Genomic DNA, 56,414 nt, shown 5'->3' on the forward strand with positions numbered 1-56,414 from the left:
CCAAAAAACAACGCCCCCCGCAAGATTGGAGGCGACTCCAACCCTGCGGGGGGCGTTTACCGAACTGAAATGAATCAGTTCTTGGACTTGTCGACCAGCTTGTTGGCGGCGATCCAGGGCATCATGGCGCGCAGCTTGGCGCCCACCACTTCGATCTGCGATTCCGCGTTGATGCGGCGGCGCGAGGTCAGGGTCGGAGCGCCGGCGGCGTTTTCCAGGATGAAGCGCTTGGCGTACTCACCGGTCTGGATGTCGGTCAGGCACTGGCGCATGGCCTTGCGGGTTTCCTCGGTCACGACCTTCGGGCCGGTCTCGTACTCGCCGAATTCGGCGTTGTTCGAGATCGAGTAGTTCATGTTGGCGATGCCGCCTTCATAGATCAGGTCGACGATGAGCTTGAGCTCGTGCAGGCACTCGAAGTAGGCCATCTCGGGCGCGTAACCGGCGTCCACGAGGGTGTCGAAACCCGCCTTGATCAGCTCGACGGTACCGCCGCACAGCACGGCTTGTTCGCCGAACAGGTCGGTTTCGGTCTCTTCACGGAAGTTGGTTTCGATGATGCCGGCACGGCCACCACCGTTGGCGCTGGCGTACGACAGGGCCACGTCACGGGCAGCGCCCGACTTGTCCTGATACACCGCCACCAGGTGGGGCACGCCGCCGCCTTGCGCGTAGGTCGAGCGCACCGTGTGGCCCGGCGCCTTGGGGGCGACCATGATGACGTCGATGTCTTCACGCGGCACGACCTGGCCGTAATGCACATTGAAACCGTGAGCGAAAGCCAGAGCGGCGCCGGCCTTGATGTTGGCGTGCACTTCGTTGCGATAGACGGCAGCGATGTTCTCGTCAGGCAAGAGCATCATCACGACATCGGCGCGCTTGACGGCTTCGGCCACTTCAGCGACTTCCAGGCCGGCGTTGGCGGCCTTGTTCCACGAGGCGCCGCCCTTGCGCAGGCCGACCACGACCTTCACGCCGGAATCATGCAGATTCAGGGCATGCGCGTGGCCTTGCGAGCCGTAACCGATGATGGCGACGGTCTTGCCTTTGACGAGGGAGAGATCGCAGTCTTTGTCGTAGAAAACTTTCATGGTTGCTCCAGATACTTATATTTTAAAAATCGTTGAATTCAGGGTGTAGGGTAAAGCGGATGCCGGTCAGAGCTTGAGAATACGTTCGCCGCGGCCGATGCCGGACACACCGGTGCGGACCGTCTCCAGGATGGCGCTGCGGTCCAGGGCCTCGATAAAGGCCTGCACCTTGTCCTGGTCGCCGGTCAGCTCGATGGTGTACGACTTGTCGGTCACGTCGATGATGCGGCCACGGAAGATATCCGCCATCCGCTTGACTTCGTCACGCTCCTTGCCGACCGCACGCACCTTGATGAGCATGAGCTCGCGTTCGATGTGCGCGCCTTCGGTCAGATCGACCACCTTGACGACATCCACCAGGCGATTCAAATGCTTGGTGATCTGCTCGATGACGTCCTCGGAACCGACGGTGACCACCGTCAGGCGCGACAGCGTCGCATCCTCGGTGGGCGCCACGGTGAGCGTTTCGATGTTGTAGCCGCGCGCGGAGAACAGGCCGACGACGCGCGACAGCGCGCCAGGCTCGTTTTCCATGAGCACAGAAATCACGTGTTTCATGGTGGTTTCCTTAGAGATCCTCGGAGCCGAGCAGCATCTCGGTCAGACCGCGGCCAGCCTTGACCATCGGCCACACGTTTTCGGTGCGGTCGGTGATGAAGTCGAGAAACACCAGGCGATCCTTATGCTTTTTGAACGCCTCGCGCAGCGCCGGCTCGACGTCGGCCGGCCGCTCGATGCGCAGGCCGACATGCCCATAGGCCTCGGCGACCTTGACGAAGTCCGGCAGCGAGTCCATGTACGACTCGGAATAGCGCGAGCCATAATCGATCTGCTGCCACTGCCGGACCATGCCCAGAAAGCGGTTGTTCAGGCAGACGATCTTGGGCGTCAGGTGGTATTGCTGGCAGGTCGACAGCTCCTGGATGTTCATCTGGATCGAGGCCTCGCCGGTGATGACGGCGATGTCCGAACCCGGATTGGCCATCTGCACGCCCATGGCGTAAGGCAGCCCGACCCCCATGGTGCCCAGCCCGCCGGAGTTGATCCAGCGGCGCGGCTTGTCGAAGCGGTAGTACTGCGCAGCCCACATCTGATGCTGGCCCACATCGGAGGTGACGAAAGCGTCGCCGCCCGTCACTTCCCAGAGCTTCTCGACCACGAACTGCGGCTTGATGACCTCGTCGGACGGCGCATACTTCAGGCATTCGCGCGCGCGCCATGCCTCGACCTGCTGCCACCACTTTTCCTGTGAAGCGGGTTTGCTTTCCTGGCGCGCCTGCTCGTATTGCGCGATGAGCTCGGTCAGGACGTCCTTGACGTTGCCCACGATGGGCACATCCACGCGCACCCGTTTGGAGATCGAAGAAGGATCGATATCGATGTGGATGATCTTGCGGGCGTTCTGGGCGAAATGCTTGGGATTGCCGATCACGCGGTCGTCGAAACGCGCGCCGATGGCCAGCAGCACATCACAGTGCTGCATGGCCATATTGGCCTCATACGTGCCATGCATGCCCGGCATGCCCACGAAATGGCGATCCGACGCCGGCATGGCGCCCAACCCCATCAACGTGTTGGTGCAGGGCGCGCCCAGCAGGTCCACCAGTTTGCGCAGCTCATCGGATGCATCGGAGAGAATCACCCCGCCGCCGGAGTAGATCATCGGGCGCTCGGCGCCCAGCAGCATCTGCACGGCCTTTTTGATCTGCCCTTGGTGGCCCTTGGTCACGGGCGCATAGGAGCGCATGGCAATTTCACCCTTTTTGGGCGTGTACTTGCACTGCGCGACCGTGATGTCCTTGGGGATGTCCACCAGCACCGGGCCCGGACGGCCCGTGCGCGCGATATAAAAAGCGCGGCGCATGGTTTCGGCCAGATCCTTGACGTCACGCACTAGGAAGTTGTGCTTGACGCAGGGACGGGTAATGCCGACGGTGTCGCACTCCTGGAAGGCATCTTCGCCGATGGCGGCAGTGGGCACCTGCCCGCTGATGATCACCATCGGAATCGAGTCCATATAGGCCGTGGCAATGCCGGTCACGGCATTGGTCACGCCCGGACCGCTGGTCACGATGCAGACACCGACCTTTTGCGACGCGCGCGAATAGGCATCGGCGGCGTGCACGGCAGCCTGCTCGTGGCGCACCAGGATGTGCTGAAATTTGTCTTGCTTGAAAATCGCGTCGTAGATGTAAAGCACCGCGCCGCCGGGATAGCCGAAAACGTGTTCCACGCCTTCTTCGGCCAGGCAGCGCACGACGATATCGGCGCCATTGAGTTCCATGTTGTCTTTCCTTTCTGTGCCGGCCCTGTTCCCCTGGCTGCCGCTCGCCCGGATACGGCGGCGACTGAGCCCATGCCAAGCTCGGCAACATAATCCGGCGCTTTGCGGCTCACGGAGCCACGCCACCCGGACACCCTGCCGACCCGGCACACGCTCGTCAGAGACGCAGTGCAAACGCCCAAGAGGCGTCGGAGGTCGAAATGGAAGCCTTGGCAACACACGCTTGTGGCGCGGCCAACAGCAAGTCTTACTGGCGCAGCAGGCCGCGGAAGGTGGCCCGGGCCCTGCTCGCCCGCGCGCCGGATTCGGATAGCAGACCGGCGCAAGAGGGGGCAATTTACCGCGTTGCGGCATACTCCGCAAATCGCATCGTGGCCCTCTGGCCGCCGGCGCGGTTTTTTGGCGCCGCCGCAAGGCTTAATTACTCATCCGCCCCCAAAAAAACCAGGCGAATCTCTATACTTGGGATGTCGTCACTTGCCTTCGCCACCATGGACCTGCGCATCGCCAGCATCCGGCGCTTTCTCTACAGCCATTATTTCTTCGGCGGCGTGCGCCAGGCAGTCGGCATGCTGCTGCCCGTACTGGTGCTGGGCGGCATTTTCGGGCAATACAGCATAGGCCTGGTCGCCACGTTCGGCGCCCAATGCCTGGCCATCATCGATCAGCCGGGCGGGCCACAGCGCCATCGCAGCAACGAGATGCTGGGCGGCGCCCTGCTGGGTGTGTCCACGGTCACCATCACCGGCCTGGCCTCGACCTACCCGGTGCTGCTCTGGTTCATCGTAATAGGCCAGTGCTTTCTGTTTTCGATGTTTTCGGTCTTTGGCAAGCGCGGCGGGCTGATCGGCTTTGCCGGCCTCTTGCTCATGACGCTGACCATGCACTCGCCGATGGCGCCCGATCAGGTGGTATGGCACTCGCTGGCCACGTTGGGCGGCTCCTTGTTCTATCTGCTGTTCAGCCTGAGCTTTCGGCGCATTTTCTGGCTGCGCGAAGAGCGCCAGGCGATGTCGGTGGCCCTCTTCGCCACGGCCGACTACATGGCCACCCGCGCCAGCTTCTATGACGAAAACGCCGATCTGGACGAGTCATACCGCCTGCTGATGCAGCGTCAGTCCACCATGACCGACACCCACCAGGCCGCGCGCGACCTGGTGCTGCGCGCGCTGCCGCGCGGCAAGGGCTTTCGCGAAAGCGACCGGGTCATGCTGTGGAATATGTTTGTCGACATGCTGCAGCTGCTCGACACCCTGGTGGCCACCCACACCGACTATGCCTTGCTGCGCCGCGCGCTGGCGGGCAACGACGCGCTGATCTTCATGCGCGACTCGCTGGTCAAAATGTCGCTGGAACTCAACCGCATCGCGCTGGATGTCTCGCGGGGCCGCACCACGCAGTACCGCAGCAGCGCCAAGGCCGAGTTGCGCGCCATCGAGTACGAGATCGAACAGCTCAAGCAGCAAGGCCTGGGCGAGCGCGAACCCGAAATACTGGCTCTGCTCATCCAGGTGCTGCGCCGGCTGCGCAATGCCGCACGCATTGTCGACCGCCTGGCCGACCATACGCAAGACCGCCCGGACGCCGTGCCCACCAGCGCCTTGCGCATCAACAAGTCTCTGACGCGCTTCATGTCGCGCCAGGAAGTCCGCCTGGGCATGATCACCAGCAACCTGCGCCTGGACTCGCCGCACTGCCGCTACGCGCTGCGCGTGGCGCTGGCGGCGGCCATCGCCCTGGGCCTGATCGGCAGCTGGCTGCCCGCCAATATGGCCGCGCACAGCTATTGGGTGCTGCTGACCATCGTCATCATCATGAAGCCCGGCTTCGCCCTGACGCGCCAGCGTAACGGCTGGCGCCTGATGGGCACGCTGATAGGCTGCATGCTGGCGCTGGCCCTGTTCATGGTGACCAGCAAGCCGGCCATTCTGTTTGCCGTGCTGCTTGGCGCCTGCATCATGGGCAACAGCCTGGTCCAGCTCAACTACATGGGCAGCGCGATTTTCAATACCCTCTTCGTAGTGCTGGTGTTTCACTTCGTCGCGCCGGGCACGGTGTCGCTCGAAGTCATCGGCGAACGCGCCATCGACACCGTCCTGGGCTGCGTGCTGGCGCTGCTGTGCAGCTATATCCTGCCCTGGTGGGAGGCGCGCTACATGAAGCCCCTGGCCCAGGCCGCCTCGCGCGCCAATCTCGAATACCTGCGCGAGGGCATGAAATACATCCAGGTTGTGCGTCAGCACACGGGCACCTCGTCCCCGGACAGCGACAACGCCATCGCCGACGCCGATCTGGCCTGGCGCTTCGCGCGCAAGAACGTGCACATCGCCTTTAGCAACTACGCCGAAGCTTTCTATCGCATGATGAGCGAGCCGCAGCAGCACCAGGTCAACGTGCCGGAGTTCAACAACCTGCTGATCCAGAACCACATCCTGGCCTCGCAGATCACCGCCGCCGTGCCCACCCTGGCCGCCATGCCGCAAACCCCGCCCGAGGTTCAGCAGGCGCTCGACGGCATCGAACAATGCTTGCAGACGGATGGACCCGAGCCCGCCGAGCTGCCGGCTCAGTTCGACACCAAGGGAGACGGGGCCACGCTGGCCTATCCGCTCAAGCAGATGGTGCGCGCGGCGGTCATGATCCGCCAGGAGCTGACCGCCGTGGCAGACCCGGACGAACCCGGGCTGGTCAGCGCTTAATCCTGGCGGCGCCGGAAGACAAGCTTGTCGGCACTCGAGGCCGAGGCATCGTAGGCATAGCCTTCGCTGTCAAACCCCTGCAAGCCCTCCGGCTTGTTGACCTTGTGCTCGATGGCATAGCGCGCCATCAGGCCGCGCGCCCGCTTGGCATGAAAACTGATGATCTTCCAGGCGCCGTTCTTCCAGTCCTGGAACACGCATTGCACGACCCGTGCCTGCAAGGTCTTGAGATCCACCGACTTGAAATACTCCTCGGAGGCCAGATTGACGATGACAGGCGCTTTTTCTCCCTCTTGCCGCTCGTTGAGATAACTGGCAATGGTGCTGCCCCAGTACTCATAGAGATTTTTGCCTTTGGCAGTCTCCAGCCGCGTGCCCATTTCCAGACGATAAGGCTGCATCAGATCCAGCGGGCGCAACGCGCCGTACAGCCCGCTCAGGATGACGACATGCTCCTGGGCCCACTCCAATTGCCGCGCCGACAGGGCCGATGCCTCCAGACCCTCGTAGACATCCCCATTGAATGCCAGCACCGCCTGGCGCGCATTGTCCTGCGTGAAGGTCTTGGTCCAGGCGGCATAGCGGCCCACATTCAGCTCCGCCAGCGCCTGACTCAAGCTCATCAACGCCGCGATATCGTCGGCAGACTTGGTCTTGAGCACCTTGATGAGCGCCGCGGCCTGATCCACGAACAAAGGCTGCGTGTGCGTCTGCACCTGCAACGGAGAGTCGTAATCGAGCTTTTTGGCGGGAGAAAGCAAAAACAGCATGAGGGAGAAATCCTTGTTATCAGCGAGCGGTCCAGCCGCCATCGACAGAAATGGTCGTACCGGTGATCTGCTCAGCGGCATCCGAAGCCAGGAAGACGGCCGTGCCGCCCAGCTGCTCGGGTGTGACGAACTGCAGCGAAGGCTGCTTTTCGCTCAGCAGTTCGCGCGCGGCGGCCTCCTGGTCCACGCCGCCCTTGGCAGCCAGTGCAGAAATCTGCTTTTCGACCAGCGGAGTACGCACCCAACCCGGGCAGATGGCATTGGCCGTCACCCCCGTGCCGGCCGTCTCGAGCGCGGTGACCTTGGTCAACCCCACCACGCCGTGCTTGGCCGCCACATAGGCGGACTTCTGGGCCGAGCCCACCAGACCATGCGCCGACGCAATATTGATGATGCGGCCCCAACCCTGCTTTTTCATGTGGGGCAACGCCGCGGCCGAACCATGAAAAACGGCCGACAGATTCAGCGCGAGAATGGCGTCCCACTTCTCGGCCGGAAAATCCTCGATCAGCGCGGTGTGCTGAATACCGGCGTTGTTGACCAGAATGTCGATGCGGCCCAGCGCCTGTACGGTGTTGGCCACCAGTTGACGCACCGCCTCACCCTTGGACAGATCCGCGGCGTCATACAGCACCTGCACCTTGCACTGCGCGGCCAGATCGGCACGCAACTTCTCGATTTCGGCAGCGTCGCCAAAACCATTGAGCACGACATCGGCGCCCTGCTGCGCGAATGCGCGGGCGATCCCCAGGCCTATGCCGCTGGTGGAACCGGTGACGACTGCAACTTTGCCTTTAAGCATGAAGATACTCCGCTGGGTCTAGGGCCACTAAGTGTATCCCTGCCGCGTCCGTTTGGCGTGCCGCCACACCGCGCAACACCTGCGACCGAGCCCGCGGCCGGCGGTCGATCCGCCCTCGTCCGCCGGCGTAGCCGGATGGCACGACGCGGGCCGCATCGACCAGCCCAAAGAAAAATTTGCAGAATGCAAAATTTTGGGTAGAATAGCGGGCTTTCGTGCTTCGGCAACGCAGCGGGAAACAAACCGGTTTAAATCATCGATCTTTCCGGAGATCGGGATCGACGTTATCGGCTCTGACCACGGCCAAGCGTTGCAACAGGTTTGCGCAAGACACCAGGAGAGGTGGCAGAGTGGTCGAATGCGCCGGACTCGAAATCCGGTATACGTTTAGGCGTATCGTGGGTTCGAATCCCACCCTCTCCGCCAGAATCTTTTGCATGAGGTTGTGCGCAACGGCTTTTACGTTTGCATCAACCTCTGCGATCAAAGGCCATCGACGCACATCGATGGCCTTTTTGCTTTGGCTGCGCGTGAATTCCTTTGGAAGATCGCCGGGCCAGGCCGCAGCCGTTCCTCCTTACCGCAACGGCGTGACCGTGCGAAAGAACAGCGATGCGTCAAACGCTTGCTCGACGTGCATGGGGAGGTAGTGGGCAGTCCCGCCCCAGTAGCTGCCACGGACGCTGTTCGCCGATTTCACCCACGAACGAACGTCCTCTTTGCCAAAATCGAGAATGGCACACTCCACACCGGTGGCGGCGAGACGACCATCCAAGGAGTCGAGCTCGGGAGGCGCAAGATGCCTCGTGAGGTTGCCACCATCCTGAACTCGTCCTGTCGCATAGGCCGACCCCAACACAAACAACTGGGAGCCTAGTTCTTGACGCAATGTCTGCCCCAAGGTGGGCGTGCCAGCAGGCGGCTGCCGCGAGACATCGCTGCGCAGATGACCATGGTGAGCAAATACGAAGAGCTTTTTGTCTGCGGCAAGCGCCTGCAGATGGTGCAACAGCATCTCCGCCATCCCCCTCGCTTTTGGCGGCATGTGAGAGCCTTCAGCCAACGGATGCCGCCAGTCCATGCCGGCAAACCGAATCTGCTCATGCTCGGCAGCCTGCGCGTTGTAGTTCCGCATCCATATCAGCAGCTCGCGGTTCTCGTCGAAAGGCTTGTCGCGCCATCGATAGCGGCGATTGGCGGTAAATACGCTTTCGACCAGCTCATCGCTCAATTCGCCCCGCCCCTGAATGTAGGCATCGACGCTTGCGGCGTTGACGGGATGAGTTTCGGCAACCAATAACCGTACGCCGTGATGCCGCACCAGGAAAGCGAAGAGCCGGTTGCGCGCCGCCAGAAACTCATGCACACCGTGCGAACCTTCACCGTACGCGATGACGCGCGCCCGCTCGGTCATATTGCCGATCCGCTGAAGATCATTGCGGCTCAAACCCGGTGTGCACGTCTGCCACGGCACCTCGGCCGCTGCGATGGGCATATGCCATGGCAGCAGCACCCCCGCCCCCACCAAAAATCGACTCAGCCCCGCACGCAGAGATATCGGCAATTGCATACTCGCCATTCTAGTGCGAAAATTGAGAGTGATTACCATTACCGTTTATTGGTTTTAGCCATTTTGTCTGCGCCTGCTCCCGCCCCCTCCACCACCGTCGAGAGTCTCTACTGCGAGCACCATGGGTGGCTGCAGGATTGGTTGCGACTCCGATTGGGAAATCGATTCGATGCTGCCGATCTGGCGCAGGATACCTTCTTGCGCTTGCTCAATCGCGGCGCGCACGTGTCGGCTCGAGAACCCCGTGCATTGCTCACCACGATTGCAAAGGGGGTAGTGGCCAACTTCTATAGGCGCCGGGATCTGGAGAATGCCTATCTGGAGGCGATCGCCCACCTGCCCGTCGCAGACGTTCCCGACGCCGAAACCCGCGCCATATTGCTCGAGGCGCTGGTCGAGATCGACCGCCGACTGGAGTCCATCGGCCAGGTGGCCCGGCGCGCGTTTCTGCTGTCCCAGGTCGATGGCATGAAGCAAACCGATATTGCCCGCGAATTGGGCATCTCTTTGGCGACCGTGCAACGTCACATCGTTCGCGCCGCCCACCAATGTTTCTTCGGCTTGTGACCCCGTTCGACGCTCAAGCCCGCCGAACCCTCGCGCCATGATGCCCGCCTCGCCCCATGACCGCCTGAGCGCGGGCAGCGGCAGCCCGAGCTTGCCCGAAAAAGTGACCATGCAAGCGGTCCGATGGCTGGTGGCACTGCAGGCCGCGGATGCAAATGAGCAGACGCACCGCGCGTGGATGCAGTGGCGCGGCGAGTGCGCCGACCATGAAATGGCATGGCGGCACATTGAGCGCGTTGGCGGCCAATTGCGCGGCAGCCATGCTCCACTGCTATCGGAGACCTTGGTTCGTGCCGGTCAAAAACGGACGAGCCGCCGTCAGGCGCTCAAGGTGCTGTCGATATCCATGCTATCCGCGACTGGCGCCTGGACCTTAGGGCAAACCGTGTTGTGGCAACGTTGGCGGGCCGACTACAGTGCTGACGTCGGCGAGCAACGCCGGATCGCGCTTCCAGATGGCACGGACATGCTGATCAATTCCGGCAGCGCTGTCGACGTGCAATTCAGTCAGGATGAGCGGCTGGTGCGACTGGTCGCAGGTGAGGTGTTCGTCTCGTCTGCCGTCGATCCACAGTCGGTTTCCACGGGCCGATCGCGCCCACTGATTGTTCAAACCGATCAAGGACGGGTACAGGCTTTGGGCACGCAGTTCGCCGTGCGACAGCTGGAAGCAGAAACGGCGGTCAGCATTCTCGAGGGTGCGGTGGCCATTATGCCCGTGAACGCCACATCGGGGCGGCAGGTCTTTCAGCGCGGTGAACAAGTCCAGTTCGGTCGGACGGCTATCTCCAGCGTTACGGCGTTGCGCGCCACGGATCTTGCCTGGTCCACGGGGATGCTGATCGCCCGCGATATGCCTCTGCCGGCATTTCTTTCCGAGCTGTCCCGCTATCGACATGGCTGGCTTCAATGCGACCCTAGCCTTAACGAGCTGAAGATCTCCGGCATTTATCCGCTCCGCGACAGCGACCGTGTGCTCGAAATGGTCGCCGCCACCCACCACCTCGAACTCCGCAGGCGCTCGAAGTATTGGGTATTGGTTGTGCCGCGCGCCGACCAGCCCTCGGCCTAGTTACAAAAAAACAGCGGACGATGCGCTCTTGGTGAGGGCTTTTTCGTTCTCGCGTGGCAACCCTAATAGAACTCATTCATTTGCTTTCCATTAGGGATCTTCATCATGGGCAAGTTGCCTCGCCATGCCACGACGGAGGCCTTGACGCCTTCGGGTACTTTGCGCTTTCCAGCTCTGCTGACACGAGCCCGGTTGATCGGCATCGCTTCGATCATTGCCGCGGCGCCGATCCTGGATGTCCAGGCGCAGCCCGCTGCTGCACGCACCACGCTTACCGTGCCGGCCGGAGATCTGGAGCGTGCGCTGACGGCCTTGGGACAGCAAGGGGGGTTGATGATTTCCTATCGGACCCAGGACGTCGGAGGGCAGCATAGCCCGGGAATCGATGGCGTCTACACGCCTGAAGAGGCATTGACTGCGCTGTTGTCCGGGACCGGACTGCAGGCCATCCGGCAGGACCACGGCGGCTACATCATTCGCCGCGTTCAGCCAGGCGCGCCGGTTGCGGAACTGGAAACCGTGACCGTCACCGGAACCCGGGCTGTCCACGTGACGTCTGAAGACACGGGATCATATGCCGCCAGCGGCACCAGCATTTTCAAAGGCGCGAAATCCCTGCGCGAAATTCCGCAATCCGTGTCGGTACTGACGCGGCAGCAACTCGATGATCGCGACATCAACAGCCTGGAAGACGCGTTACGCGTCATGCCCGGGATCTCGGTTTCAACTTATGGCGGCAATCCCGGAAACAATGGGCTGATCTGGTCGCGTGGCCAGCAAATCGACGCGTATCAATACGACGGCGTCGTGTCATCACTCTCCACGTCGACCGGCGACGGCGGCGGAAGCCAGTCTGACATGGCGATTTATGATCGCGTCGAGCTATTGCGCGGCCCTGCCGGATTGCTGACCGGCGCCGGCCGTCCCAGCGGCACGGTGAATTTGGTGCGCAAACGGCCTCGCAAGGAGTTTGGCGGGTCAGCGGCAATATCGGCGGGATCGTGGGATAACTACCACAGCACGGTCGATGTCACCGGCCCGCTGAATGAGGACGGCTCATTGCGTGGCAGAGCCGTGCTTGCCGGCCAGGACCGCAACTTCTCATACTCGCCCGCATGGAACACGAACTGGACCGCCTATGGCGTGCTCGAGTACGACTTCACGCCCCATACGACTTTGGGCGTGTCCTACACTCGCAGTGAAAATCGCGGCAATAACTGGTGGACGGGGCAGCCCACTTACAGCGACGGCAGGTTTCTTGATATCTCTCGATCGAAGCGGATCGGTGTGGATTGGAACCGCCAGGCGAATCAAAACGATGAGTTTTCCGCAGACCTGACGCATACGTTCGAGAATGAATGGGTCGCCAAGGTAACAGGCCGGTATGCACAGCGGCATAGTCAGTATCTCGAGACCTATCCGACGTCGGCGGTGAATCCAAGCAACGACATGGCGACCTGGTACGCGCGCAAGGGGTCTGGTGAGGATGAGGCGATGGGCATTGATATCAGCCTCTCGGGTCCCTTCGAGCTATTTGGTGCACGGCACGATGCCGTCCTCGGCTACAGCGCCGAACGATACGAATACGATCGGAGTCTGCGCGGCGCCACGATCGGTAGCCGCAACGTGTTCGATCCGGCCATTTCCCGTGCCGACGCGCTGAACCGCCTGTCTTCGTTGACCGCCACTCGAAGTCGCTACAAGGCCGATCAATCAGGCTGGTATGGCATGACGCGTTTTAGCTTGAGCGACTCAGTCAAGCTGATTACCGGCGCTCGCATCAGCGATTACAACGCCCATAGTTGGTCCGCAGCCAATGGATGGAGCAAAAGTCCGAATGAGGCGTCCGGCAGAGTTTCGCCCTATGGCGGCATCGTCTTCGATGTGACCAATCAGGTGTCGCTCTATACCAGCTACGCGGATATTTTCAGGCCGAACACAAACTACGGTAAAGATGGCGTGCTTGCGCCTCGTGTCGGCTGGCAAGTGGAAACCGGCGCGAAGGGAGAGTTCTTCGATGGCCGCCTGAATGCATCGCTCGCCGTGTTCCAGATCCGTGAAAAGAATCAACCGATGCTGGATGCCACCAGCACCGGTTGCGGCCCGACAGCGGGAAGTTGCTATACCTCCGCGGGCTTGACGCGCTCTCGCGGCTGGGAGATGGAAATAAGCGGCAGCCCGATGCCAAATCTGCAGCTCGTTGCAAGCTATACGAACAGCGATGCCATCATTCTGAACGCCGCAAACAAAAGTACGATCGGTCAACGGGTACAGAATGAGTTGCCCAAGCAGACGGCAACATTCTGGGCCTACTACCGCCTGCCCGAAGGACCGCTGGCAGGTCTCAATCTCGGGCTGGGCGCACGCTGGCAGAGCAAGGTCTGGTACGGCACCTCTGCGGAAGAAGCGGCGGGCGTTGCCATACGTCGTCAGGCTCCCTATGTCGTCGTCGATGCGTTGGTCGGTTACCAGTTAACGCCGAGGACCGAGATCTCATTGAACGTCAGAAACCTCTTTGACAAGACGTACTACAGCCGCCTTTCCTACACCTCCTACTACACCACTTATGGCGAGCCGCGTAGTGCGATGCTGACACTGCGCACCCGGTTCTAAACGCAGGTAGTGGCAAGGTCTGCCCGCCCAGCTCATCGCGAAGGTATTGCCGGTGCGCAGGAAGATGCGGGCGCCCCCCCACGCGGGATGGCCAGGCGCAAGCGTGCGCTTGCGCCGTCTCCAAACCGAGAGCGCGAACCGCGGAACCAAGCCTCCTCGCAGCGGCTTGCGTTGGGCCGGCGGCAGGCGACCGCGGGGACCCTGCCGCCCATTGCCCTTGTACTTTTGGGCACTGAAGCGTCCGGCTCAACCCCTACGAAGCCGCAGTGGCCTCGAAAGACGGATCCTCGGCCGCGACGGCTCTTGCCGACTCGGTGGGTGCCGAGAAAAGCGCAATCTCTTTCTTGAAGGCATCCAAGGACAACGACCGATGCCCCGCCCGCCAGACGAGGTGCGTACGCGTGAGCGCGACGTCCGCAGGCAAGGGCAAGATTTTCACCTCAGTCTCCGTATGCACGGCTCGCAGCACGGACCGCGGCACGATGCCGACGCCAGATCCTGCCGCCACGCAGGCCACGATAGCGTGATAAGAGCCCAGTTCCAGGATCCTCGTGGGCATCACCCCGATGGTGGTCAGCCAGCGCTCGAAGATTGTCCGGTAAGAGCAACCCGTAGCAAATGCCACGATAGTGCACCCTTGCAGGTCGCGTGCCGTCTCGACGTGTTTGGCATTTTTCGATGCAATAAGCACGAGGTCTTCCGTAAACATCGGCTGCGTCTCGACGTCGGCCAGCTGAAACGGCTCGGAGACAAACGCGGCTTCGATCTCGTAACGATGGATCCGTGCAATCAGTGCCGTGGACGTGCCGGTCACCATCTCGATCTGGACGTCAGGATAGCGCTGGTGGAACGCTGCCAGCAACGGGGGAAGCCGGGCTGCCGCGGTGCTTTCCAGCGTCCCGATGCGCAGGACGCCTTGCGGCTTGGCTCGTCTCATCGCCAGCTCCGCCTCCGTCGCGATACGTAGCAGCCGGTCGGCATAACCCAGCAACAGCTCGCCTTCAGCTGACGGAGTGAGCTTGCCGCCGTACCGCTGAAATAGCTGGACGCCCAGACGCTCTTCCAGATTCTTGATCCGGGTCGTGACATTCGACGGCACCCGATTGAGATGTGCAGCCGCCTTGACCACGCTGCCGACATCCACGACCGCCTTGAATATCTCGAGTGAATCCAGGTCTATATTTCTCATTTTGAGAATTCGTTAACTCAATAATTCACTTCTCAGAATATCACACAGCGTTTAACGTACCGTCTGCCCAAGCCCAGGCCCAAGGCCGTGGCATTTTCTATTCGGTGACCCTACTTTGCTCATCATCCAAGCTGGCACACCGCCTGACGATATCCGTGCCTCTCAGGGCGACCTGCCCGCGTGGTTTTGCCGTGCGCTGCGCACAACGACCGAAGACGTAGAAATTGTTCGCGTCTTCGAGGGTGAACGATTACCGGCACCACGCGCCGATGTACCGGCGGTGATCACTGGGTCATGGTCCCATGTGACCGAGCAACATCCCTGGAGCCTTGACGTTGCTGCCTGGATTCGCGAAGCCATGGCCATGAACGCCCCGATGTTCGGTGTCTGCTACGGCCACCAACTGATGGCGGCAGCGCTGGGCGGGGAAGTCGGCTTTCACCCGAACGGCCGCGAGATGGGCAGCCGTCGGGTGCGGCTACGCCCTGGCGCTGCCGCTGATCCGCTACTGACCCACTGCCCCGCCGAATTCGTAGCGCATCTGACACACCTGCAAACGGTGCTTCGACTTCCTCATGGCGCACAACTGCTGGCAAGCTCCGATCACGACCCGCACCAGGTCGTCCGCTACGGACCTCATGCCGTGTCTACCCAGTTCCATCCAGAGTTCACGCCAAGCATTGCACGCGCTTGCATCGAACTGCGCGCATCGACCTTGCGTGCCGAAGGTAAGGATCCCGAAGCGATGCTTAGAGGAATCGAAGACGCGCCAGTCGCTCGCGAGATTCTCGAGCGCTTCGTTTCGGTATGGCGATCAACACCAGCAGACGGGAAGTAGCATGAAGATGAGGAAAATCGGCCTGATCGGCGGCATGAGTTTTGAAGGCTCTGCGGTGTACTACCGCAAGATCAACGAAAGCATTGCGAAGCAACTCGGCGGCCTGAACTCAGCGGAAATTCTGCTGGCGTCCGTCAACTTTCAAGACGTCGTCGCCATGCAGAAGTCGAACCGTTGGGAGGATGCGGGCCGACTGCTCGCCGGCGTGGCCCAAAACCTGCGCAATGGCGGAGCCGAATGTGTGATGATCTGTGCCGTGACCATGCATCTGGTAGCCGACGCCGTCGAAAGTGCCACGCCGCTGCCATTCATCCACATCGTGGACGAAGCGGCAAAACGCTTGCAGGCTGCAGGCTGCTCCAAGCCGCTCCTGTTGGCAACGAAATACACGATGGAGAATGGATTCTACCCAGCGCGTATGAAGTCTTACGGCATCGACGTTATCGTGCCCGACGAGACCGGCCGCGTAATGACGCACAACATTATTTTTGAAGAGCTGAGTCTTGGCAAAGTGCTGGACAGCTCTCGCGACATGCTGGTTTCTCTGATCGAGAAAGCCAAGGCACAGGGCGCTGATTCAGTGATTTTCGGCTGCACCGAAATATGCCTGATCCTCGAGACGGACACGTTGCCACTACCGGGTTTTGACTCGGTAGCGATCCATGTCGATGCCGCAGTCGATTTTTCCCTAGGCAAGCGCTAAACGACTGGGAAACTGGCCGCCCTTGGCCAGCCTGGCACGACACCAGCATGTGCCCGCCCGAGGTCATGACATCGCCCATGCCGAACCGGTGTTGGCCCTGGTTCCGCGCTGCCCGCGCGCGGCGTGGCTAGGCTAAGCGCGCGCGCCCCACCGCCTTGCAGGAGCGGCACGTCACAAAAATGTCCAGGCACGCTGCCCCCTCTCTGCCATCGCGCGGGCATAGCGCTCACTTTCACCTCTGGGTGAGCCCGCCTGCGCACTACCGTCTCCGTCCTGGAGATTCCCATGACGGAACGTAAGCGGCTCGGGATAAACCCCGGTGTGAGCAAAAATCGCCCTGGATGCCCAGACCAGACCGCTCGCCGACAACGCTTACGAGAGGGCGATCGCCCGTGGTATTTGCCTGCTGCGGGGTTTTCAGGTTAAAAATCCACGTCCCTAAGAATAAAATTGATTCTCATTTTCTGCGCAACGCCCATGGCGGCTTTGCTGGCAGGGACGACTCTTGTTACGGTCAGATCGTGGACGCGCCCCGTTATTCAACCCCTCCAACGCTGGATGTTCTCTACAGCGACCATCACGCATGGCTCAAGGCTTGGTTGCACCGCCGCCTAGGCAGCGCCGCCGATGCCGCGGATCTGGCGCAAGACGCCTTCTTGCGTCTGCTGCGCAAGCCGGTGCGGCAGGGGTTCAATGGGTATTTCGAGGCACGCGCCTATTTGCGCGCCATGGCCAATGGCATGTGCATCGACCTGTGGCGCCGCCGCGAGGTCGAACAGGCCTGGCTGGATGCGCTGGCGGCGCAACCTCAGGCCTGCGAACCTTCGCCTGAACAACATGCCATCGTGATCGAGACGCTGATGGAGATCGGCGCCATGATGGGCCGTCTGCCACAGAAAGTCGCCGCGGCCTTTTTCATGGCGCAGATCGATGGCATGCCCTATCGCCAGATCGCCCAGGAACTCGCTGTCTCCGAACGCATGATCAAGAAGTACATCGCCCAAGCCATGCTGGAGTGCGCGCTTCTGACGGCAGACCTGGAGCGCTGAGGCCCAGGCCGACCCGCAACGCCGATGCCCCACCACACCGAGCAGACGCTCAAAACCGATTATGAAAGCCTGTCGCACGCGGCACAGTGGTACGCCACGCTGCAGGCTGAAGACGCCTCCGACGCAGATCGGCACGCGTGGCGCGCCTGGCTGGAAGCCTCCGCCAAACACGCTTTGGCCTGGCGCCATATCGAGCAGATCAGCCAGAAGTTCGACCCCTTGCGCACGCAAGGCGGGCGGCAGGCCGCCCTGACCAGCACCCGGATCGTGCGCCAGGCCGCCTCGGGTCGCCGCCGCGCAATGGGCCTGATCGTCACGGGCATCGGCCTGGGCATCATCGGCTGGTCAAGCGGGCGCAACTGGTGGGCCGCCAATATGGCCGACTACCATACCTCGGTCGGGCAACAGCGCGAGCTGACGCTGCCCGATGGCACACGCATCTGGCTCAATACCGACAGCGCCGTCAACGTCCACTACGACGACACCAGCCGCAGCCTGACGCTGGTTGCCGGCGAAATCCTCATCCAGACCGCGCCGGATGCGCGCGGCCGCCCCTTCTTCGTCAATACGTCCTCCGGCCGCCTGCAAGCCCTGGGCACGCGCTTCACGGTCCATCTGCTGGACAAGCAGGTGCAGGTGGATGTGTTTGAGGGTGCGGTGCAGATCCTGACTGCAGCGGGCGCCGAGCGCCGGGTGGATGCCGGCCAGCAGGCCCGCTTTGGCAACGAGAGCATCAGCCCGCCAGGCGAGGCCGCACAGGCACGCCAGGCCTGGAGCCGCGGCATCGTGGTCGCCGACAACGTTCCGCTGAGCCAGCTCATCGACGAACTGAGCCGCTATCGCCGCGGCCACATCAGTGTGGCGCCGGAAGTCGCCGACCTGCGCGTGATGGGCACCTACCCGGCGAATGACTCCGACCGGGCCCTGGCCCTGCTGGAGCAGACCTTGCCCCTGCGGATCCAGCACCCCCTGCCCTGGTGGACGACCGTCGGCCCACGCTAAAGCGTGGTCGCCGCAAAAAAAGTGCGGCGAGCGGTTCCCCTTTGGAAATCTCGTTCGATTTAGGGAGTGAAGAGGTTTCTTCGCTGGTTCGCGCCAGCGATGCGGCCTCATGTTTCTCAACGTTCACGTGAAAAGAACCGCTCCCATGTCCCGCCTTCGTTCAGCCTCTGCTGTGCATGCCCCCCTGGACCGCCGCCGCGTCAGCCCCCCTTCGGCGTTGCGGCCCATGGCCTGCGCCATCCTGTGCGCGCTAGCCGCCACCAGCGCCACCTTTGCATGGGCGCCCCCCGCCGCCGCGCAAGCCGCGGGCTCGGCCGATGCCCCGGTGCGCCACTTCGACATCGCCGCGAACTCCCTGACCGCCGTGTTGAATCAGTTTGGCGAACAGGCGGGCATCTTCCTCACCGGGTCCGCGGAACTGACGCAAGGCAAGACCAGCGCGGGCTTGCGCGGTGCCTATCGCGTGCAGGAAGGCTTGGCCGAAATTCTGCGCGGCACCGGCCTGGACGCGTTCCGGCGCCCGGATGGCAGCTACGGCCTGAATCCCTCGGCCGCGGGAACGGGCGGTGTGACGACGCTCGCCCCTGTGGCGGTTCAGGGCGGCAGTACGGCGGTGTCCGCGCCCTTGCCGCCGGCCTACGCCGGCGGACAGGTCGCGCGCGGCGGCAGGCTGGGCGTGCTGGGCAACAAAGATTTCATGGAAACCCCTTTTAATACGACCAGCTTCACGCAAAAGGCCATCGAGGATGCGCAGGCCCGCAGCCTGGCGGACATCGTGGCCAGCGCTGACCCCTCCGTGCGCACGGGCAGTGGGTCCAGCACCATCGGCGACGGCTTTTCCATCCGCGGATTCAGCTTCGAGAGCGCGGAAGTCGCCTTCAACGGCGTGCTGGGCATGGCCCCGATGTGGCGCGTCATGCCCGAATCGCTCGAACGCATCGAAGTCCTGAAAGGCCCCAATGCCTTTCTGAACGGCGCCACACAGTCGGGCAGCGTGGGCGGGGCCATCAACATCATGCCCAAGCGCGCCGGCGACAAGCCTAACGCCAGCGTGACGGCGGATTACGCGTCGGACAGCCTGGGCGGCGGACATGTCGACCTGGGCCGACGCTTCGGACAGGCCCATGAGTTTGGCATTCGGGTCAATGGCACCTATCGCAACGGCGACCGCGCGCGCGACAACATCGATGAAGAAAGCCATCACGTCGCCGTAGGCCTGGACTACACCGGTGAGCGCCTGCGCCTGGAGTTTGATGCCATCAATCAGCGCCAGGTGGTCCACGGCGCGCAATGGTCACAACCGGCGCTGGCGGCGTCGATCACGGAAGTCCCCTCCGTGCCCTCGGCCAAAAGCAACTGGAGCCAACCCTGGGAGCGCGCCGACGTCGAGGACAAGATCGTCACCGGCAAGGCCGAGTACGACATCACCGATAACCTGACCGTCTACGCGGCGGCGGGCCACAACAAGAGCGATCAGTATTATGTGACCTCACGGGCCACCATCGAAGATCTCTCCGGCACGCTGACGCAGCTGTTCCGCACCCATGCCACGCCGTACGACACCAAGACGACCAACGCGGGTCTGCGCGGCCGCTTCACCACCGGCCCGGTCAGCCACGAGTGGAACTTCAGCCACACCTATTTGCGCAATGAAGTCGGCAACAAGATCGGTACCGTGGTGCCCGGCTCCCTGACTTCCAATTTGTACGACCCGGTCACCGCCCCCGACCCGACGGCGATCAACATGCCCGACGACATTCCCACCACTTCCGAGCGCCGCCTGTCCAGCTTCGCGGTCTCGGATACGCTGGGATTCATGCAGGATCGCGCCTTGCTGACGTTGGGCCTGCGTCGCCAACGCGTGCAGAACCGCAGTTTCGACGGCACCACCGGCGCGGAAACGGCCAACTACGATCAGTTCGCCGTCACGCCCATGGCCGGGGCCCTGTTCAAGATCAACCCCACCGTCTCGGTGTACGCCAACTACATCGAGGGCCTGAGCCCGGGCAGCGCCGCGCCGGCCACCGCCGCCAATGCGGGAGAAGTGTTCGCGCCGTTCAAGTCCCGACAGGTCGAAGCGGGCGTAAAGTTCGACCTGCAGAGCGTGGCCATCACCACCAGCGTGTTTCAGATCCGGCGGGCCAGCGGCGGCCTCGATCCGGTCTCGCTGATCTACGGCATCAACGGCCAGCAACGCAACCGGGGCATCGAGGTCAATGTCTTTGGTGAGCCCTGGCGTGGCCTGCGCGTGCTGGGCGGGGTGGCATACATCGACCCCAAACTCACCCGCGCGGTCAATGCCGCCGAAGAGGGCAATACGGCGCCCAACCAACCCAAGGCGCGCCTTAACCTGTTCGTGGAAAAGGATATCGACGCCCTGCCGGGCCTGGCCTTGAATGCGGGCATGGTGTACTCCAGCTCGCAATACCTGAACGCCACCAATACCTACAAAATCCCGTCATGGACGCGCTTTGACGTGGGTGCGCGCTACCGCATGCGCGTTGCCGAGCACAACCTGACGCTACGCGCCACCGTGCGCAACGTCTTTGACCGCGACTACTGGCAGCAAGGCCTCTATGTCGGCGATCCGCGCACCATTCTGGTGTCGGCCACGCTGGACTTCTGATCCCTCGCACCTGGCACGCGAGCCGCGAGTGACGCCCTGCCGGGCGGCCCCTCGCGGCTTTTTCTTGCCTGCACGCGGCCGGCGCTCAGAGCGCGCGGCCGACGATCAGCGGATCGATGGCCAGGTCCGGGCTGTTGCCACGCCCTTCATAGGGCAGCCGGTTCAGCACATAGCGCATGGCATTGAGCCGCGCACGCTTCTTGCAATCCGACTTGACCACGATCCAGGGCGCGTCAGCCGTGTCCGTATGCGCGAACATGGCTTCTTTGGCGCGCGTGTAATCCTCCCATTTGTCCAGCGAAGCCAGATCCACGGGACTGAGTTTCCACTGTTTGAGGGGGTGCACCTTGCGCTGCTGGAATCGCCGCTTCTGCTCATCGCGACTGACCGAAAACCAGAACTTGACCAAATGGATGCCGCTGCTGACCAGGTGGCGCTCGAAGTCTGGCACCTGACGCAGGAACTCCTGATACTCGTTGTCGCTGCAAAACCCCATGACCCGCTCGACGCCGGCGCGGTTATACCAGGAGCGATCAAAGAGCACGATCTCGCCGGCAGTCGGTAAATGCTGAACATAACGCTGGAAATACCACTGGCCACGCTCCGTGTCGGAGGGTTTTTCCAGCGCCACCACGCGCGCGCCCCGCGGATTGAGGTGCTCCATCAAGCGTTTGATCGCCCCACCCTTGCCCGCCGCGTCGCGGCCCTCAAAGACGATGACCACGCGCTGCCCCGTCGCCTTGACCCAGGCCTGCAACTTGAGCAGTTCGACCTGCAGGCGATACTTCTGCTTCTCGTAGTTCTTGCGCAGCATGCGATGACGATAGGGATAGGCCCCATCGCGCCAATCGCCCGCGAGCTCCAGGTCGGGATTGCGCGGCGTGGGCCGCGCCGCGGCATGCACCAGCGCCTGATGCACGGCCTGGGCATCATCGGGCGACAAGGCCTCGATCACGGTATGCAAGGCATCCTTGGCTTCGCCCTGGGCCTGAACCCGGGCGGCGATATCGGCCATGACCGCCACCGCCTCTTCCCGCGCGGCCAGCATGCGCGATTCGGTCTGCGCGCGCTCGGGATCCAGAATCGGCGCTTCAGGCGGCAACCCGCTGCGGCGCGCCGTGCGGGGACGAGGTTTGTTGGTCATGGGAAAGTATCCTTTTTCGAGGGCAGCAGATCGCAGACCTAAAACATCGCCGAAACAGACGCTTTGCGCAAGCATGCGCCGACATTCCCGCCGCGCCTGGCGCTGCAGGGCGGACCGTCCGGCCGCCTTCGAACGGTTGCCAAATTCGGCAAAGCCATCGACACTAGGTCCGCGCGATGGACGGGCCATCGCTTCTCCCCGTGTCGTGAGGCCTCATGCACCAGTTTATTTCCGAAGTGCTTTTCGGCTACACCACGCTCATCAGCATCATCAATCCCATCGGCCTGTCCTTTATCTTCCTGAACATGACCGCCACCCTCAGTGTCGAGGAACGGCGCAAACTGGCCTACAGCGTCGCGCTGTCATCGTTCTTTGTGCTTCTGGTGGCTTTTTTCCTTGGCTCGCTGGTGCTGCATATGTTCGGCATCACGCTGGAGGCGCTGCGTATCGCCGGCGGCCTGGCGGTTGCGGTGTCGGGCTGGACCATGCTCAACGCGCAGGAAACCCACACCAAGGAAGCCCAATCCGTCCAGCAGATCGCGCCCAGCCAGGCCAGCGAAATGGTGTTTTTCCCGCTGACGGTGCCGCTGACCACCGGCCCCGGCACGGTCGCCGCCGCCATCGCGCTGACCGCCAACCGCACGCAGGAGCTGCGCGAATTCGTGCTCGGCAGCCTATCCTCCCTGGCCATCACGGCCCTGGTGATGGTGTCCATCTACCTGGTGTACAGCCGGGCGGACTCGCTATCGCGATTTCTGGGCGCCGGCGGCACGCGTGTGGTGACCCGTGTATCGGCCTTCCTGCTGCTATGCGTGGGCGTGCAGATCATCCTGACAGGCATCGGGCAGTTCATCCGGCCGCTGCTCGCCAATCCCTGAGGCTTTCAGGCTACTGGAATCGGCCGGATTTGATATTTTTTCGACAAAACAAATACCGGGCCCGGGAAAATACTTCCGGGCCTTTTTTATTCATGCCTTCTGCATGAATTTTGTATACAGTCGATAATGCTAAAACAGCATGCTGCCGCGATCAGCTGTGATCGAATTCCTGAACGGCGATCGCCGTGATGCGCTTGGGTCGCCAGATCTTGCTGGCGTGCTCCAGGCCCTTGCCCTGCTCCAGAAACCGGGCAAATCCCATCGCCTGCTCCACCGTCAAGAACTCATATTTGCGGGCTGCATAGCTGACAGCTCGACCTTCCCGAATGACTTGCAAAACAGCCTCCCTTTGTGACGGACTCATGCTTGAACATATACCACGATTCAAATATGAATCCTGCTATCTGCTTGATGCAATATTCCAGTCCAGGGCATTCGATACAAAAAATATTTCGTATACAAAATATCCCACGAACGGCACAAAATTTGCGGCTAGGATTATTAATCGCAATCCTGCGATCAAAGCCATTGATCTGCGGTGTAAAGCGGTGGCCTTTCTGCCTTGACATGTCTGGCGCGGGGCCGGAATGCGGAAACATCTGCAAACTACCCTCGCTCTGCTCCTGACGCGCGGCGCACAGGCGCGAGCGCCCATGCTGCCGGGCTGTCGGCAGGCGGGCCAGACAATAACGGCAGCTTCGGCCGGAATCTTTAATCCGGGCAGGGTGTGAGGCGTTGGGGCTGATGCGCAGCGGCGCGGCGCGAGGCAAGCGGGCTGCGCCCGGCGTTGCGCGCAGGGTCGAACGGTTCAACCCAAGCGTCGAGCAGCGGCTCCCCCAGGCAAAGACCGGCGTACCTGCCGTGGGCCAAGGGGGAACGGGCATATCCAGGCGGCTGAGTGCGCCCGGACGATGCCGGCGGCCAGCCGGCGCGGGGCCGTGTCAGTCGCGCGCGGCGACCGGCGGCTCGATCCAGAAGAAGCGCTCGCCCTGCTGAATCATGCTGGCGACACCTTCGGGCTCCATCCGAAAATCGGTACCCATCAGCGTGGCGCCGCCATCCTCATGAATGTGGATGATGGCCAGGGGATCTTTTTCCATGGTGTACCAGTAGTACCCAGGCTTGAGGTCGTGAGCGGTCGTCATGCGCGGAAGTATACCGAGAAGCCCGCCAGAATGCTTGCCGGGCCGGCGCGCGGCCGGCTTGGTGATGGAATGTAACCCACCTACCCGGGGATTTGATTTCAGCGCATTTCCAAGTGGGGCAACGCCCTCTGACGTCCGCATGCCGCATTGCAGCATGAACGCCGACCCTGGTTGCGCTTTGTCTCCAATGCAACGCGGACTGGCAGAGCTTGGATGGCAAAAAGATCGAAAATAACTTCGACGCAATTCAAGACTGCATAGGCAGCAAAGGCAGGTGAATCATGAAGAAATGGATACTGGCCAGTTTAGGAGCCGCCACCTTGGCGCTGTCTTCGGCGGCCATGGCTCACGTCGACATCGGTGTGTCCATCGGCATTCCCGGTATCGCGATAGCCCCGGCTCCGGTATACGTGGCGCCGCCGCCTCCCGTTTACATGGCGCCGCCCCCGGTTTACGTCGCACCGCCTCCGGCTGTTTATGTTGCCCCGCCGCCGCGTTACTACGGCCCGCCCCCGGTCTACGGCCGTCCGGTGGTCGTCCCCGCTCCGGGTTATTACGGCGGCCCGCATTGGCATGGCGGTCCGCGCCATCACGGACCGCCGCCTCCGCCACGGGGACACTGGCGACGCAATTGAGCACAAGCCCCAGGCAAAAAGAAGCCGCCCTTTTGGGCGGCTTCTTTTTGCCTGCATACAACCAGATCAGGCAGCAGCCTGAACCGGTTTAACGGGCATGGAGACAGCCGCCTCTTGCGAGGACGGTTGCCGTGCTGCGTCGCGCATGGCGTCGAGCCAGCGGCGCGGGGTGCTGGTGTTCTTCCACCAGCCATTATGCGGTCGCATGTGCAAACTCCGGTTCACCATTAAAACGGACACCATTGATCTTCGAAAAGATCTCCTGGCTGCCTACTTCAGCCTCACTGAGACTGCGATAGGAAGACAGATTAGGAAGATCCCATGCTTTTTCCGGAGCCGTACCGCCTACGCGACGGGTCCATATCCGCACACCGAAAGACTGTCCCTCGCTGGGGATCACGGTGCAACGAACGCGAAAATCGCCAATCATTCGTGAAGTCATGGTTAGCTTCCTCTATTGAAATGAAGGGACACGAGGCCAAGCAGACATATTGTGCCGCAAGATGCGGCCCTTTTAATCACTCATTCACATTTGTTCACATCAATAGTGCCATGCGAACAATAATCCCCCAAAGCTACAGAATGATTTCCGCTCTTATGACAAACTGTGACAATGGCCCCATAGCTGGAATAAACCCCAAAACAAAAAACCTGGCTGCGAGCCAGGTTTTTTGTTTGCCATACTGAAAAATCAGGGTTTCAGCGCTTCAATGCCGCCCATGTAAGGGCGCAATACTTCCGGAACCACCACGCTGCCATCGGCCTGCTGGTAGTTTTCCAGCACCGCGACCAGGGCGCGCCCGACGGCAAGGCCAGAACCATTGAGCGTATGCACGAACTCAGGCTTGCTCTTGGCATCGGCGCGAAAGCGGGCCTGCATGCGGCGGGCCTGGAAACTTTCGCAATTCGAGACCGACGAAATCTCGCGCCAGGTATTTTGCGCCGGCAACCAGACCTCCAGATCATAAGTTTTGGCCGCGCCAAAACCCATGTCGCCGGTGCACAGCAGCATGACACGGTACGGCAGGCCCAGGCCACGCAGCACGGCCTCGGCATGGCCGACCATGGACTCCAGGGCCTCATAGGATTGATCGGGCTGAACCACCTGCACCATTTCGACCTTGTCGAACTGGTGCTGCCGGATCATGCCGCGCGTGTCACGCCCGCCACTGCCCGCCTCGGAACGAAAGCAAGGCGTGTGGGCCGTCATGCGCAAGGGCAGATCCGCCCCCGGTACGATGCTGTCGCGCACGAAGCTGGTCAGCGTGATTTCGGAGGTGGAGATCAGGTACTGATCCTCACGCACATAGGCCTTGCCATGCTCATCGACCTTGGGATCGTCATCGCCGCCCCCTTTGGTCACGAAGAACATATCGTCCTTGAACTTGGGCAATTGCCCCGTGCCAAAGAGCGTCGAGCTATTGACGATATACGGCGTGTAGCACTCGGTGTAGCCATGCTCGCCGGTCTGCAGATCGAGCATGTACTGTGCCAGCGCCCGATGCAGCCTGGCCATCTGGCCGCGCATGAAGGAAAACCGGGCGCCCGAAAGCTTGGCGGCCGTATCGAAATCCAGCCCCAGCGGTTCACCCACGGCCACGTGATCGCGAGGCTCGAAACCCAGGCCGGCGGGGTTACCGTCGGCATTGGCCGGGCCCGGCAGCCAACGCCGGACTTCGACGTTGTCGTCGCTGTCGGCGCCGACCGGGACACTGGCGTGCGGCAAATTGGGCACCGACATCAGCAGCTCGTTGAGCTGCTGCTGCAGCATGGCCAGATCTTCCTCCAACTGCTTGACCTTGCCGGGCAAGGCCTGCGACTCCGCCATCACGGCCGATGCGTCCTCGCCCTTGGCCTTGAGCTGGCCGATCTGCTTGGCCAGGGCATTGCGGCGCGCCTGCAGGGACTCCGTCTCGGTCTGCACCGACTTGCGGCGAGACTCCAGATCGTTGAACCGTTCCGTGTCGAACGCGACGCCTCGGCTCTGGAGGCGGTCTACGACGGTTTGCAGGTCTTTGCGCAGCAGTATCGGATCTAGCATGGTGATGGTGATTGAGTTAAGACACACGCCAGCGGCCTATCAGCCCTGGCGCCTTGGTCGCGCGCGCCTGAACCCGCAAGGGACTCAGGCGGCGACGGGGAGATTCTACCCTCCCACAGTGTAAGCCCCTGACGCCGGGCTAACGTTTCTTCTCGCGCGCCTGCGCATCCAGCTCGCGCAAAAAAGCCAGTTTCTGCTGGATCTTGGCTTCCAGCCCGCGGTCGGTCGGCTTGTAGAAGCGCGGCCTGAGACCGTCGGGGAAATAGCTCTCACCCGCCGCGTAAGCGTGCGGTTCATCGTGCGCATAGCGATAGGCGTGACCGTGCCCCAGCTGCTTCATCAGCTTGGTCGGCGCATTGCGCAGGTGCATGGGCACAGGCGCGCTACCGTGCTCGGCGGCAAACTTGCGGGCGGCGTTATAGGCGTTGTAGACGGCATTGGACTTGGCCGCGCAGGCCAAATAAACCACGGCCTGCGCCAGCGCGAGCTCTCCCTCGGGCGAACCCAGGCGCTCATAGATGTCGGCGCCCTGCACCGTCAGCTCGGTCGCCCTGGGGTCGGCCAGGCCGATGTCCTCGACGGCCATGCGCACCAGCCGCCGTGACAAATACTTCGGGTCCGCGCCACCGTCGAGCATGCGCGCAAACCAATACAACGCGGCGTCCGGATCCGAGCCCCGCACGGCTTTGTGCAAGGCGCTGATCTGATCATAGAACGCATCACCGCCCTTATCGAAGCGGCGCAGATTCTGCGATAGCGAAATCTCGAGCCAGGCCGCATCGACGGTCTCGCGCCCGGCCGACTCGGCCGATTCGGCCACGACCTCCACCGCGCTGATCACCCGCCGCGCATCGCCATCGGCCCAGGCGGCAAGCTGCTCGCGCGCGGTCTGGTCGAAATGCACCGGCTGCTCCGGGCGGCTTTCGTTGAAAGCGGCCACGGCCCGGTCCACCAACAGCATGAGCTCCTCGGCGCTCAGCGATTGCAGCACATACACGCGTGCCCGCGACAGCAAAGCCGAGTTGACTTCGAAGGAGGGATTTTCGGTGGTCGCGCCGATGAAGGTGAACAAGCCGCTTTCCACATAGGGCAGGAAAGCATCCTGTTGGGCCTTATTGAAACGGTGGACCTCATCGACGAAGAGAATGGTCCGGCGGCCCTGCCCCTGCGCGATCTGCGCCGTGGTCACGGCGTCACGAATATCCTTGACGCCGCCCAACACGGCCGAGATGGCGATGAACTGCGCGTCGAAACCGTCCGCCATCAAGCGCGCCAGGGTGGTTTTGCCCACCCCCGGCGGCCCCCAGAAAATCATCGAATGCGGCCGGCCCGACTCGAAGGCCACGCGCAGCGGCTTATCCGGCCCCAACAAATGCGACTGCCCCACCACATCGGCCAGGGTGCGCGGCCGCAAGCGCTCGGCCAGGGGCACATAGGGGCGATGGGCGGGGTCGGCGGAGAACAGATCGTTGCTCATAGCGGCAGAAAACAGAGGGACGGCGTCCAGGCAGCCATTACACCATGACTGCCGGCTCCACCCTGCCGGCCCGCGCCCGGCGCCTACATTTTGACGACGTCAACGCCCTTGGGCGCATGGAACTGGAACTCGGAGGCCGGCAGACTGGGATTGGCCTGGATGCGGGAGAGCTCGACACGGGTCGTCTGCCCAAAGGCATCCAGAAGTTCGATGCGGGCGGGCAGATCGCCATTCATGCCGATATCGACTTGCGAAAACCCGGCGTCGGCATTGCGCGGCTTGGCGCGCAGCCATTGCAGCCCGTCGCGGTCCGGCAAGGCGCTGACATTAAAGGCCTGCTCCAGATCGCCCGAACCGAACAAAATGGCCGCAGGCGACGTACCGATGGCCTGATCCACCTTGCGCACGGTCACCTGGGCAAGATCGGGATCGTACTGATAGACCTGCTGGCCGTCGGAAATGACGAGCTGTTCATAGGGCTGGGAGACCGCCCATTTGAATTTGCCCGGACGCTGAAAAGCGAACACACCGCTTTGGGCAGGCTGGGTGCGGCCCTGCGGACCAACCGTTGCCTGGGTGAAACTGCCGGTGGCGCCCTGCACCTTGGCCACGAAGGCCTTGAGTTGATCTTGCGCGCCGGCGGCCAGCGCCAGCGCAGGTGAAGCCGCCAGCAGCGTTACCGCGGCCAGGCGGCTGAAAAAATGTCGGGTCATCAAGCTTCCTCTCGGGCGGGTGCCAGGATCTCACGATTGCCATTGGATTGCATGGCAGACACCATACCTGCCTGCTCCATTTGTTCGAGTAACCGTGCGGCACGGTTGTAACCGATGCGCAAATGGCGCTGCACCAGCGAGATCGAGGCGCGCCGATGCTTGAGCACCACTTCGCAGGCCTGATCGTACATGGGGTCGGATTCGGCATCCGCCATGCCCGTCACACTGCTCACGCCATCGCCGGTCTCGCCTTCGGCGCCGCCCTCGAGCAGGCCCTCGACATAATTGGGCTCACCCTGGCTGCGCAGGTACTCGACCACGCGGTGGACCTCATCATCATGAACGAAAGCGCCATGGACCCGGACCGGCAGGCCGGTGCCCGGCGGCATGTACAGCATGTCGCCCTGGCCCAGCAGCGTTTCGGCGCCCATCTGATCAAGAATGGTGCGCGAATCGATCTTGGACGACACCTGGAAGGCGATGCGCGTCGGGATATTGGCTTTGATCAGGCCGGTAATGACGTCCACGCTGGGGCGCTGGGTCGCCAGCACGAGGTGGATGCCCGCCGCGCGCGCCTTCTGCGCCAGGCGGGCGATGAGCTCTTCGATTTTCTTGCCCACCACCATCATCAGATCGGCCAGCTCGTCGATCACCACCACGATATGCGGCAGGGGCGCGAGCGGCTCGGGCTGATCCGGCGTGAGCGAAAAGGGGTTGGGGATGGGCTCTTCGCGCTTGATCGCATCGCGGATCTTGGTGTTGTAGCCCGCCAGATTACGCACGCCCATCTTGCTCATGAGGCGATAGCGCTTCTCCATTTCGCCCACGCACCAGTTCAGCGCGTTGGCCGCCTGGCGCATGTCGGTCACCACCGGCGAGAGCAGATGCGGAATCCCTTCGTAGACGCTCATTTCGAGCATCTTGGGATCGATCAGAATGACCCGGGTATGCGTGGCATCGGCCTTATACAGCAGCGAGAGAATCATCGCGTTGATACCGACGGACTTGCCCGAACCGGTCGTGCCCGCCACCAGCAGGTGGGGCATCTTGGCCAGATCGGCCACCACCGGATTGCCGGCAATGTCCTTGCCCAGCGCCATGGTCAACACGGAACTGCTCGCGTGATAGGTCTGCGATCCCAGGATTTCCGACAGCTTGACCATCTGGCGCCGCGGATTGGGCAGCTCCAGCCCCATCAGATTCTTGCCGGGGATGGTCTCGACCACGCGGATGCTCACCAGGCTGAGCGCGCGCGCCAGATCCTTGGCGAGGTTGACGATCTGGCTGCCCTTGACCCCGGTGGCCGGCTCGATTTCGTAGCGGGTGATGACCGGACCGGCCTGAGCCGCCACCACGGTCACGGAGACGCCGAAGTCCGCCAGCTTTTTCTCGATGAGGCGCGAGGTGAACTCGATCGTCTCGGCCGAGACCGTCTCCTGGCTGGGAGGCGGCATGTCCAGCAGGCTGATGGCCGGCAGATCGCCCTCGCCGGCCGGCGGCAGAAACAGGGTTTGCTGCTTTTCTTTCTCGACCCGATCCGAACGCGGCACCACGGTGATGGCCGGCTCGATGCGCACCGGCTGCTCATGCACCAGTTTTTCCTGCTTGGCGGCGACCTGTTCGGTGCGCTCGGTTTTGGCGACCTCGCCGACCCGGCGGTCTTCGCGCGCGGTGTAGGAGTCGCGCACCTTGCGCACCAGGCCTTCCATCCAGCCGCCCACGCGCTCGGCGGCCTGCAACCAGGAAAACGAGAAGAACAAGGACAGGCCGATCGCGACCATGACCAACAGAATCAACGTGCTGCCGGTAAAGCCCACCGCCAGCTTGAGCTGCGCGGCCAGCACCTGGCCGATGACCCCGCCCGCGCCGCTGGCGCCATCGGTGCCGCCCGGCAGATGCATGCCCCAGCTATACAGCCGCAGCGCCTCCAGGCCCAGCGACCCGACCAGCAGCAAGGCAAAGCCGATGCCCTCTTCCCAGCGCACGCGCGGCAAGACGTCCGCGGGCTTGCCATTGGCCGCGCGCAGGTGGGACGCCAGACGGTGGTAGCCGGCCCGCACCCGGTGCAGCAGCAGGATCACCCACCACCAGGCGGAAAAGCCGAACAGATAGAGCAGGATATCGGCCAAATAAGCGCCAAGCGCCCCGCCCTTGTTGTGCAGGCTTTCGCTCGAGACCGAATGCGACCAGCCTGGATCGGCCGGACTCCAGGTCAGCAGCACCAGCGTCAGCCAGGCGGCCAGAGCGGCAAACAGAATCCAGCGGGCCTCGCGCAGCAATGCGGAAATCCGCGTCTGCAGGGCAGAGGGCCCGTTACGGGTGTTGCGCGATGCGCGCGAAGAGACATTGGAAATCCGGGGCATGCGCCTCATTATAATTGCGTGTCACCCTAAAAATAGCTGCCATGTCCACGCCTAAACACGCCAAAGTACTTATCCTCGGTTCCGGCCCGGCCGGCTACACCGCTGCGGTCTATGCCGCCCGCGCCAATCTGCAGCCTTTGCTGGTCACCGGGCTGGCCCAGGGCGGCCAGTTGATGACCACCACCGAGGTGGACAACTGGCCCGCCGATGTCGACGGCGTCCAGGGTCCGGCCCTGATGGAGCGCTTCCAGAAGCACGCCGAGCGATTCAACACCGAAATCGTTTTCGATCACATTGCAAAAGTAGACTTTTCGCAACGACCTTTTACGCTGACCGGCGATACCGGCAACGTTTACACCTGCGATTCCCTCATCATTGCCACGGGCGCCTCGGCCAAATACCTCGGCCTGCCCTCGGAAGAGCAGTTCATGGGCCGCGGCGTGTCGGGCTGCGCGACGTGCGACGGCTTTTTCTATCGCAACCAGGATGTGGTGGTGATCGGCGGCGGCAATACCGCCGTCGAAGAAGCCCTGTATCTGTCCAATATCTGCCGCAAAGTCACCCTGATCCATCGCCGCGACAAGTTCCGCGCCGAACCCATCCTGGTCGACAAGCTCATGGACAAGGTCGCCAACGGCAATATGGAGTTGCGCGTCTTCAGCACTCTCGAGGAAGTCCTGGGAGACGACAGCGGCGTGACTGGCGTGCGCATCCGCCATGTAGAGACCGGCGCCACGGAAGACCTGGCCGCCATGGGCTGCTTCGTGGCCATCGGCCACCAGCCCAACACGGGCATCTTCGCCGGCCAGCTCGACATGAAGGACGGCTATATCGTCACGCGCAGCGGCCTCAACGGGCTGGCCACCATGACCTCGGTGCCCGGTGTCTTCGCCGCCGGCGACGTGCAGGATCACGTCTACCGCCAAGCCATCACCAGCGCCGGCACGGGCTGCATGGCCGCTCTCGACGCTCAACGGTGGTTGGAGAATGCGGGGAACTAAGCTCGGTCTGGCCGACCTCAAAAAGCTGCAGAAAGACGTCCAGCAGCAGCAGGCCGACGCGCAGCGGCGCGAACGCGAGGCTCAGGCTGCCCGGGCGCGGGCGGCCGCCCCCGATGACGTGACCGCCTTCCGGCGCGCCATGGGCCAGGCCACGCCCATCAAGGCCTGCCAGAAAGTCGTGCATGCGCATCAGGCTGCGATTTCGCCCGCCATTGCGCAACGCCGCGCATCGGCCACCGGCGAGGCGGCCACGCGTGCGGATCAAGGCGTGTCCGACGGCGGTGACATCGCGCCACTGCTGTCCGAAAACGGCACGGCCTTCGTGCGCCATGACGCCGCGCCCGATACCGCGCGCAATCTCAAGCGGGGGCAATGGCGCGCCGGCGCCGAAGTCGATCTGCACGGCCTGCGGGTCGAACAGGCCCGCCACGCGGTATTGTCCTTTCTGGACGAGTGCCTCGAACACGGCATCCGCTGTGTGCGCATCGTGCATGGCAAAGGCTATGGCTCGCAGGGGCTGGAGCCCGTGCTCAAAGACAAGGTCCGCACCTGGCTCGTCCAGAAGAAAGAAGTCATGGCGTTTTCCGAAGCGTCCGAACGCGAGGGCGGCGCGGGCGCCCTGCTGGTCCTCATGCGCACCGAGACGCCCGCATGAAATGGGTCTTCCTGGCCGTGGCCATCGCCGCCGAGATCGTCGCCACCAGCGCGCTGAAGGCCAGCGATGGCTTCTCGCGCCTGCTGCCGTCGATCATCACCGTCGCCGGCTACATGGTGTCGTTCTACTTCCTGTCGCTGACCCTGCGCGAGTTACCCGTGGGCATCGCCTATGCCGTCTGGTCGGGCGTGGGCATCGTGGCCATCTCGCTGATCGGCGTGTTCCTGTTCCAACAGACGCTGGACCTCGCCGCCATCCTGGGCATCGTGCTCATCGTGGCCGGGGTCATCGTGATGAACGTGTTTTCCAAGTCTGTCGGCCACTGACGCTCAGCTCGGCGAACGCAGGTAGTCCACCAGGGCGCGCGTGGCCGGATCTGGCCGCGGGGTCAGCAAGGACACCACGATGATGGTCAGGAAGGCGGCAGGCGCGCCGAACACGCCCGCCGCAATGGGCTGTATCCCCCACCACAGTTGGACCGGCTCGGTACGCGCCACGCCGAAGACCCATTCCCGCAACCAGGGCTGCGTATGCGCCATGTAGGCAAAGGTCGTGGCCAGGCCGGCCATCATGCCCAGCGTAGCCCCCCATTTGTTGGCGCGCCGCCAGAAAATGCCCATGACCAGGGCCGGGAAGAACGACGACGCGGCAAATGAAAACGCCGCCGACACCATGAACAGAATGTCCGCTGGCTTGCGCGCCGCGACCCAGGCCGCACCAAATGCCACCAGCAGCAGCAGAATCTTGGACGCCATGACCCGCCTTGCCGCCGACATGCGGGGCGACACCATGCGATACCACATGTCATGCGACAGCGAGTTGGACAGCGTCAGCAGCAACCCGTCGGCAGTGGACAGCGCCGCGGCCAGCCCGCCGGCCGCCACCAGACCGGACACCACATAGGGCAGCCCGCCGATCTCCGGCATGGCAAGCACCACGACGTCCGCCCCCATGCTGATTTCCGCGGCCTGCACGATGCCGTCCCGATTGATGTCCAGCACGTCCAGCAAATTGGCGTCCACCGCGCTCCAGGCATGAACCCAGCTGGGCAGACTGAGAAAACTGCTGCCCACGACCTGGCTGTAGATCTCATACTTGACCAGTAGGGCCAGCGCCGGCGCCATGAAATAAAGCAGCAGGATAAAGAGCAGCGACCAGCACACCGAGCGCCGCGCTTCGGCGACCGAAGGAGTGGTGTAGGAGCGCATCAGAATATGCGGCATGCCCGCCGTGCCCAGCATCAGGCAAAGCACTAGCGCCAGAAAGTTGATCCGCATGTTCTCGCGATCGCGCGCTTGTTCGGCGGGATAGGGTTCGGCATGTGGCACGGGCGGCGCGGCGCGAGCCTCGAACACCGCCTTGGCCTGCGACCAGAGCGTCCGCGCATCCTCGACCGTGGCCGGATAGCCGGTCAGCTCGCGCTCCAGCGAGCGGATTTCCACCATGGGCGCATCCGAAGCATTCAAGCGCGCCAGCCGGGTCCGCAGCTTTTCTTTCTCTTCCGTCCACGAGCGTGGCAGATTCTGCAAGCGGCTGTCCATCTCCGCAGCCCGCTCGGCCCACAGATGACGCACTTCGATTTCATTGGGATCGATGACCAGCGCGCGCTCTTTTTCCGTGATCTCCTGCAATAGCGGCGCGCCCGAGAATTGCGGCAAGGGGGCATCGGTATGCTTGACCGACAGCCACACCACGGGCACCAGATAGGCAATCACCAGAATGATGTACTGCCCCACCTGCGTCCAAGTGACGGCGCGCATCCCGCCCAGGAAGGAGCACACCAGCATGCCGCCAAGCGCCACGAATATGCCCAGCTCGAAGGAGATCCCCGTCAAGCGGGTGGTGATGATGCCGACGCCATAGATCTGCGCCACCAGGTAGGTGAACGAACACAGGATGGCGCAGGCAACGCCCGCCAGACGTGGCAAATTCCCGCCGTAGCGCACCCCCAGGAAGTCCGGGATGGTGTACTGGCCGAATTTGCGCAGGTAAGGCGCCAGCAGCAGCGCCACGAGCACAAAACCGCCCGTCCAGCCCATGATGTAAGCCAGGCCGCCATAGCCGGTCAGATAGAGCGTGCCCGCCACGCCGATGAAGGAGGCCACCGACATCCAATCGGCGGCCGTGGCCATCCCGTTGTAGAACGCCGGCACCCGCCGACCCGCTACGTAGTACTCCACCTGGTCGGACGTGCGGCACACGATGCCTATGCTGGCGTACAGGCAGACCGTGACGAGCAAAAAGACATAACCGATCCACGCGCGCGGCATCCCCATTACTTCGGCAGCCGCCAGCAGCAGGATCAGCGCCACGAAGCCCAGTGTGTACAGCGCGTAGATCCACCTCAGGCGGCGCTCGAACTCCTGCGAACTCGATCCCGAAAACGGCATCATTCGCTCCGCCGGGCCCGCGCATCGGCGCGGTTGGTGACGAAGGCGTAGATGGCGATGATGACGAGATAGGCGGCTGGCGCGCCGTAGGCAGCCATCCAGAAGGCAAATGGCCAGCCAAAGAAGTCAAAGCGCCACTGGCGTGCGAAATAGGCGGGCAGGAAGGTCAACGCGGCCCAGGTGGCCAGCAGCACGCCGATCAGCCGCAGATTGCGGCGCCAATAGGGCGTGGAGTGAGTACTTGCATCGCGAGTCTCTTGCATCGCTGTCCGTTCTTGTGCGGCACGCGCGGCCTGGCGGCAACCCTAGCACGGCGTCCCGAAAGCGACAACGGCCGACACCAAGGTGCCGGCCGTTGCGCGTTTTACTTTTTATTTTTGGTACTGCTTCATTTTTTAACCGGTGCCGCCGGCTTTTTTTTGATGCCCATGCAGGGCTTTGTCTCCTCACCTGCATGGGACGAAATTCTGCACCAGATACGGGCTTGTCACACTAGGGGAATGCCCTAATTCGGCGCATTTATTTCGATATTACTGGCACCAATATGGTGCATTACATCAAAAAACCCGCGAAATCCCCTGCGGGACAGCGATTTCACCGACCAATCTTTGCGACCGGCCCAGAAACCGCTGCCGGTTTTGCGAACGTCGGAGTGTATGCCCCATATTGGGGCATACAGGGTAAGGCTCACATGTTCTGGATCATTTGCTGGCCGAAGCCGGAGCAAGAGACCTGCACCGCACCGGGCAACAGGCGTGCGAAGTCATAGGTGACATGCTTGGACTGGATGGTCTTTTCCATGCTGGAAATGATGAGATCGGCCGCCTCGATCCAGCCCATGTGACGCAACATCATTTCGGCCGACAGAATCTCCGAGCCCGGATTGACGTAGTCCTTGCCCGCGTACTTGGGCGCCGAGCCGTGCGTGGCCTCGAACATCGCCACGGAATCCGAAATATTGCCCCCGGGAGCGATGCCGATACCGCCGACCTGCGCGGCCACCGCGTCGGAAATGTAATCGCCATTCAGATTGAGCGTGGCGATGACGTCGCACTCCTTGGGCCGCATCAACACTTGCTGCAGGAAGGCATCGGCGATGATGTCCTTGATGAGGATGTCGCGGCCAGTCCTGGGGTTTTTCAGTTTGCACCACGGACCATTGTCCACCAGTTGCGCGCCAAACTCGCGCTGCGCCAGCGCATAGCCCCAATCGCGAAACCCACCCTCGGTGAACTTCATGATGTTGCCCTTGTGCACCAGCGTCACCGAACTGCGGTCATGATCGATGGCGTACTGAATCGCCTTGCGCACGAGACGTTCCGTGCCCTCGCGCGACACCGGTTTGATGCCGATGGACGCGCTGTCGGGAAAGCGGATCTGGGTCACGCCCAGTTCGTCCTGAAGAAAGCCGATCAGCTTGCGCGCCTCGGGCGTGCCAGCCATGTACTCGATACCCGCGTAAATATCCTCGGAGTTCTCACGAAAGAGCACCACATTGGTGTTCTGCGGTTCGCGCACCGGCGACGGCACACCGCTGAAATAGCGCACCGGGCGAACGCAGGCGTACAGATCCAACCGCTGGCGCAAGGCTACGTTCAGCGAGCGGATGCCACCGCCGACCGGCGTGGTGATGGGGCCTTTGATGGAGACGACGTAGTCGCGCACCACCTCCAGGGTCTCTTCAGGCAGCCAGTTGCCATCGCCATACACCCGCGTGGCCTTCTGCCCGGCATAGACCTCCATCCAGTGGATCCGCCGCTGGCCCGCATAGGCCTTCTCGACCGCCGCATCGACCACTTTGAGCATCACCGGCGTGATATCCGCGCCCGTACCGTCGCCCTCGATATAGGGAATGACGACTTGATCAGGCACGTTCAGGCTGAGATCGGGATTGACGGTGATCTTCTGTCCCGATGCGGGGATCTTGATATGTTGGTACGACATCTTGCTTGCTCCATTCTCCATTGACGCGCGTGCCTGCAGGCGCTGCGGGCGCCGCCGGCGAACATGGGGCCATTCTATAGTGCAAACCTGGGCCCGGCCCGTGGCGCCGGCGGCCGGGGTTAAAATATGGGCCTGCAAGCAATTTCCTCTGGCCGACGATGTTCAATCCCTCGCGCGATCAAGTTCGCGAATTCTTTATCGAAACCTGGCGCAAGCACCGGGCAGCCGAAGTGCTCACGCCACTGGAATCGATGGCCCTGGATTGGATCATCGAGCACCCCGAGTACCACGGCGACCTCGAAAGCCCCGATGCCATGACGGCCGAATACCCGGTCGAAAACGGCCGCACCAATCCCTTCCTGCATCTGTCCATGCATCTGGCCATCGCGGAGCAATTGTCCATCGACCATCCGCGCGGCATCCGCGACGCCTACCAGAAGTTGGTGCGCCGCATGGATGCGCACCAGGCCGCCCACGAGATCATGGAATGCCTGGGCCAGGTGGTCTGGGAAGCACAGCGCCTGGGCGTCGCACTCGACAGCGATGTCTACATCGACCTCATCCGCCAGCGCGCAGAGCGCTGAAACCCCTATTTATGCACGCTCAGCGGGCCGGGCAATGAGGCCAGCCACGCCGTGACATTGTCGATATCCTGATCCGACAGTTGTGCTGCGAAGGCGCCCATGATGGGGTTCTTGCGCACATTGGCCGTCGCGGCGCTGCCCGCCGCACCGCGCTTGTAAGCCTTGAGCGCGTGGGCCAGATAGTCCGCGTGCTGGCCCGCCAGCACGGGATACTCAGGCTGCACCGAATTGCGTGCATCCGCGCCGTGGCAGGAGGCACAGTTGAATTTTTCGAACACCGCGCGCCCGGCGGCCAGATCCTGGGCCTGCGCCGATGCCACCATCAAGCCTGCGCCCGCGAGGGCAAACATCAAGCGTTTCATGGTTTGCCCCGTTTATTTGAGTTGCGAGTAGTACGCGGCCAGATCGGCGATGTCCTGATCCGACAGGCTGCCGGCGATGGCATCCATCGTCGGATGACTGCGCGTGCCTTTCTTGTACTCATTGAGGGCCGCCTCGATGTACTTGGCGTTCTGCCCGGCAATCATGGGGACGTGATAGAGCTCGGGGAACGAGGCCTTGTAGCCAGGAATGCCATGACAGCCGATGCACATCGAGATCTTGTCGCGGGCATTCTGGACATTGCCGGCCACTGGCGTGTCCGCGGCCCATAACGGGCCGGAGATCGAACAGGAGGCGACTACGGACAGCACATACAACTTGCACTTCATAGAGGTTCGAGACTTCATTGGAGTGACTCTTGGAATGGCTGAAACGGGGCGATGAAAGGCTTCGGGCCAAGCCCGGCCGCAAATCCAGGCGATTGTACGATAATTGCTTCGAAATCCCGCCTTTTGCCGGCCCGCCGCACGGGCGGGCTAACCCGCATAGCCTAACCCGACTTTCGAACCATGTCTCAGTCCACCCCCGCAGCAAGGCCCGAACGTTTCGACGGCACCGACCGCTACGTTGCCACCGATGATCTCAAACTCGCCGTCAACGCCGCGCTGACGCTGCAACGCCCCCTGCTGATCAAGGGCGAGCCTGGCACGGGCAAAACCATGCTGGCCGAGGAGGTCGCCCGCGCGCTGGGCCGGCCTTTGCTGCAATGGCATATCAAGTCCACCACCAAGGCGCATCAGGGTCTGTACGAGTACGACGCGGTGTCGCGCCTGCGCGACTCGCAACTGGGCGACGAGAAAGTCCGCGACATCCGCAACTACATCGTGCAGGGCACGCTGTGGCAGGCCTTCACCGCCGACGAGCCGGTCGTGCTGCTCATCGACGAGATCGACAAAGCCGATATCGAATTCCCCAACGACTTGCTGCGCGAACTGGACCGCATGGAATTCCATGTCTACGAAACGCGCGAGACCATCGCCGCCCGCCATCGCCCGCTGGTCATCATTACGTCCAATAACGAGAAGGACCTGCCCGACGCGTTCCTGCGCCGCTGCTTCTTCCACTACATCCGCTTCCCCGAGCGCGAAACCATGCGCGACATCGTGGCGGTGCACTTCCCGCAACTGCGCGAGGACGTGTTGCGCGCCGCGCTGGACACCTTCTTCGCCCTGCGCGATGCACCGGGCTTGAAGAAAAAGCCGTCCACCTCGGAGCTGCTGGATTGGCTGCGCCTGTTGCTGGCCGAAGGGGTTGAGGCCGAACGCATCAGCGCGCACACCGCCGTGCCCATCATGGCGGGCGCCCTGCTCAAGAACGAACAGGATGTCCAGTTGCTGGAGCGGCTCTCCAGCGTCGCCCGCAACGCACAACGCCGCTGACCGCGATGCTGACCGACTTCTTCTATCACCTGCGCGCGCATCGCCTGCCCGTCTCGGTCAACGAGTACCTGACCTTGCTGCAAGCCCTGCGCACCCAGGTCATGCCGCCGACGCTGGACGATTTCTACTTTCTCGCCCGCACGACGCTGATCAAGGACGAAAGCCTCTTTGACCGGTATGACCAAGCCTTCGGCAGCTATTACAAGAAGATCGAGGCCGCCCTGCCCCCCCAGGATGAAATTCCGCTGGACTGGCTCATCAAGGAATTCGAAAAGCAGCTGAGCGCGGAGGAAAAAGCCGCCATCCAGCGCCATGGCTGGGACAAACTCATGGAGTTGTTCAAGGAGCGCCTGGCCGAACAGAAAGAACGCCACGCAGGCGGCAACAAATGGATAGGCACCGGCGGCAGCTCGGCCTTCGGCAATGGCGGCTACCACCCCGAAGGCATCCGGGTGGGCGGCGAGTCGGCAGGCCATCGCACCGGCGTCAAGGTCTGGGAAGCCCGGCAGTTCCGCGACTATGACGACCAGCTTGAACTCGGCACGCGCAACTTCAAAGTGGCCTTGCGCCGGTTACGGCGTTTTGCCCGCGAAGGCGCGGACATGGAACTGGATCTGGACGACACCATCGCCAGCACGGCGCGCAACGCCGGCTACCTGGATCTGCGGCTGGTGCCCGAACGGCGCAACAACATCAAAGTGCTCATGCTGCTGGATGTCGGCGGCAGCATGGACGATCACATTGCCCGCATCGAGGAGTTATTCTCGGCCGCACGCAGCGAGTTCCACAACCTGGAGGTCTATTACTTCCACAATTGCCCCTACGAATCGCTGTGGCAAAGCAATAGCCGCCGCCAGAACGAGCGGTTTGACACCTGGGATGTGCTGCGCAAGTACAACCCGGACTGGCGCCTGATCATCGTCGGCGATGCCACCATGAGCCCGTACGAGATCGTGCATCCGGGCGGCTCGGTGGAGCATTACAACAAGGAAGCGGGCGCGGTATGGATGCGCCGCCTGCTCGACGCCTGGCCCAAGGCCGTCTGGCTCAATCCCGAGCCGTCAGCCTATTGGCAGTACCGGCAGTCGATCGCGCTCATGCGTGACATCATGCAGCAGCGGATGTTTCCGGTGACCGTGGCCGGGCTTGAGCAGGCCATGCGGCTGCTGGCGAAATAAGCCCGCTCAGGCAGCCCGGCTGTCCGCCCTGGCGGCGGGGCAACCGCTCCAGGCGATTTCCGCCGCATCCATGTCCAGATCGAACGCATCATTGGCGGCCACGCCGCGTGCGACCTCCACCTCCAGCACATGCCCGGAAAACCCGCAGGGCTGCACGCCCGGCTCGCGGCAGTAACGCGCGCCGCTGACATCGACCACGTAAGTGGTCGCGTCATGGGTCAGGATGGCGACATAACGGCCATCCTCACTGGCATAGGCGTAGCGGAACTGCCCGCGAAGATGATCACGTGAGACGGAGCGGCCCAGCAGAAAGGAAAGGGCTCGCGTGACGGTGTCGGTCAACATGGGGAAACATCCTCCTGATGATGCGCGGCGGCGGCAGGCCGCCACGGCTAGAGGCGCGATCTGACAAGCGCACACCCCGCAGCAGCGGGCGCCGCGGGCACGGTGTGCAGGCGATGGACGGGCAGCCAAAAGAGCTGTCGCGCAACCCGTCTGGGTGGATGTCGATTTGTCCACTATGCTCAGGGTACTGCGAGGGCTGCGTCCCCTACAACCCGGCAAGCTGCAACAGGGCGGGCCGAACCTTTTCAAACGTATACACTCCAAGCCACTTCGCCGTTGTAAAGGATCCTCAACATGCGTCTTACGCTGACCGGCCTCGCCAGCCGCCTGAGTGCCGTGCTGATCGCCTCGTTCATGAGCCTGCAGGTCGGGGCTGCCCCGTCCCCCAAGGCCACCGAGGTCACCTCGATCGAGGGCATCACGGAATACAAACTGGACAATGGCCTGCGGGTCCTGCTGGTACCCGACTCGTCCAAGCCCACCACCACGGTCAACATGACCTACCTGGTGGGTTCGCGCAACGAGAACTACGGCCAGACGGGCATGGCCCACCTGCTGGAGCACATGCTCTTCAAGGGTACGCCCGATACGCGCAACGCGCTGGGCGAATTCTCCCGCCGGGGGCTGCAAGCCAACGGGTCCACATCCACCGACCGCACCAATTATTTCGCCAGCTTCGCCGCCAATCCGGAAACCCTGCGCTGGTATCTGGGCTGGCAGGCCGATGCCATGGTCAACTCCCTGATCGCCAAGGAAGACCTGGATTCGGAGATGACGGTGGTGCGCAATGAGATGGAAAGCGGCGAGAACAGCCCTTTCCGCGTGCTCATGCAAAAGATGCAGGCCGCCGCCTACCAATGGCATAACTACGGCAAGAACACCATCGGCGCGCGCTCGGACGTCGAAAATGTCGATGTCGCGCAGTTGCGGGCCTTCTACCACGAGTACTACCAGCCCGATAACGCGGTGCTCATCGTCGCGGGCAAGTTCGACACCAAGACCGTGCTGGCCGACATCGAAGCGACTTTGGGCAAACTGCCCAAGCCCAAGCGCCAGCTGCGCCGCGAATACACCGTCGAGCCGGCTCAGGATGGCGAGCGCTCCGTGACGCTGCGCCGTGCGGGCGGCACGCCGCTGGTCGCGGCCATGTACCACATCCCGGCGGCAGGCAGCCCGGATTTCATCCCGATGGATCTGGCCACCGTGATGCTGTCGGACACGCCGTCCGGCCGCCTCTACCATGCGCTGGTGCCCACCAAACTGGCCTCCGGCGTGTTCGGTTTCACCATGGATCAGCGTGACCCCGGCGTGGCCATGTTCGGCGCCCAACTGCAGCCCGGCATGAACGAAGACACCGCGCTCGACACCCTGACCAAGACGCTCGAGACCACGTCGAGCCATCCCTTCACCAGCGAAGAGCTCGAGCGCGCCCGCAATAAGTGGCTCACCGCTTGGCAGCAGACCTACAGCGATCCGGAAAAAGTCGGTGTGGCGCTTTCCGAGGCCATCGCCACGGGTGACTGGCGCCTGTTCTTCCTGCAACGCGACCGGGCCCGCGATGCCAAGCTGTCCGACGTCCAGCGGGTCGCCGACGCCTATCTGCGACCGAGCAACCGGATTTCCGGCCGCTATATCCCGACGGACAAGCCGCAGCGCGCCCCTCAGGACGCGCGCCCCGACCTCACGGCCGTTTTCAAGGATTACAAAGGGGATCCCAACTTCAAGGCTGTCGATGCCTTCGACCCGACGCCGGCCAATATCGACAAGCTGACGCTGCGGCGCCAGCTGGATCTGGCCAACGGCCCGGTCGAGCTGGCCCTGTTGCCCAAGGCCACGCGCGGTGACCGCGTACAGGCCGATCTGCTGGTGCAGTTCGGCAATGTCGACAGCCTGCGCGGCCAGCGCACGGCCATCAGTGCCGTGGCGGACCTGTTGGCCCGCGGTACGGCCTCCCTGACACGCCAGCAGATCAGCGACCGCATCGATCAACTGCAGGCCGACGTTTCCATCAGCGGCGCGGGCACCGACCTGGTCATCAGTATGTCGACCACCGGGCAGAATCTGCCGGAACTGATCGCGTTGATGCTCGATGTCACGCGCAACGCCAACTTCCCGCAAGAGCAGCTCGACGAGTACAAGCGCCAGTCGGCCACGGCCATCCAGAGCGCCATGACCGAACCCACCGCCCTGGCCTCCCGCGCGCTGGCTCGTCACGACAACCCCTGGAAGGCCGACGACATCCGCTATGTGCCCACCTTCGACGAAGCGCTGGCCAATGTGCGCGGCCTGACGCGTGAATCGCTGGTCCAGGCCCACGAGCGCTTCTATGGCGCCGGCCAGATCAAGTTCTCGGCCGTCGGGGCTTTCGACCCTGCCGCCGTCGAGGCCGCCCTGAAGAAGGGGCTGGACGGCTGGAAGCGCGCGCCGGCCTATACGCGCGTTCCCGATCCTTTCCGCGCAGTCAAGGCCGAGCGCTTCACCATCGAAACGCCCGACAAGGCCAATGCCTTCTACATCTCGCGCATGGGCCTTGAGATGCAGGACAGCAACGCCGATTACGTGCCGCTCTATCTGGCCAACTTCCTGCTGGGCACCTCCGAGACCTCGCGCCTGTGGCACCGTGTGCGCGAGACCGATGGCCTGTCGTACAACGTGCGCAGCAACCTGTCGATCTCCTCGTACGAGCCCAACTCGAGCTGGACGATCTACGCCATCTACGCCCCCGAGAACCGGGCCCGGGTCGAAACGGCAATCTCAGAAGAGCTGGCACGCGTTCTCAAGGATGGCTTCAGCGACAAGGAAGTGCAGGACGGCATCGTCGCCCTGCTCAACTACCGCAGCCTGGCGCGCGCGCAAGACGATGTCCTGGCATCGAACTGGATGAGCTACCTGCGCACCAAACGCAGCTTTGCCTGGTCCGCCGAAGTCGACAAAAAACTCGCCGCGCTCACGCCGGCCGAGGTCAACGCCGCGCTCAAGAAGTACCTGAAACCCGCCAGTTTCAGCACGGCGGTCGCGGGCGACTTCGACAAAAAGAAAGCCACGCCCTAAACCCGGGCTTGCCGGCCCCCGTCATCCGCTTCGGATGCCGGGGGCTTTTTGTTGACCCGCCCCCGGCACCTGGCCCCGCGCGAGCCACAAAAAAAGGCCTGATCCCGGCAGTGCCGCGGACCAGGCCTTCGAGACGCGCGCGCTACACGCGCCGCGCCGCCTTTAGCTGAAGAACTCCTTGACGCGATCCGTCCAGGATTTGCTTTGCGGCGAATGGCGGTCGCCGCCGTCGTTCAGCGATGCTTCGAACTGGCGCAGAATGCTCTTTTGCTCGTCGCTCAGACGCACCGGGGTCTCGACCACCACATGGCAGTAGAGATCGCCCGGATACGAGGCGCGCACCCCACGTATCCCCTTGCCGCGCAGACGGAAGGTCTTGCCCGATTGCGTGCCCTCGGGGATGGAGATCTCGGCTTTGCCGCCCAGCGTGGGCACCTGCAACTCGCCGCCCAGCGCCGCCGTCGTAAACGGGATGGTCAGCTCGCAGTGCAGATCATCGTTGTCGCGCTGGAAGATGCGATGCTGCTGGATATGGATCTCGACGTAGAGATCCCCGGCGGGTCCGCCGTTGACACCAGGCTCGCCGTTGCCAGCCGAACGAATGCGCATCCCGTCATCGATACCGGCCGGAATCTTGACCTGCAGCGTCTTGTTGCGGCGCGTACGGCCCACGCCATCACAGCTCGGGCAGGGGTCGGTGATTTCTTTGCCATTGCCGTGGCAGGTCGGGCAGGTCTGCTGAACGCTGAAGAAACCTTGCTGCATGCGCACGGCGCCTGAGCCGCCGCAGGTGCGGCAGGTCTTGGGCGAGGTGCCCGGCTTGGCGCCAGACCCGTGGCAGGTGTCGCAGTTTTCCCAACTGGGCACGCGAATCTCGGTCTCGAAACCCGCCGCCGCCTGTTCCAGGGTGATTTCCAGCCCGTACTTCAGGTCGGCGCCGCGGTAGACCTGCGGCCCACCGCCGCCGCCCCGCCGGCCACCGCCGAAAATTTCGCCAAAAATATCGCCAAAGGCGTCGGCGAATCCGCCGCCCATGCCTGCGCCGCCCATGCCCGCGGCATTGGGATCCACGCCCGCATGGCCGTAGCGGTCGTAAGCAGCGCGCTTTTGTTCGTCGCCCAGAACCTCGTAGGCCTCTTTGGCCTCCTTGAATTTTTCCTCGGCGTCCTTGTTACCCGGATTACGGTCCGGGTGGTACTTCATGGCCAGCTTCCGGTAGGCCTTCTTCAGTTCGTCGTCCGAGGCGTTTTTGGCCACACCCAGGACTTCGTAAAAATCGCGTTTTGCCATGATCAATCAGGGCTCCGGAAAGAGCCAATTTTTAGGGACGGATAAAAAGCATGCGCCCGATAACCAGAGTCCAGTTACCGGGCGAAGCCTTACATCATAGAACGAACATCAGTTGTCGCGCTTGACTTCCTTGAAGTCGGCGTCGACGACGTTGTCATCCACCGGCTTGGCGTTATCCGCCGCTTGCTGCTGAGCCGACTGTTGCGCGGCCTGCTGGGCCTGCGCATCGGCGTACATCTTCTCGCCCAGTTTTTGCGAGGCCTGGGTCAGCGTTTCGACTTTGGCATCGATCTGCGCCTTGTCACCGGTCTGCAGGACGTCCTCGACTTCCTTGAGCGCCTTCTCGATGCTTTCCTTGTCGGCCGCGTCGAGCTTGTCGCCGTATTCGGTCAAGGACTTGCGGGTGGCGTGGACCAGGCCATCGGCCTGATTGCGCGCCAGCGCCAGTTCGGCGATGCGGTGATCTTCCTCGGCGTTGGCCTCGGCATCCTTGACCATGCGCTGGATCTCGTCTTCCGACAGACCCGAGTTGGCCTTGATGGTGATCTTGTTTTCCTTGCCGGTGCCCTTGTCCTTGGCCGACACGTGCAGGATGCCGTTGGCATCGATATCGAAGGTGACTTCGATCTGCGGCATGCCGCGCGGCGCCGGCGGGATCCCTTCGAGGTTGAACTCACCCAGGCCCTTGTTGCCGGCAGCGATTTCACGCTCGCCCTGGAAGACCTTGATGGTCACGGCAGGCTGGTTGTCATCGGCCGTCGAGAAGGTCTGCGAGAAGCGGGTCGGGATGGTGGTGTTCTTCTGGATCATCTTGGTCATCACGCCACCCAGGGTTTCGATACCCAGGGACAGCGGGGTGACGTCCAGCAGCAGCACGTCCTTGCGGTCGCCCGACAGCACGGAACCCTGAATGGCGGCGCCAGCGGCGACGGCTTCATCGGGGTTGACGTCCTTGCGCGGATCGCGGCCGAAGAATTCCTTGACCTTCTCTTGCACCTTGGGCATGCGGGTCATGCCGCCGACCAGGATCACGTCGTCGATGTCCGACACCTTGACGCCGGCATCCTTGATGGCGGTGCGGCAAGGCTCGATGGTGCGCTCGATCAGCTCTTCGACCAGCGACTCCAGCTTGGCGCGCGTGATCTTCAAGTTCAGGTGCTTGGGGCCCGAGGCGTCGGCCGTGATGTACGGCAGGTTGATTTCGGTCTGCTGGCTGGAAGACAGCTCGATCTTGGCCTTTTCGGCAGCTTCTTTCAGGCGCTGCAAAGCCAGGACGTCCTTGGACAGGTCCACGCCTTGTTCTTTCTTGAACTCACCGATGATGTAATCGATGATGCGCTGGTCGAAGTCTTCGCCGCCCAGGAAGGTGTCGCCGTTGGTCGACAGCACTTCAAATTGCATTTCGCCATCGACGTCGGCGATTTCGATGATCGAGATATCGAAGGTGCCGCCGCCCAAGTCATAGACAGCGATCTTGCGATCACCCTTTTCGGCCTTGTCCAGGCCGAAAGCCAGCGCGGCCGCGGTCGGCTCGTTGATGATGCGCTTGACCTCGAGCCCGGCGATACGGCCGGCGTCCTTGGTGGCCTGGCGCTGGCTGTCGTTGAAGTAGGCGGGCACCGTGATGACGGCTTCGGTGACCGGCTCGCCCAGGTAGTCCTCGGCGGTCTTCTTCATCTTGCGCAGCACTTCAGCCGACACTTGGGGAGGCGCCTGCTTCTTGCCGCGCACTTCCACCCAGGCGTCGCCGTTGTCGGCCTTGACGATGCTGTAGGGCATCAGGTGGATGTCCTTTTGCACAGCCTTTTCGTCGAACTTGCGGCCGATCAGGCGCTTGACCGCGTACAGGGTGTTCTTGGGATTGGTGACAGCCTGGCGCTTGGCCGGGGCGCCCACCAGGATTTCGCCGTCTTCCATGTAGGCGACGATGGAGGGCGTGGTGCGCGCGCCCTCGGCGTTTTCAATGATCTTGACCTGACCGCCATCCATCACTGCCACGCAGCTGTTGGTCGTACCCAGGTCGATGCCGATGATTTTGCTCATGGTAGGAATACCTTGAAGAATCAGTTATTGATCGAATTAGTCGAAAGAATCACAGTCCCAGCCTAACTGGGGATGACCGCAGGGTTTTTCAAGATCCGGTTTGCAGCCGCCGGATGGCCCCGCTGAATTGCGGCAGACCAGGCCAACCGGTAATCCGGCCCAGGCGCTTGCCGCCACGGAACAGCACAAAGGTAGGCACGCCATGCAGGCCGAAACGCTGTCCCAGTGCGGGGTCCGCGTAGACATCGGCCTGAAACCAGGTCAGGCCCAGCTCCAGCAGCGCGTCGCGATGCAACAGCGCCGTTTGCTTGAAAATATTACAGTTGTAGCAGTCCTCTCCCCAGAGGAAGACACAACGCAGGTCCTCGCCTGCCGCATCGACCACGATCTGGTCGAAGCTGGCGCTCGATACCGGCTGCATGCCGAAGGTATCGAACACCTGGCTGGGGTCGAAGCCGCTCATGGCTGTGCCTTCCGGGGCGGATCAGCCCGCCGACACCACCACCAACGCGGGGCGCAGGGTGCGGTCGGCGATGGCATACCCCTTTTGCAGTACCTGTACCACGGTATTGGCAGGCTGACCGGCCGGTACCGAGGAGATGGCCTGATGCATATGGGGATCGAACTTGTCGCCCTGGGCGGGTGCGATTTCCTTGAGCATATTGCGCTCGAAGGCGCTGCAGAGCTGCTTGAGGGTGACCTCCACGCCTTCGCGCAGCGCCTCGACGGTCTGGTCAGGCTGCGCCAGGGCGGCTTCCAGGCTGTCCTTGACCGGCACCAGGCTTTCGGCAAACGATTCGATGCCGAACTTGCGGGCCTTGGACACATCCTCCTGGGCGCGGCGGCGCACGTTCTCGGCCTCGGCCAGCGCGCGCAGCGCCTGCTCCTGCTGGGCCTGAACCTCGGCCTGGGCGGCAGCCAGCTCGGCGCGCACCGCGGCCAGCTCGGCTTGCAAGTCTTCGGCGGGCAGGTCGGCGTTGCCGTCTTGATCGACAGGCTCTTGAGGTGCCGTCATGAGAGTCCTCCAGAATAGGGATGAATGCGGTATCTGCCCCTAAATGAGGGCCAGTTCTCTGACTTCAAGGGGGCGCCGGCAAAAAAAGACCAGGGCACGGGGCCCTGGCACCTTACTTTTTGCCGGGTTGAGCCGGCGCCGGCGGATCACTGGCCGGAAAGGACTCTTTCAGCGCTTCATCGACCGGATCCGGCCGATCTTCCTCTGGCGTGATGGCGACGGGATCACTGGCGGGAAAGCTCTCCATCAGTGCTTCGTCGAGATCGCGTTCGACCGCATCTTCCTCGAGATTGTCGTGGCCGGGTGCGCCGGAGGTCCCTACTCTGGGGCGGGTGGGAGGTGTCATCTTGCCGTCTCCTTGAAAAGGGTGTTGTGCAATAGACAATGCCTGGACACGCCATGCGGCATGCCAGCCAGCTTCAGTTTACGCGATTCAGGCCGGTCTGACCGGCCAGCCTTGCAACTGCTTTTCCACCAGGTCGGCCAGCCCCTGCACCCACAGCGGGCTGTCATTGAGAGCGGGGATGTAACGAAAGCGCTTGCCGCCCGCCTCCATGAAGGCATGCCGGCACTCCTGATTGATTTCCTCCAGGGTTTCGAGGCAATCGGCCACGAAACCGGGGCACACCACGTCGACCTCGGTCACCCCCTGGCGCGCCAACTCCTTCAGGGTAGGCTCGGTATAGGGCTCCATCCAGCGCGCCGAACCGAAACGACTCTGAAAACACAGCTCCACCTCGTCGTCGGCCAGCCCCAGACGCTCACGCAGCAAGCGGGCCGTCTCGAGGCAATCCCGGTAATAAGGGTCGCCCAGTTCGATGGAGTAACGCGGCAGGCCATGAAAACTCATCAGCAGCTTCTGCGGCTTGCCCTGCTCCTGCCAGAAGCCGCGGATACGCTCGGCCTGGGCGTCGAGATAGGCCGGATCGTCATGGAAGCGCTTGACGAACCGCATCGCCGGCTGATCACGCAGCCGGGCGGCATGACGGGTGACGGCATCGACAGCGGTGGCGGTCGTGCTGGCTGCGTACTGCGGATAAAGCGGCACGGTCAGGATATGGTCGCAGCCCTGCTCGCGCAGACGGGTGATGCCTTCGGCCACGGAGGGATTGCCATAGCGCATCCCCAGGGCCACCGGCACGTCCAGGCCGCGCGCGGCCAGCGTACGGGCCAGGCCCTCGGCCTGCTGGCGGCTATAGACCAGCAAAGGCGAGCCGCCGTCCATCCAGATCCCGGCATAGCGCGGGGCCAGTTTCTTGGGGCGCAGCGTCAGCACCAGGCCATGCAGAATCGGCTTCCAGAGATAGGCCGGAATTTCGATCACCCGGGGATCGGCGAGAAACTCACCCAGATACTTGCGAATATCGGCCTTGGACGGCGTATCCGGGGTCCCGAGATTGACCAGCAGCACCCCCGTGCGGCCGGGCCCGCGCGGCGCGGGATGGTCGTCGAACGGGTCTTCGCCGCGCGCCGGCTCCGCCAGGAAGCGCTCGGGCCACAGGTACTTGAACAGACGAAGAAACACTGACGCCTCCCGGCGGGATGCCGCGGTTGGAATTATTGATTGTGGCTCAGCGCGTTGGACAGCAAACGCGCCGTGATGTCGACGATGGGTATCACCCGCTCATAGGACATCCGGGTCGGTCCGATCACGCCCAGCGTGCCGACGATCTGGCCATCGACGCCATAGGGCGCCGTGACCACGGTGACCTCATCCATGGGAACCAGCTGAGAATCGCCGCCGATATAGATCTGCACGCCCTGCGCACGGCTGGAAACATCCAGCAACTGCAGCAGATCGGTCTTTTTTTCGAACAACGAGAACATCTTGCGCAACCGGTCCATGTCCGACGCGATGTCGGTTACATCGAGCAGCTTGCGCTCTCCGGAGATCACCACCGAATCGCCCTCGTCCGCAGCCTCGGCGCCCGCCTCGACCGCGGCCTGCATCAGGCGCGAGATGTCCTCGCGCAACTGCGTCAGTTCGGTCGATAGCGTACGGCGCACCGCGTCGAACGACTTGCCGGAGAAATGCTGATTGAAGAAATTGGCGGCTTCGAGCAATTCGCTCTCGGCGTAGTCGCGCTGCACCTGCATGATGCGGTTCTGCACGTCGCCATCCGGCGTGACGATGATGAGCAGCACGCGTTTGTCCGTCAGCCGCACAAACTCGATCTGACGAAACACCTGCGCCCGCTTGGGCGTGAGCACCACGCCGGCGAATTGCGTCAGATTGGACAGCAAGGCAGCAGCCGCATTGACGGCCCGGCTGGGCTCGACCATGGGCAGCAGCTCGGTCATGTTGGCCGGCTCGAACTGATACGGATGCACGGCCAAGAGGGAGTCCACGAACATCCGATAACCCCGGGGCGTGGGTACACGGCCGGCCGAGGTATGCGGACTGTGTATCAGCCCGAGCTCCTCGAGATCGGCCATCACGTTGCGGATGGTCGCCGGAGACAGGTCAAATACCTTGGATAGCGTACGAGAACCCACCGGTTGCCCGTCGGCGATATAGCGTTCAATCAACGCTTTCAACAAAGCTCGTGCGCGGTCGTCCATGTGACTATTTTATGGAAAGTTTTGCCAGGAGGCGATTTTTGTCCTCCGACATGATATGCGGCCCCATATAATCGCCTGATACGCTTCACGAATCCACTGAAACCCGCTCATGCACTTTCCTATCGTCGCCCTGATCGGACGCTACCAGGACACAGGCCTGGATGCGCCCCTGCGCACGCTTGCCGACATGCTCACGCAAGCCGGCCGCCGCGTTCTGGTCGATGCCGACACCGCGCGCAACACCGGCGTCCATGAGTACCCCGAAGCCACCTTGCAGGAGATCGGCGAGGCCGCCTCGCTGGCGGTGGTCATGGGCGGCGATGGCACGGTGCTGGGCGCGGCCCGGCACCTTGCGCCCTATGGGGTGCCCCTGGTGGGCATCAATCACGGCCGCCTGGGTTTCATCACCGACATCCCGCTGCAGGACGCCCGCAATGCGCTGGCACGCGTGCTGGATGGCAACTTTCAGATCGAAGAGCGCATGCTGCTGCAAGGCAGCGTCTGGCGCGGCGACGCACGCATGTACTCCGCCTCGGCGCTCAACGACGTCGTGCTCAACCGCGCCGGACGCGGCGGCATGATCGAAATGCGCGTCGAGCTCGATGGGGTGTACATGTACACCCAGCGCGCCGACGGCCTGATCATCGCCACCCCGACCGGCTCGACCGCCTACGCCTTGTCGGCCGCGGGCCCGCTGCTGCACCCGGGCCTCAATGCCATGGTGCTGGTGCCGGTGGCGCCGCAAAGCCTGTCCAACCGCCCCATCGTGATTCCTGACACGGGTGTGCTGAACATGACGCTGACGGCGATCGGCCGCGTCGAGACCGGCGCCTCGGTGCATTTCGACATGCAGACCTGGTCGGATCTGCAACTGGGCGACCGCATCACGGTGCAGCGCGCCCCGCATACCGCCCGCCTGGTTCATCCCCAGGGATACAGCTTTTTCTCCACCCTGCGCCGCAAGCTGCATTGGAATTTGATGCCGCAGGCCACCGACAACATCGAGTAATCCCGGCAGCGCCCGCCATGTTGCGAACCCTGCATATCCGCGACTTCGTCATCGTCGAACAGACGGAAATCCATTTCGGTTCCGGCTTCACCGTTTTCACGGGTGAAACCGGCGCCGGCAAATCCATTTTGGTCGATGCGCTCGCACTCGCCTTGGGCGAGCGCGGCGACGCCAGCGTGCTGCGCGAAGGCGCCGCCAGAGCCGACATCACGGCCATCTTCGATACGCCCGCGCACTTGTCCGCCTGGCTGGCCGAACGCGAGCTCGAGCCCGCCGAAGAGCTCTCCCTGCGCCGCGTCATCGATGCCCAGGGGCGCAGCCGCGCCTACATCAATGGCATGCCGGCCACCGTGACGCAACTGCGCGAGCTGGGCGAGACGCTGGTCGACATCCATGGCCAGCACGCCCATCAGAGCCTGATGCGGCCCGACGCGCAGCGCGATTTGCTCGATGCGCACGGCGGGCATGCCGAGCTGCGCCAGGTCGTGGCGCAAGCCTGGAAGCACTGGCGGGGCCTGGCTCGCCAGCTCGAATCCGCCGAGCAGGACGCCGAGGCGCTGGCCACTGAACGCGAGCGGCTGCAGTGGCAGCTCGACGACCTGGATCGCCTGGGCTTGGCCGAAGGCGAATGGGACACCCTGCAAGCCGAACACAGCCGGCTGTCACACGCGCAATCCCTGCTCGACGGCGCTGGCCAGATCATCGAAGCGCTGGATGGCGAGCAGGATTCGGCGCTCTCGCGCCTCAATGCCGCCACGCATCGTCTGCAGCAGATGCAGCGCCACGACAGCGGCCTGAACGCCATCGCCGACGAGCTGGAGTCGGCCCGCATCGCCATGAGCGAAGCGATCTCCGACCTGAACAACTATCTCAGCCGGGTAGAGCTCGACCCGGACCGCCTCAATGCCGCCGAAGCCCGGCTCAGCGCCGTCTTCGACACCGCGCGCAAATTCAAAATCGAGCCCGAGAATCTCGCTGCCCTGCATGCCTCGCTGCGCGAGCAATTGGCCCGGTTGCAAGCCGCGGGCGACGTCGAGGCCCTGCGCGCCCAAGTCCAGGCCGCGCAAGCGCAGTACGACAGCGCCGCGGGCCTGCTCAGCCAGGCACGCCAGCGCATCGCCCGTGATCTGAGCAAGCACGTCAGCCGGGCCATGCAAACGCTATCCATGAGTGGCGGCCGCTTCGAAGCCGCCCTCACAGCAGGACCGGCCAGCGCGCAAGGCAACGAAACCGTCGAATTTCTCGTCGCCGGTCACGCCGGCACCACCGCCAGGCCGCTGGCCAAAGTGGCGTCTGGCGGTGAACTGTCACGCATTTCGCTGGCCCTGTCAGTCATCGCCAGCCGTGCCGCGCGCGTACCCACCCTGATCTTCGACGAAGTCGACAGCGGCGTGGGCGGCGCGGTGGCCGAGGTCGTAGGCAACCTGCTGCGTGAGCTGGGCGAACGCCATCAAGTGCTCTGCGTGACCCATCTGCCCCAGGTGGCGGCTTGCGGCAACCATCAGTTCCGCGTGAGCAAAAGCGAAAAGGCCGGCGTGACGCGTTCGCGCATTGCCGAGCTCGGCGCCGATGAGCGTATCGAGGAAGTCGCCCGCATGCTGGGCGGCATCACCATCACGCCCACCACGCTCGACCATGCTCGCGAAATGCTGCAAAACACCCACTCGGCCTGACCGCCCATCGCCCGCTCGCGGCGGGCGTTGACGCAAAAAAACCCGGCGCCAGGCCGGGTTCAGTGCTTTACCGAAGCGATCAGTTGCGCTGGCAATCCGAGCACATGCCATAGAGCACCATGGCATGGCTTTCCAACACAAAGCCATTGTCCTTGGCGACCTTGTGCTGACGCTTTTCGATATCGGTGTCGGAGAACTCCACCACCTTGCCGCAATTGGTGCAGATGAGGTGATCGTGATGATCGCCATCGTTGAGCTCGAACACCGCCTTGCCCGTATCGAACTGGCTGCGGCTCAGGATGCCGGCCTGTTCGAATTGGGTCAGGACGCGGTACACGGTAGCCAGGCCGATCTCGACGCTCTCGCCGATCAGCGCGCGGTACACATCTTCGGCGCTCAGATGGCGTTGGTCCGACTTACGGAAAATGTCGAGAATCTTGAGGCGGGGAAAGGTCGCCTTCAAACCCATGTTCTTCAATTCGCTCTGGTCGCTCATGTAGTCGCTCTCCGTCCACTGAGGCAAGTCGCCGAAGCCCGGCCCTACCACGTCCTGCAATGCGGCCCCATTTTCGCACTGCCGCCTCGCCAGAGCGAGGCAATCTTCCAGACCTTGGCGGGCCAGCGCCGCAATTCCTGCTGCCTTGCGGAACTATCCGTTATTTAAACCTTTATGATAACGGTTTTGTCCGTTTCCAATAATAGGGGCGCGTAGTGTCCATGATTGCTCGTAATCCCTCCCGGCCCGTCAAGGCGGTGCTGGGAACCCTGGTGCTGGCCGCGGCCCTGGCCGGCTGCTCTTCTGGCAAATGGGGCTTCCCCTACCGCGCGGACATGCAGCAAGGTAACTGGATCACTCGTGAACAGGTCGCGCTGCTGCAGCCCGGCATGTCTCGCGAGCAAGTCCGCTTCGCGCTGGGCAGCCCGACGCTGACCAGCGTTCTGCATGCCGACCGCTGGGACTATCCGTACTACTTCAAGCCCGGCTACGGCAAGGCTCAGGAACGCCACTTCACGGTTTTCTTCGAGAACGACCGCCTGGTGCGCTGGGACGGCGATCAACAGCCCGAACTGCAGCCCTTCCAGATCAACCTGCCCAACGCCGCCGCCCTGGAAAAAGCCGACAACGCCGAGATCGCCGCCGAGAAGCGCGCGGAGCAGGCCGAGAAGACCGAAGCCACGCACTCCAACGTGCAGATCAACAGCGCGACCCAGCCGGCCACCAGCACCCCGGGCATGCCCGGCAGCTCGCCCGAACCCCTGAAGTAAGCCCAAGGACAGACAATGCGTATCGCAATTGCCGGCGCCAGCGGCCGCATGGGCCACATGCTGATCGAGGCCATCCTGAACACGGATGGCGTCGAGCTCGCCGTCGCCCTGGACCGCAAGGCCTCGCCCTCCCTGGGTCAGGATGCCGGCGCCTTTCTGGGCCGCGACACGGGCGTGCTCATCACGGACGATCTGGACAGCCTGGCCGGTGCCGACTGCCTGATCGATTTCACGCGCCCTGAGGGCACGCTGGAGCATCTGCAGGCCTGCCTGCGGCATGGCACGCGCATGGTGATCGGCACGACCGGCTTCGACGATGCCGGCCGCGCCGCCATCGAAGTTGCCGCGCAAAAGATCGCCGTGGTGTTCGCGCCCAACATGAGCGTGGGCGTGAACGCCACGCTCAAGCTGCTGGACATGGCCGCCCGCATTCTGAACAGCGGCTATGACGTCGAAGTCTTCGAAGCCCATCACCGCAACAAGGTCGACGCCCCCTCGGGCACCGCGCTGGCCATGGGTGAAGCCGTGGCCTCGGCCTGGGATGTCGCCCTGCCGGACGTCGCCACCTGGACGCGCCATGGCGAAACCGGCCCGCGCAAGCCCGGCACCATCGGCTTTTCGGTCGTGCGTGGCGGTGACATCGTGGGCGACCACACCGTGTACTTCTGCGGCACGGGCGAACGCATCGAAATCACCCACCGTTCGAGCAGCCGCGCCACCTATGCCGAAGGCGCCGTGCGTGCAGCCAAGTTCCTCGATGGCAAGCACAACGGCCTGTTCGACATGCAAGCCGTGCTCGGTCTCTGATCGACGCACCCTCAAGCGAAGAAGCCGGCTCACGCCGGCTTCTTCGCTTTGGGCCATCACCGCAGCACGACAGGCTCGGGCTCGAGCCGCACACCGAAACGCGCCAGTACATCCGCTTCGATGGCCGCGGCCAACGCCAGAATATCGGCTGCCGTGGCTCCGCCGCGGTTGACCAGCACCAGCGCCTGGCGGTCATGCACGCCGGCCCGGCCCAGGTCGCGGCCTTTCCAGCCGCATTGATCGATCAGCCAGCCGGCCGCCAGCTTGTAGCGCCCATCGGCCTGAGGATATGACACCAGCGCGGGAAAGCGGGCCAACAACGCATCCCGCGTCTCGGCATCAACCAGGGGATTCTTGAAGAAACTCCCGGCGTTGCCGATCACCGCCGGATCGGGCAGCTTGGCGCGCCGGATCTCGCACACCGCCTGAAAAATCGACCGAGCGTCGGGGGCTGCGTCCTGCAACGCAGGCCAGCGCTGCAAATCGGGATAGTTCAGCACCGCACGCCAGGGACGCGGCAAGGCAAAGCGCACGCGCGTGATGAGCCAGCGTCCAGGCTCGCGCTTGAAC

53 protein-coding genes and 1 tRNA gene (1 of these 54 cut by a window edge) are annotated in these 56,414 nt (G+C 62.9%); 23 read left to right on the top strand and 31 right to left on the bottom strand.

Annotated features, from left to right (window positions below):
• Nucleotides 1-74 precede the first annotated feature (74 nt).
• The 3 genes from ilvC to CAL22_RS16385 form a co-directional block, all read right to left on the bottom strand.
• Nucleotides 75-1,091, bottom strand: a complete 1,017-nt coding sequence (ilvC, locus tag CAL22_RS16375) for a ketol-acid reductoisomerase (RefSeq protein ID WP_094815045.1) — start codon at nt 1,089-1,091, stop codon at nt 75-77.
• 66 nt (nt 1,092-1,157) lie between these two features.
• A complete protein-coding gene (gene ilvN / locus CAL22_RS16380) occupies nt 1,158-1,649 on the bottom strand; it encodes an acetolactate synthase small subunit (protein ID WP_094815047.1) in 492 nt (163 codons plus the stop codon).
• 10 nt (nt 1,650-1,659) lie between these two features.
• Nucleotides 1,660-3,429: an acetolactate synthase 3 catalytic subunit gene (locus CAL22_RS16385; protein WP_432264319.1), complete on the bottom strand. Its 1,770-nt coding sequence runs from the start codon at nt 3,427-3,429 to the stop codon at nt 1,660-1,662.
• A gap of 437 nt (nt 3,430-3,866) precedes the next feature.
• Between CAL22_RS16385 and CAL22_RS16390 the strand changes: the two genes are divergently transcribed.
• Complete coding sequence (locus tag CAL22_RS16390; protein WP_094816715.1) at nt 3,867-6,074, top strand: FUSC family protein; 2,208 nt, start codon at nt 3,867-3,869, stop codon at nt 6,072-6,074.
• On the opposite strand, the gene yaaA is transcribed toward CAL22_RS16390, so the two are convergent.
• On the bottom strand, nt 6,071-6,844 hold the full coding sequence (gene yaaA / locus CAL22_RS16395) for a peroxide stress protein YaaA (RefSeq protein ID WP_094816717.1): 774 nt from the start codon (nt 6,842-6,844) through the stop codon (nt 6,071-6,073). The genes CAL22_RS16390 and yaaA overlap by 4 nt on opposite strands.
• Before the next feature lie 19 nt (nt 6,845-6,863).
• Complete coding sequence (locus CAL22_RS16400; RefSeq protein WP_094815051.1) at nt 6,864-7,646, bottom strand: 3-hydroxybutyrate dehydrogenase; 783 nt, start codon at nt 7,644-7,646, stop codon at nt 6,864-6,866.
• Nucleotides 7,647-7,982: 336 nt separating this feature from the next.
• Between CAL22_RS16400 and CAL22_RS16405 the strand changes: the two genes are divergently transcribed.
• Nucleotides 7,983-8,072: transfer RNA gene (locus CAL22_RS16405), tRNA-Ser, on the top strand.
• A 151-nt stretch (nt 8,073-8,223) separates the two neighbouring features.
• Here the strand turns inward: CAL22_RS16405 and CAL22_RS16410 are convergent.
• Nucleotides 8,224-9,216: an erythromycin esterase family protein gene (locus CAL22_RS16410; RefSeq protein ID WP_244193912.1), complete on the bottom strand. Its 993-nt coding sequence runs from the start codon at nt 9,214-9,216 to the stop codon at nt 8,224-8,226.
• Nucleotides 9,217-9,279: 63 nt separating this feature from the next.
• Between CAL22_RS16410 and CAL22_RS16415 the strand changes: the two genes are divergently transcribed.
• The 3 genes from CAL22_RS16415 (at nt 9,280) to CAL22_RS16425 (ending at nt 13,468) form a co-directional block, all read left to right on the top strand.
• Complete coding sequence (locus CAL22_RS16415; RefSeq protein ID WP_244193913.1) at nt 9,280-9,783, top strand: sigma-70 family RNA polymerase sigma factor; 504 nt, start codon at nt 9,280-9,282, stop codon at nt 9,781-9,783.
• 37 nt (nt 9,784-9,820) lie between these two features.
• A complete protein-coding gene (locus tag CAL22_RS16420) occupies nt 9,821-10,855 on the top strand; it encodes a FecR domain-containing protein (RefSeq protein WP_094815055.1) in 1,035 nt (344 codons plus the stop codon).
• Nucleotides 10,856-10,960: 105 nt separating this feature from the next.
• Nucleotides 10,961-13,468, top strand: coding sequence for a TonB-dependent siderophore receptor (locus CAL22_RS16425; RefSeq protein WP_094815056.1), 2,508 nt, complete (start codon nt 10,961-10,963; stop codon nt 13,466-13,468).
• 253 nt (nt 13,469-13,721) lie between these two features.
• Here CAL22_RS16425 and CAL22_RS16430 read toward each other — a convergent pair whose 3' ends face one another.
• Nucleotides 13,722-14,657: a LysR family transcriptional regulator gene (locus CAL22_RS16430; protein WP_094815058.1), complete on the bottom strand. Its 936-nt coding sequence runs from the start codon at nt 14,655-14,657 to the stop codon at nt 13,722-13,724.
• Nucleotides 14,658-14,772: 115 nt separating this feature from the next.
• Here CAL22_RS16430 and CAL22_RS16435 point away from each other — a divergent pair, with 115 nt between their 5' ends.
• From CAL22_RS16435 to CAL22_RS16455, 5 genes are all read left to right on the top strand, one after another.
• On the top strand, nt 14,773-15,495 hold the full coding sequence (locus tag CAL22_RS16435; protein ID WP_094815060.1) for a glutamine amidotransferase: 723 nt from the start codon (nt 14,773-14,775) through the stop codon (nt 15,493-15,495).
• Between the two features lies 1 nt (nt 15,496).
• A complete protein-coding gene (locus tag CAL22_RS16440; protein WP_094815062.1) occupies nt 15,497-16,198 on the top strand; it encodes an aspartate/glutamate racemase family protein in 702 nt (233 codons plus the stop codon).
• Between the two features lie 521 nt (nt 16,199-16,719).
• Nucleotides 16,720-17,247: a sigma-70 family RNA polymerase sigma factor gene (locus CAL22_RS16445; protein WP_244193914.1), complete on the top strand. Its 528-nt coding sequence runs from the start codon at nt 16,720-16,722 to the stop codon at nt 17,245-17,247.
• Nucleotides 17,248-17,271: 24 nt separating this feature from the next.
• On the top strand, nt 17,272-18,249 hold the full coding sequence (locus CAL22_RS16450) for a FecR domain-containing protein (protein ID WP_094815066.1): 978 nt from the start codon (nt 17,272-17,274) through the stop codon (nt 18,247-18,249).
• Between the two features lie 145 nt (nt 18,250-18,394).
• Entirely contained in the window at nt 18,395-20,875 is a 2,481-nt protein-coding gene (locus CAL22_RS16455; RefSeq protein WP_167383663.1) for a TonB-dependent receptor, read from the top strand.
• An 85-nt stretch (nt 20,876-20,960) separates the two neighbouring features.
• Here the strand turns inward: CAL22_RS16455 and ppk2 are convergent, their stop codons facing one another.
• Nucleotides 20,961-22,019, bottom strand: a complete 1,059-nt coding sequence (gene ppk2, locus CAL22_RS16460) for a polyphosphate kinase 2 (protein ID WP_244193915.1) — start codon at nt 22,017-22,019, stop codon at nt 20,961-20,963.
• 215 nt (nt 22,020-22,234) lie between these two features.
• Here ppk2 and CAL22_RS16465 point away from each other — a divergent pair, with 215 nt between their 5' ends.
• Nucleotides 22,235-22,897, top strand: a complete 663-nt coding sequence (locus CAL22_RS16465) for a MarC family protein (RefSeq protein WP_094815071.1) — start codon at nt 22,235-22,237, stop codon at nt 22,895-22,897.
• 151 nt (nt 22,898-23,048) lie between these two features.
• Here the strand turns inward: CAL22_RS16465 and CAL22_RS16470 are convergent, their stop codons facing one another.
• Together CAL22_RS16470 and CAL22_RS16475 are read right to left on the bottom strand one after the other, a co-directional pair.
• Nucleotides 23,049-23,261 carry a hypothetical protein gene (locus CAL22_RS16470; protein WP_244193916.1) on the bottom strand — a complete coding sequence of 71 codons (213 nt, stop codon included), beginning with the start codon at nt 23,259-23,261 and terminating at the stop codon, nt 23,049-23,051.
• 577 nt (nt 23,262-23,838) lie between these two features.
• The gene (locus CAL22_RS16475; RefSeq protein WP_167383624.1) at nt 23,839-24,042 is read right to left on the bottom strand and encodes a hypothetical protein; all 204 of its coding nucleotides are present in this window, start codon (nt 24,040-24,042) and stop codon (nt 23,839-23,841) included.
• 281 nt (nt 24,043-24,323) lie between these two features.
• Here CAL22_RS16475 and CAL22_RS21365 point away from each other — a divergent pair, with 281 nt between their 5' ends.
• Nucleotides 24,324-24,677 carry a virulence factor gene (locus CAL22_RS21365; RefSeq protein WP_094815074.1) on the top strand — a complete coding sequence of 118 codons (354 nt, stop codon included), beginning with the start codon at nt 24,324-24,326 and terminating at the stop codon, nt 24,675-24,677.
• A gap of 66 nt (nt 24,678-24,743) precedes the next feature.
• Here CAL22_RS21365 and CAL22_RS21175 read toward each other — a convergent pair whose 3' ends face one another.
• The 6 genes from CAL22_RS21175 to CAL22_RS16505 form a co-directional block, all read right to left on the bottom strand.
• Nucleotides 24,744-24,884, bottom strand: coding sequence for a hypothetical protein (locus CAL22_RS21175; protein ID WP_167383664.1), 141 nt, complete (start codon nt 24,882-24,884; stop codon nt 24,744-24,746).
• Nucleotides 24,871-25,119, bottom strand: coding sequence for a hypothetical protein (locus CAL22_RS16485; protein WP_094815076.1), 249 nt, complete (start codon nt 25,117-25,119; stop codon nt 24,871-24,873). Before CAL22_RS16485 ends, CAL22_RS21175 begins: the two co-directional genes overlap by 14 nt.
• Before the next feature lie 249 nt (nt 25,120-25,368).
• Entirely contained in the window at nt 25,369-26,718 is a 1,350-nt protein-coding gene (gene serS / locus CAL22_RS16490) for a serine--tRNA ligase (RefSeq protein ID WP_094815078.1), read from the bottom strand.
• A 139-nt stretch (nt 26,719-26,857) separates the two neighbouring features.
• Nucleotides 26,858-28,195: a replication-associated recombination protein A gene (locus CAL22_RS16495; RefSeq protein ID WP_094815080.1), complete on the bottom strand. Its 1,338-nt coding sequence runs from the start codon at nt 28,193-28,195 to the stop codon at nt 26,858-26,860.
• A gap of 83 nt (nt 28,196-28,278) precedes the next feature.
• On the bottom strand, nt 28,279-28,908 hold the full coding sequence (lolA, locus tag CAL22_RS16500; RefSeq protein ID WP_094815082.1) for an outer membrane lipoprotein chaperone LolA: 630 nt from the start codon (nt 28,906-28,908) through the stop codon (nt 28,279-28,281).
• Entirely contained in the window at nt 28,908-31,271 is a 2,364-nt protein-coding gene (locus CAL22_RS16505; protein ID WP_094815084.1) for a DNA translocase FtsK, read from the bottom strand. Before CAL22_RS16505 ends, lolA begins: the two co-directional genes overlap by 1 nt.
• 41 nt (nt 31,272-31,312) lie before the next feature.
• Between CAL22_RS16505 and trxB the strand changes: the two genes are divergently transcribed.
• From trxB to CAL22_RS16520, 3 genes are read left to right on the top strand one after another with little or no spacing between them, the layout of a single operon-like run.
• Nucleotides 31,313-32,272 carry a thioredoxin-disulfide reductase gene (gene trxB / locus CAL22_RS16510; protein ID WP_094815086.1) on the top strand — a complete coding sequence of 320 codons (960 nt, stop codon included), beginning with the start codon at nt 31,313-31,315 and terminating at the stop codon, nt 32,270-32,272.
• A complete protein-coding gene (locus CAL22_RS16515) occupies nt 32,259-32,927 on the top strand; it encodes a Smr/MutS family protein (RefSeq protein ID WP_094815088.1) in 669 nt (222 codons plus the stop codon). The genes trxB and CAL22_RS16515 overlap by 14 nt, the downstream gene beginning before the upstream one ends.
• Nucleotides 32,924-33,253, top strand: coding sequence for a DMT family transporter (locus CAL22_RS16520; RefSeq protein ID WP_094815090.1), 330 nt, complete (start codon nt 32,924-32,926; stop codon nt 33,251-33,253). Before CAL22_RS16515 ends, CAL22_RS16520 begins: the two co-directional genes overlap by 4 nt.
• Before the next feature lie 3 nt (nt 33,254-33,256).
• On the opposite strand, the gene CAL22_RS16525 is transcribed toward CAL22_RS16520, so the two are convergent.
• From CAL22_RS16525 to icd, 3 genes are all read right to left on the bottom strand, one after another.
• Nucleotides 33,257-35,317 carry a sodium:solute symporter family protein gene (locus CAL22_RS16525; protein ID WP_094815092.1) on the bottom strand — a complete coding sequence of 687 codons (2,061 nt, stop codon included), beginning with the start codon at nt 35,315-35,317 and terminating at the stop codon, nt 33,257-33,259.
• Nucleotides 35,317-35,580: a DUF4212 domain-containing protein gene (locus CAL22_RS16530; RefSeq protein WP_094815094.1), complete on the bottom strand. Its 264-nt coding sequence runs from the start codon at nt 35,578-35,580 to the stop codon at nt 35,317-35,319. The genes CAL22_RS16525 and CAL22_RS16530 overlap by 1 nt, the downstream gene beginning before the upstream one ends.
• A 424-nt stretch (nt 35,581-36,004) precedes the next feature.
• Nucleotides 36,005-37,261 carry an NADP-dependent isocitrate dehydrogenase gene (gene icd / locus CAL22_RS16535; RefSeq protein WP_094815096.1) on the bottom strand — a complete coding sequence of 419 codons (1,257 nt, stop codon included), beginning with the start codon at nt 37,259-37,261 and terminating at the stop codon, nt 36,005-36,007.
• A gap of 158 nt (nt 37,262-37,419) precedes the next feature.
• Here icd and CAL22_RS16540 point away from each other — a divergent pair, with 158 nt between their 5' ends.
• On the top strand, nt 37,420-37,845 hold the full coding sequence (locus CAL22_RS16540) for a DUF1841 family protein (RefSeq protein WP_094815098.1): 426 nt from the start codon (nt 37,420-37,422) through the stop codon (nt 37,843-37,845).
• Nucleotides 37,846-37,850: 5 nt separating this feature from the next.
• Here CAL22_RS16540 and CAL22_RS16545 read toward each other — a convergent pair whose 3' ends face one another.
• Both CAL22_RS16545 and CAL22_RS16550 read right to left on the bottom strand, forming a co-directional pair.
• The gene (locus CAL22_RS16545) at nt 37,851-38,207 is read right to left on the bottom strand and encodes a c-type cytochrome (RefSeq protein WP_094815100.1); all 357 of its coding nucleotides are present in this window, start codon (nt 38,205-38,207) and stop codon (nt 37,851-37,853) included.
• A 12-nt stretch (nt 38,208-38,219) separates the two neighbouring features.
• Nucleotides 38,220-38,573, bottom strand: coding sequence for a c-type cytochrome (locus CAL22_RS16550; protein ID WP_094815102.1), 354 nt, complete (start codon nt 38,571-38,573; stop codon nt 38,220-38,222).
• A gap of 162 nt (nt 38,574-38,735) precedes the next feature.
• Here CAL22_RS16550 and CAL22_RS16555 point away from each other — a divergent pair, with 162 nt between their 5' ends.
• A complete protein-coding gene (locus CAL22_RS16555) occupies nt 38,736-39,605 on the top strand; it encodes an AAA family ATPase (RefSeq protein WP_094815104.1) in 870 nt (289 codons plus the stop codon).
• A 5-nt stretch (nt 39,606-39,610) separates the two neighbouring features.
• Nucleotides 39,611-40,783 carry a vWA domain-containing protein gene (locus tag CAL22_RS16560; protein ID WP_094815106.1) on the top strand — a complete coding sequence of 391 codons (1,173 nt, stop codon included), beginning with the start codon at nt 39,611-39,613 and terminating at the stop codon, nt 40,781-40,783.
• A 6-nt stretch (nt 40,784-40,789) separates the two neighbouring features.
• On the opposite strand, the gene CAL22_RS16565 is transcribed toward CAL22_RS16560, so the two are convergent.
• The gene (locus CAL22_RS16565) at nt 40,790-41,128 is read right to left on the bottom strand and encodes a hypothetical protein (protein ID WP_094815147.1); all 339 of its coding nucleotides are present in this window, start codon (nt 41,126-41,128) and stop codon (nt 40,790-40,792) included.
• A 294-nt stretch (nt 41,129-41,422) separates the two neighbouring features.
• Here CAL22_RS16565 and CAL22_RS16570 point away from each other — a divergent pair, with 294 nt between their 5' ends.
• Entirely contained in the window at nt 41,423-44,179 is a 2,757-nt protein-coding gene (locus tag CAL22_RS16570; RefSeq protein WP_094815149.1) for a M16 family metallopeptidase, read from the top strand.
• Nucleotides 44,180-44,341: 162 nt separating this feature from the next.
• Here CAL22_RS16570 and dnaJ read toward each other — a convergent pair whose 3' ends face one another.
• The 7 genes from dnaJ to hrcA form a co-directional block, all read right to left on the bottom strand.
• Nucleotides 44,342-45,469: a molecular chaperone DnaJ gene (gene dnaJ / locus CAL22_RS16575; protein WP_094816723.1), complete on the bottom strand. Its 1,128-nt coding sequence runs from the start codon at nt 45,467-45,469 to the stop codon at nt 44,342-44,344.
• A gap of 108 nt (nt 45,470-45,577) precedes the next feature.
• The gene (gene dnaK / locus CAL22_RS16580; protein WP_094815150.1) at nt 45,578-47,512 is read right to left on the bottom strand and encodes a molecular chaperone DnaK; all 1,935 of its coding nucleotides are present in this window, start codon (nt 47,510-47,512) and stop codon (nt 45,578-45,580) included.
• 88 nt (nt 47,513-47,600) lie between these two features.
• Nucleotides 47,601-47,975, bottom strand: a complete 375-nt coding sequence (locus tag CAL22_RS16585; protein ID WP_094815152.1) for a thioredoxin family protein — start codon at nt 47,973-47,975, stop codon at nt 47,601-47,603.
• A 21-nt stretch (nt 47,976-47,996) separates the two neighbouring features.
• Nucleotides 47,997-48,527, bottom strand: coding sequence for a nucleotide exchange factor GrpE (grpE, locus tag CAL22_RS16590; RefSeq protein ID WP_094815154.1), 531 nt, complete (start codon nt 48,525-48,527; stop codon nt 47,997-47,999).
• A 112-nt stretch (nt 48,528-48,639) separates the two neighbouring features.
• Nucleotides 48,640-48,873 carry a hypothetical protein gene (locus CAL22_RS16595; protein WP_094815156.1) on the bottom strand — a complete coding sequence of 78 codons (234 nt, stop codon included), beginning with the start codon at nt 48,871-48,873 and terminating at the stop codon, nt 48,640-48,642.
• An 87-nt stretch (nt 48,874-48,960) separates the two neighbouring features.
• A complete protein-coding gene (gene hemH, locus CAL22_RS16600; protein WP_094815158.1) occupies nt 48,961-50,052 on the bottom strand; it encodes a ferrochelatase in 1,092 nt (363 codons plus the stop codon).
• A gap of 32 nt (nt 50,053-50,084) precedes the next feature.
• The gene (gene hrcA / locus CAL22_RS16605; RefSeq protein ID WP_094815160.1) at nt 50,085-51,089 is read right to left on the bottom strand and encodes a heat-inducible transcriptional repressor HrcA; all 1,005 of its coding nucleotides are present in this window, start codon (nt 51,087-51,089) and stop codon (nt 50,085-50,087) included.
• A gap of 109 nt (nt 51,090-51,198) precedes the next feature.
• On the opposite strand from hrcA, the gene CAL22_RS16610 reads away from it, so the two are divergent.
• Nucleotides 51,199-52,098: an NAD kinase gene (locus tag CAL22_RS16610; protein WP_094815162.1), complete on the top strand. Its 900-nt coding sequence runs from the start codon at nt 51,199-51,201 to the stop codon at nt 52,096-52,098.
• Between the two features lie 17 nt (nt 52,099-52,115).
• Nucleotides 52,116-53,771 (top strand): DNA repair protein RecN, encoded by a 1,656-nt coding sequence (recN, locus tag CAL22_RS16615; protein WP_094815164.1) that lies wholly within the window; start codon nt 52,116-52,118, stop codon nt 53,769-53,771.
• 79 nt (nt 53,772-53,850) lie between these two features.
• On the opposite strand, the gene fur is transcribed toward recN, so the two are convergent.
• Nucleotides 53,851-54,267 (bottom strand): ferric iron uptake transcriptional regulator, encoded by a 417-nt coding sequence (gene fur / locus CAL22_RS16620; RefSeq protein WP_094815166.1) that lies wholly within the window; start codon nt 54,265-54,267, stop codon nt 53,851-53,853.
• A gap of 221 nt (nt 54,268-54,488) precedes the next feature.
• On the opposite strand from fur, the gene CAL22_RS21235 reads away from it, so the two are divergent.
• On the top strand, nt 54,489-55,037 hold the full coding sequence (locus CAL22_RS21235; protein WP_244193917.1) for an outer membrane protein assembly factor BamE: 549 nt from the start codon (nt 54,489-54,491) through the stop codon (nt 55,035-55,037).
• Between the two features lie 15 nt (nt 55,038-55,052).
• Entirely contained in the window at nt 55,053-55,844 is a 792-nt protein-coding gene (gene dapB / locus CAL22_RS16630) for a 4-hydroxy-tetrahydrodipicolinate reductase (RefSeq protein WP_094815168.1), read from the top strand.
• A 56-nt stretch (nt 55,845-55,900) separates the two neighbouring features.
• Here the strand turns inward: dapB and murB are convergent, their stop codons facing one another.
• On the bottom strand, nt 55,901-56,414 hold the 3' portion of the coding sequence (gene murB / locus CAL22_RS16635) for a UDP-N-acetylmuramate dehydrogenase (RefSeq protein WP_208622023.1). Its footprint extends 506 nt past the window's final position; the window shows 514 of its 1,020 coding nt (coding positions 507-1,020); the start codon falls outside the window, past its right edge; its stop codon occupies nt 55,901-55,903.

It is taken from the genome of Bordetella genomosp. 12, assembly GCF_002261355.1.
Taxonomy (GTDB): domain Bacteria; phylum Pseudomonadota; class Gammaproteobacteria; order Burkholderiales; family Burkholderiaceae_B; genus Bordetella.

What these genes read in the sequence shown, in the direction of transcription:
- CAL22_RS16465 (WP_094815071.1), top strand. Translation starts at nt 22,235, where the DNA reads ATGCACCAGTTTATTTCCGAAGTGCTTTTCGGCTACACCACGCTCATC.
- CAL22_RS16475 (WP_167383624.1), bottom strand. Translation starts at nt 24,042, where the DNA reads ATGACGACCGCTCACGACCTCAAGCCTGGGTACTACTGGTACACCATG.
- CAL22_RS16560 (WP_094815106.1), top strand. Translation starts at nt 39,611, where the DNA reads ATGCTGACCGACTTCTTCTATCACCTGCGCGCGCATCGCCTGCCCGTC.
- CAL22_RS16390 (WP_094816715.1), top strand. Translation starts at nt 3,867, where the DNA reads ATGGACCTGCGCATCGCCAGCATCCGGCGCTTTCTCTACAGCCATTAT.
- CAL22_RS21365 (WP_094815074.1), top strand. Translation starts at nt 24,324, where the DNA reads ATGAAGAAATGGATACTGGCCAGTTTAGGAGCCGCCACCTTGGCGCTG.
- recN (WP_094815164.1), top strand. Translation starts at nt 52,116, where the DNA reads ATGTTGCGAACCCTGCATATCCGCGACTTCGTCATCGTCGAACAGACG.
- CAL22_RS21235 (WP_244193917.1), top strand. Translation starts at nt 54,489, where the DNA reads ATGATTGCTCGTAATCCCTCCCGGCCCGTCAAGGCGGTGCTGGGAACC.
- lolA (WP_094815082.1), bottom strand. Translation starts at nt 28,908, where the DNA reads ATGACCCGACATTTTTTCAGCCGCCTGGCCGCGGTAACGCTGCTGGCG.
- CAL22_RS16410 (WP_244193912.1), bottom strand. Translation starts at nt 9,216, where the DNA reads ATGCAATTGCCGATATCTCTGCGTGCGGGGCTGAGTCGATTTTTGGTG.
- CAL22_RS16485 (WP_094815076.1), bottom strand. Translation starts at nt 25,119, where the DNA reads ATGACTTCACGAATGATTGGCGATTTTCGCGTTCGTTGCACCGTGATC.
- CAL22_RS16525 (WP_094815092.1), bottom strand. Translation starts at nt 35,317, where the DNA reads ATGCCGTTTTCGGGATCGAGTTCGCAGGAGTTCGAGCGCCGCCTGAGG.
- trxB (WP_094815086.1), top strand. Translation starts at nt 31,313, where the DNA reads ATGTCCACGCCTAAACACGCCAAAGTACTTATCCTCGGTTCCGGCCCG.
- ppk2 (WP_244193915.1), bottom strand. Translation starts at nt 22,019, where the DNA reads ATGACCAACAAACCTCGTCCCCGCACGGCGCGCCGCAGCGGGTTGCCG.
- CAL22_RS16425 (WP_094815056.1), top strand. Translation starts at nt 10,961, where the DNA reads ATGGGCAAGTTGCCTCGCCATGCCACGACGGAGGCCTTGACGCCTTCG.
- CAL22_RS16595 (WP_094815156.1), bottom strand. Translation starts at nt 48,873, where the DNA reads ATGACACCTCCCACCCGCCCCAGAGTAGGGACCTCCGGCGCACCCGGC.
- CAL22_RS16505 (WP_094815084.1), bottom strand. Translation starts at nt 31,271, where the DNA reads ATGCCCCGGATTTCCAATGTCTCTTCGCGCGCATCGCGCAACACCCGT.
- yaaA (WP_094816717.1), bottom strand. Translation starts at nt 6,844, where the DNA reads ATGCTGTTTTTGCTTTCTCCCGCCAAAAAGCTCGATTACGACTCTCCG.
- serS (WP_094815078.1), bottom strand. Translation starts at nt 26,718, where the DNA reads ATGCTAGATCCGATACTGCTGCGCAAAGACCTGCAAACCGTCGTAGAC.
- CAL22_RS16455 (WP_167383663.1), top strand. Translation starts at nt 18,395, where the DNA reads ATGTCCCGCCTTCGTTCAGCCTCTGCTGTGCATGCCCCCCTGGACCGC.
- CAL22_RS16495 (WP_094815080.1), bottom strand. Translation starts at nt 28,195, where the DNA reads ATGAGCAACGATCTGTTCTCCGCCGACCCCGCCCATCGCCCCTATGTG.
- CAL22_RS16565 (WP_094815147.1), bottom strand. Translation starts at nt 41,128, where the DNA reads ATGTTGACCGACACCGTCACGCGAGCCCTTTCCTTTCTGCTGGGCCGC.
- CAL22_RS16570 (WP_094815149.1), top strand. Translation starts at nt 41,423, where the DNA reads ATGCGTCTTACGCTGACCGGCCTCGCCAGCCGCCTGAGTGCCGTGCTG.
- CAL22_RS16555 (WP_094815104.1), top strand. Translation starts at nt 38,736, where the DNA reads ATGTCTCAGTCCACCCCCGCAGCAAGGCCCGAACGTTTCGACGGCACC.
- ilvN (WP_094815047.1), bottom strand. Translation starts at nt 1,649, where the DNA reads ATGAAACACGTGATTTCTGTGCTCATGGAAAACGAGCCTGGCGCGCTG.
- CAL22_RS16420 (WP_094815055.1), top strand. Translation starts at nt 9,821, where the DNA reads ATGATGCCCGCCTCGCCCCATGACCGCCTGAGCGCGGGCAGCGGCAGC.
- CAL22_RS16400 (WP_094815051.1), bottom strand. Translation starts at nt 7,646, where the DNA reads ATGCTTAAAGGCAAAGTTGCAGTCGTCACCGGTTCCACCAGCGGCATA.
- CAL22_RS16585 (WP_094815152.1), bottom strand. Translation starts at nt 47,975, where the DNA reads ATGAGCGGCTTCGACCCCAGCCAGGTGTTCGATACCTTCGGCATGCAG.
- dnaK (WP_094815150.1), bottom strand. Translation starts at nt 47,512, where the DNA reads ATGAGCAAAATCATCGGCATCGACCTGGGTACGACCAACAGCTGCGTG.
- ilvC (WP_094815045.1), bottom strand. Translation starts at nt 1,091, where the DNA reads ATGAAAGTTTTCTACGACAAAGACTGCGATCTCTCCCTCGTCAAAGGC.
- CAL22_RS16545 (WP_094815100.1), bottom strand. Translation starts at nt 38,207, where the DNA reads ATGAAACGCTTGATGTTTGCCCTCGCGGGCGCAGGCTTGATGGTGGCA.
- dnaJ (WP_094816723.1), bottom strand. Translation starts at nt 45,469, where the DNA reads ATGGCAAAACGCGATTTTTACGAAGTCCTGGGTGTGGCCAAAAACGCC.
- hrcA (WP_094815160.1), bottom strand. Translation starts at nt 51,089, where the DNA reads ATGGACGACCGCGCACGAGCTTTGTTGAAAGCGTTGATTGAACGCTAT.
- CAL22_RS16540 (WP_094815098.1), top strand. Translation starts at nt 37,420, where the DNA reads ATGTTCAATCCCTCGCGCGATCAAGTTCGCGAATTCTTTATCGAAACC.
- dapB (WP_094815168.1), top strand. Translation starts at nt 55,053, where the DNA reads ATGCGTATCGCAATTGCCGGCGCCAGCGGCCGCATGGGCCACATGCTG.
- icd (WP_094815096.1), bottom strand. Translation starts at nt 37,261, where the DNA reads ATGTCGTACCAACATATCAAGATCCCCGCATCGGGACAGAAGATCACC.
- CAL22_RS16450 (WP_094815066.1), top strand. Translation starts at nt 17,272, where the DNA reads ATGCCCCACCACACCGAGCAGACGCTCAAAACCGATTATGAAAGCCTG.
- CAL22_RS16610 (WP_094815162.1), top strand. Translation starts at nt 51,199, where the DNA reads ATGCACTTTCCTATCGTCGCCCTGATCGGACGCTACCAGGACACAGGC.
- fur (WP_094815166.1), bottom strand. Translation starts at nt 54,267, where the DNA reads ATGAGCGACCAGAGCGAATTGAAGAACATGGGTTTGAAGGCGACCTTT.
- CAL22_RS16550 (WP_094815102.1), bottom strand. Translation starts at nt 38,573, where the DNA reads ATGAAGTCTCGAACCTCTATGAAGTGCAAGTTGTATGTGCTGTCCGTA.
- CAL22_RS16520 (WP_094815090.1), top strand. Translation starts at nt 32,924, where the DNA reads ATGAAATGGGTCTTCCTGGCCGTGGCCATCGCCGCCGAGATCGTCGCC.
- CAL22_RS16515 (WP_094815088.1), top strand. Translation starts at nt 32,259, where the DNA reads ATGCGGGGAACTAAGCTCGGTCTGGCCGACCTCAAAAAGCTGCAGAAA.
- CAL22_RS16430 (WP_094815058.1), bottom strand. Translation starts at nt 14,657, where the DNA reads ATGAGAAATATAGACCTGGATTCACTCGAGATATTCAAGGCGGTCGTG.
- CAL22_RS16470 (WP_244193916.1), bottom strand. Translation starts at nt 23,261, where the DNA reads ATGAGTCCGTCACAAAGGGAGGCTGTTTTGCAAGTCATTCGGGAAGGT.
- CAL22_RS16440 (WP_094815062.1), top strand. Translation starts at nt 15,497, where the DNA reads ATGAAGATGAGGAAAATCGGCCTGATCGGCGGCATGAGTTTTGAAGGC.
- CAL22_RS16530 (WP_094815094.1), bottom strand. Translation starts at nt 35,580, where the DNA reads ATGCAAGAGACTCGCGATGCAAGTACTCACTCCACGCCCTATTGGCGC.
- grpE (WP_094815154.1), bottom strand. Translation starts at nt 48,527, where the DNA reads ATGACGGCACCTCAAGAGCCTGTCGATCAAGACGGCAACGCCGACCTG.
- CAL22_RS21175 (WP_167383664.1), bottom strand. Translation starts at nt 24,884, where the DNA reads ATGCGACCGCATAATGGCTGGTGGAAGAACACCAGCACCCCGCGCCGC.